General features: G+C 55.8%; 62 protein-coding genes and 2 tRNA genes (1 of these 64 only partly in view). 40 read left to right on the top strand and 24 right to left on the bottom strand.

The annotated features are described in order from the left end of the window. Positions 1-311 carry the 5' portion of a TetR/AcrR family transcriptional regulator gene (locus ABFT80_RS24080; RefSeq protein ID WP_347974488.1) on the bottom strand. Its footprint begins 277 nt before the window's first position, so only the first 311 of its 588 coding nucleotides appear in the window; it begins with the start codon at positions 309-311; its stop codon lies off the left edge, out of view. Positions 312-527: 216 nt separating this feature from the next. Here ABFT80_RS24080 and ABFT80_RS24075 point away from each other — a divergent pair, with 216 nt between their 5' ends. The 4 genes from ABFT80_RS24075 to ABFT80_RS24060 all read left to right on the top strand — a co-directional run bounded on the left by ABFT80_RS24075 (position 528) and on the right by ABFT80_RS24060 (position 6169). Continuing rightward, the gene (locus ABFT80_RS24075; protein ID WP_347974487.1) at positions 528-1040 is read left to right on the top strand and encodes a DinB family protein; all 513 of its coding nucleotides are present in this window, start codon (positions 528-530) and stop codon (positions 1038-1040) included. 333 nt (positions 1041-1373) lie between these two features. Then, positions 1374-2027, top strand: coding sequence for a hypothetical protein (locus ABFT80_RS24070; RefSeq protein WP_455190006.1), 654 nt, complete (start codon positions 1374-1376; stop codon positions 2025-2027). Between the two features lie 96 nt (positions 2028-2123). Continuing rightward, positions 2124-4001: an ABC-F family ATP-binding cassette domain-containing protein gene (locus tag ABFT80_RS24065; protein ID WP_347974485.1), complete on the top strand. Its 1878-nt coding sequence runs from the start codon at positions 2124-2126 to the stop codon at positions 3999-4001. A 53-nt stretch (positions 4002-4054) separates the two neighbouring features. After that, entirely contained in the window at positions 4055-6169 is a 2115-nt protein-coding gene (locus ABFT80_RS24060) for a molybdopterin-containing oxidoreductase family protein (protein WP_347974484.1), read from the top strand. A gap of 4 nt (positions 6170-6173) precedes the next feature. Here ABFT80_RS24060 and ABFT80_RS24055 read toward each other — a convergent pair whose 3' ends face one another. Genes ABFT80_RS24055 through purM form a run of 4 tightly spaced genes read right to left on the bottom strand, consistent with a single transcriptional unit; the run spans position 6174 to position 8577 of the window. Beyond that, positions 6174-6467, bottom strand: coding sequence for a type II toxin-antitoxin system RelE/ParE family toxin (locus ABFT80_RS24055; protein ID WP_347974483.1), 294 nt, complete (start codon positions 6465-6467; stop codon positions 6174-6176). Then, positions 6460-6741: a type II toxin-antitoxin system ParD family antitoxin gene (locus ABFT80_RS24050; protein ID WP_347974482.1), complete on the bottom strand. Its 282-nt coding sequence runs from the start codon at positions 6739-6741 to the stop codon at positions 6460-6462. The genes ABFT80_RS24055 and ABFT80_RS24050 overlap by 8 nt, the downstream gene beginning before the upstream one ends. A gap of 55 nt (positions 6742-6796) precedes the next feature. Next, positions 6797-7513, bottom strand: coding sequence for a phosphoribosylglycinamide formyltransferase (purN, locus tag ABFT80_RS24045; RefSeq protein WP_347974481.1), 717 nt, complete (start codon positions 7511-7513; stop codon positions 6797-6799). Continuing rightward, the gene (gene purM, locus ABFT80_RS24040; RefSeq protein WP_347974480.1) at positions 7510-8577 is read right to left on the bottom strand and encodes a phosphoribosylformylglycinamidine cyclo-ligase; all 1068 of its coding nucleotides are present in this window, start codon (positions 8575-8577) and stop codon (positions 7510-7512) included. The genes purN and purM overlap by 4 nt, the downstream gene beginning before the upstream one ends. Before the next feature lie 189 nt (positions 8578-8766). Here purM and ABFT80_RS24035 point away from each other — a divergent pair, with 189 nt between their 5' ends. The 17 genes from ABFT80_RS24035 to ABFT80_RS23955 all read left to right on the top strand — a co-directional run bounded on the left by ABFT80_RS24035 (position 8767) and on the right by ABFT80_RS23955 (position 19179). Next, positions 8767-9324 carry a CDP-alcohol phosphatidyltransferase family protein gene (locus ABFT80_RS24035; RefSeq protein ID WP_347974479.1) on the top strand — a complete coding sequence of 186 codons (558 nt, stop codon included), beginning with the start codon at positions 8767-8769 and terminating at the stop codon, positions 9322-9324. Then, entirely contained in the window at positions 9296-10471 is a 1176-nt protein-coding gene (locus ABFT80_RS24030; protein ID WP_347974478.1) for an AI-2E family transporter, read from the top strand. The genes ABFT80_RS24035 and ABFT80_RS24030 overlap by 29 nt, the downstream gene beginning before the upstream one ends. Beyond that, a complete protein-coding gene (gene hdaA / locus ABFT80_RS24025) occupies positions 10471-11172 on the top strand; it encodes a DnaA regulatory inactivator HdaA (protein WP_455190000.1) in 702 nt (233 codons plus the stop codon). The genes ABFT80_RS24030 and hdaA overlap by 1 nt, the downstream gene beginning before the upstream one ends. 64 nt (positions 11173-11236) lie before the next feature. After that, the gene (locus tag ABFT80_RS24020; RefSeq protein ID WP_347974477.1) at positions 11237-11392 is read left to right on the top strand and encodes a hypothetical protein; all 156 of its coding nucleotides are present in this window, start codon (positions 11237-11239) and stop codon (positions 11390-11392) included. Between the two features lie 118 nt (positions 11393-11510). Next, positions 11511-11587, top strand: a tRNA-Pro gene (locus ABFT80_RS24015). Between the two features lie 65 nt (positions 11588-11652). Beyond that, positions 11653-11958: an ETC complex I subunit gene (locus ABFT80_RS24010; RefSeq protein ID WP_347974476.1), complete on the top strand. Its 306-nt coding sequence runs from the start codon at positions 11653-11655 to the stop codon at positions 11956-11958. 52 nt (positions 11959-12010) lie between these two features. Then, a tRNA-Arg gene (locus tag ABFT80_RS24005) sits at positions 12011-12087 on the top strand. A gap of 396 nt (positions 12088-12483) precedes the next feature. After that, the gene (locus ABFT80_RS24000; RefSeq protein ID WP_347974475.1) at positions 12484-13044 is read left to right on the top strand and encodes a hypothetical protein; all 561 of its coding nucleotides are present in this window, start codon (positions 12484-12486) and stop codon (positions 13042-13044) included. Positions 13045-13557: 513 nt separating this feature from the next. Continuing rightward, entirely contained in the window at positions 13558-14763 is a 1206-nt protein-coding gene (locus ABFT80_RS23995; protein ID WP_347974474.1) for a phage portal protein, read from the top strand. After that, the gene (locus ABFT80_RS23990; RefSeq protein WP_347974473.1) at positions 14753-15088 is read left to right on the top strand and encodes a gene transfer agent family protein; all 336 of its coding nucleotides are present in this window, start codon (positions 14753-14755) and stop codon (positions 15086-15088) included. The genes ABFT80_RS23995 and ABFT80_RS23990 overlap by 11 nt, the downstream gene beginning before the upstream one ends. Further along, entirely contained in the window at positions 15085-15321 is a 237-nt protein-coding gene (locus tag ABFT80_RS23985; protein WP_347974472.1) for a hypothetical protein, read from the top strand. The genes ABFT80_RS23990 and ABFT80_RS23985 overlap by 4 nt, the downstream gene beginning before the upstream one ends. Continuing rightward, on the top strand, positions 15318-15899 hold the full coding sequence (locus ABFT80_RS23980; protein WP_347974471.1) for an HK97 family phage prohead protease: 582 nt from the start codon (positions 15318-15320) through the stop codon (positions 15897-15899). Before ABFT80_RS23985 ends, ABFT80_RS23980 begins: the two co-directional genes overlap by 4 nt. Positions 15900-15903: 4 nt before the next feature. After that, positions 15904-17070: a phage major capsid protein gene (locus ABFT80_RS23975; protein WP_347974470.1), complete on the top strand. Its 1167-nt coding sequence runs from the start codon at positions 15904-15906 to the stop codon at positions 17068-17070. 66 nt (positions 17071-17136) lie between these two features. Continuing rightward, positions 17137-17613, top strand: coding sequence for a hypothetical protein (locus ABFT80_RS23970; protein WP_347974469.1), 477 nt, complete (start codon positions 17137-17139; stop codon positions 17611-17613). Positions 17614-17617: 4 nt separating this feature from the next. Beyond that, positions 17618-18172, top strand: a complete 555-nt coding sequence (locus ABFT80_RS23965; RefSeq protein WP_347974468.1) for a hypothetical protein — start codon at positions 17618-17620, stop codon at positions 18170-18172. A 1-nt stretch (position 18173) separates the two neighbouring features. Further along, a complete protein-coding gene (locus ABFT80_RS23960; RefSeq protein WP_347974467.1) occupies positions 18174-18398 on the top strand; it encodes a helix-turn-helix domain-containing protein in 225 nt (74 codons plus the stop codon). A gap of 337 nt (positions 18399-18735) precedes the next feature. Further along, positions 18736-19179 carry a hypothetical protein gene (locus tag ABFT80_RS23955; RefSeq protein WP_347974466.1) on the top strand — a complete coding sequence of 148 codons (444 nt, stop codon included), beginning with the start codon at positions 18736-18738 and terminating at the stop codon, positions 19177-19179. Between the two features lie 8 nt (positions 19180-19187). Here ABFT80_RS23955 and ABFT80_RS23950 read toward each other — a convergent pair whose 3' ends face one another. Further along, positions 19188-19682, bottom strand: coding sequence for a hypothetical protein (locus ABFT80_RS23950; RefSeq protein ID WP_347974465.1), 495 nt, complete (start codon positions 19680-19682; stop codon positions 19188-19190). Positions 19683-19834: 152 nt separating this feature from the next. Here ABFT80_RS23950 and ABFT80_RS23945 point away from each other — a divergent pair, with 152 nt between their 5' ends. The 6 genes from ABFT80_RS23945 to ABFT80_RS23920 are packed head-to-tail and all read left to right on the top strand — an operon-like array spanning position 19835 to position 25564. Then, positions 19835-20125 carry a head-tail connector protein gene (locus ABFT80_RS23945; protein WP_347974464.1) on the top strand — a complete coding sequence of 97 codons (291 nt, stop codon included), beginning with the start codon at positions 19835-19837 and terminating at the stop codon, positions 20123-20125. Between the two features lies 1 nt (position 20126). Further along, positions 20127-20537, top strand: coding sequence for an HK97-gp10 family putative phage morphogenesis protein (locus ABFT80_RS23940; RefSeq protein WP_347974463.1), 411 nt, complete (start codon positions 20127-20129; stop codon positions 20535-20537). A gap of 1 nt (position 20538) precedes the next feature. Next, positions 20539-20946, top strand: a complete 408-nt coding sequence (locus ABFT80_RS23935) for a DUF3168 domain-containing protein (RefSeq protein ID WP_347974462.1) — start codon at positions 20539-20541, stop codon at positions 20944-20946. Continuing rightward, entirely contained in the window at positions 20943-21263 is a 321-nt protein-coding gene (locus ABFT80_RS23930; RefSeq protein ID WP_347974461.1) for a phage head closure protein, read from the top strand. Before ABFT80_RS23935 ends, ABFT80_RS23930 begins: the two co-directional genes overlap by 4 nt. Before the next feature lie 3 nt (positions 21264-21266). Next, positions 21267-22916: a terminase large subunit gene (locus tag ABFT80_RS23925; RefSeq protein ID WP_347974460.1), complete on the top strand. Its 1650-nt coding sequence runs from the start codon at positions 21267-21269 to the stop codon at positions 22914-22916. Positions 22917-22930: 14 nt separating this feature from the next. Then, entirely contained in the window at positions 22931-25564 is a 2634-nt protein-coding gene (locus ABFT80_RS23920) for a lysozyme family protein (RefSeq protein ID WP_347974459.1), read from the top strand. Positions 25565-25620: 56 nt separating this feature from the next. On the opposite strand, the gene ABFT80_RS23915 is transcribed toward ABFT80_RS23920, so the two are convergent. Together ABFT80_RS23915 and ABFT80_RS23910 are read right to left on the bottom strand one after the other, a co-directional pair. Continuing rightward, positions 25621-26403, bottom strand: a complete 783-nt coding sequence (locus ABFT80_RS23915; protein ID WP_347974458.1) for a hypothetical protein — start codon at positions 26401-26403, stop codon at positions 25621-25623. Positions 26404-26498: 95 nt separating this feature from the next. After that, on the bottom strand, positions 26499-26807 hold the full coding sequence (locus ABFT80_RS23910; protein ID WP_347974457.1) for an Arc family DNA-binding protein: 309 nt from the start codon (positions 26805-26807) through the stop codon (positions 26499-26501). 94 nt (positions 26808-26901) lie between these two features. On the opposite strand from ABFT80_RS23910, the gene ABFT80_RS23905 reads away from it, so the two are divergent. From ABFT80_RS23905 to ABFT80_RS23895, 4 genes are read left to right on the top strand one after another with little or no spacing between them, the layout of a single operon-like run. Continuing rightward, positions 26902-27057 carry a hypothetical protein gene (locus ABFT80_RS23905; protein WP_347974456.1) on the top strand — a complete coding sequence of 52 codons (156 nt, stop codon included), beginning with the start codon at positions 26902-26904 and terminating at the stop codon, positions 27055-27057. Then, a complete protein-coding gene (locus tag ABFT80_RS23900) occupies positions 27057-27347 on the top strand; it encodes a hypothetical protein (RefSeq protein ID WP_347974455.1) in 291 nt (96 codons plus the stop codon). Before ABFT80_RS23905 ends, ABFT80_RS23900 begins: the two co-directional genes overlap by 1 nt. Beyond that, entirely contained in the window at positions 27344-27655 is a 312-nt protein-coding gene (locus tag ABFT80_RS28165) for a helix-turn-helix domain-containing protein (protein WP_455189999.1), read from the top strand. The genes ABFT80_RS23900 and ABFT80_RS28165 overlap by 4 nt, the downstream gene beginning before the upstream one ends. After that, positions 27541-28668, top strand: a complete 1128-nt coding sequence (locus ABFT80_RS23895; protein ID WP_347974454.1) for a tyrosine-type recombinase/integrase — start codon at positions 27541-27543, stop codon at positions 28666-28668. Before ABFT80_RS28165 ends, ABFT80_RS23895 begins: the two co-directional genes overlap by 115 nt. A gap of 611 nt (positions 28669-29279) precedes the next feature. Here the strand turns inward: ABFT80_RS23895 and ABFT80_RS23890 are convergent. Then, positions 29280-29789, bottom strand: coding sequence for a PIN domain-containing protein (locus tag ABFT80_RS23890; protein ID WP_347974453.1), 510 nt, complete (start codon positions 29787-29789; stop codon positions 29280-29282). 805 nt (positions 29790-30594) lie between these two features. Here ABFT80_RS23890 and ABFT80_RS23885 point away from each other — a divergent pair. Then, positions 30595-31716: an SEC-C domain-containing protein gene (locus ABFT80_RS23885; RefSeq protein WP_347974452.1), complete on the top strand. Its 1122-nt coding sequence runs from the start codon at positions 30595-30597 to the stop codon at positions 31714-31716. Between the two features lie 267 nt (positions 31717-31983). On the opposite strand, the gene ABFT80_RS23880 is transcribed toward ABFT80_RS23885, so the two are convergent. Continuing rightward, complete coding sequence (locus ABFT80_RS23880; RefSeq protein WP_347974451.1) at positions 31984-32313, bottom strand: hypothetical protein; 330 nt, start codon at positions 32311-32313, stop codon at positions 31984-31986. Positions 32314-32602: 289 nt separating this feature from the next. Here ABFT80_RS23880 and ABFT80_RS23875 point away from each other — a divergent pair, with 289 nt between their 5' ends. Next, the gene (locus ABFT80_RS23875) at positions 32603-33508 is read left to right on the top strand and encodes a 3'-5' exonuclease (RefSeq protein WP_347974588.1); all 906 of its coding nucleotides are present in this window, start codon (positions 32603-32605) and stop codon (positions 33506-33508) included. A gap of 187 nt (positions 33509-33695) precedes the next feature. On the opposite strand, the gene ABFT80_RS23870 is transcribed toward ABFT80_RS23875, so the two are convergent. From ABFT80_RS23870 to ABFT80_RS23860, 3 genes are all read right to left on the bottom strand, one after another. Then, positions 33696-34343, bottom strand: coding sequence for an SDR family oxidoreductase (locus tag ABFT80_RS23870; RefSeq protein WP_347974450.1), 648 nt, complete (start codon positions 34341-34343; stop codon positions 33696-33698). Positions 34344-34410: 67 nt separating this feature from the next. Further along, positions 34411-34794 (bottom strand): nuclear transport factor 2 family protein, encoded by a 384-nt coding sequence (locus ABFT80_RS23865; protein WP_347974449.1) that lies wholly within the window; start codon positions 34792-34794, stop codon positions 34411-34413. Between the two features lie 35 nt (positions 34795-34829). Further along, the gene (locus ABFT80_RS23860) at positions 34830-35987 is read right to left on the bottom strand and encodes an NADH:flavin oxidoreductase/NADH oxidase (protein WP_347974448.1); all 1158 of its coding nucleotides are present in this window, start codon (positions 35985-35987) and stop codon (positions 34830-34832) included. Positions 35988-36166: 179 nt separating this feature from the next. Here ABFT80_RS23860 and ABFT80_RS23855 point away from each other — a divergent pair, with 179 nt between their 5' ends. Continuing rightward, the gene (locus tag ABFT80_RS23855; protein ID WP_347974447.1) at positions 36167-36739 is read left to right on the top strand and encodes a TetR/AcrR family transcriptional regulator; all 573 of its coding nucleotides are present in this window, start codon (positions 36167-36169) and stop codon (positions 36737-36739) included. Between the two features lie 481 nt (positions 36740-37220). On the opposite strand, the gene ABFT80_RS23850 is transcribed toward ABFT80_RS23855, so the two are convergent. Beyond that, positions 37221-37916, bottom strand: a complete 696-nt coding sequence (locus ABFT80_RS23850; protein WP_347974446.1) for an Ntn hydrolase family protein — start codon at positions 37914-37916, stop codon at positions 37221-37223. Between the two features lie 50 nt (positions 37917-37966). Between ABFT80_RS23850 and ABFT80_RS23845 the strand changes: the two genes are divergently transcribed. Next, positions 37967-38215, top strand: a complete 249-nt coding sequence (locus ABFT80_RS23845) for a thermonuclease family protein (RefSeq protein ID WP_347974587.1) — start codon at positions 37967-37969, stop codon at positions 38213-38215. A gap of 50 nt (positions 38216-38265) precedes the next feature. Here ABFT80_RS23845 and ABFT80_RS23840 read toward each other — a convergent pair whose 3' ends face one another. Beyond that, a complete protein-coding gene (locus tag ABFT80_RS23840; RefSeq protein ID WP_347974445.1) occupies positions 38266-38562 on the bottom strand; it encodes a PRC-barrel domain-containing protein in 297 nt (98 codons plus the stop codon). 716 nt (positions 38563-39278) lie between these two features. Here ABFT80_RS23840 and ABFT80_RS23835 point away from each other — a divergent pair. Then, on the top strand, positions 39279-41003 hold the full coding sequence (locus tag ABFT80_RS23835) for a retron Ec67 family RNA-directed DNA polymerase/endonuclease (protein ID WP_347974444.1): 1725 nt from the start codon (positions 39279-39281) through the stop codon (positions 41001-41003). Between the two features lie 257 nt (positions 41004-41260). Here ABFT80_RS23835 and ABFT80_RS23830 read toward each other — a convergent pair whose 3' ends face one another. From ABFT80_RS23830 to ABFT80_RS23800, 8 genes are all read right to left on the bottom strand, one after another. After that, positions 41261-41617, bottom strand: coding sequence for a DUF6634 family protein (locus tag ABFT80_RS23830; protein ID WP_347974443.1), 357 nt, complete (start codon positions 41615-41617; stop codon positions 41261-41263). Positions 41618-41739: 122 nt separating this feature from the next. After that, entirely contained in the window at positions 41740-43656 is a 1917-nt protein-coding gene (locus ABFT80_RS23825; RefSeq protein WP_347974442.1) for an AAA family ATPase, read from the bottom strand. A gap of 69 nt (positions 43657-43725) precedes the next feature. Then, positions 43726-44346 carry a hypothetical protein gene (locus ABFT80_RS23820; RefSeq protein ID WP_347974441.1) on the bottom strand — a complete coding sequence of 207 codons (621 nt, stop codon included), beginning with the start codon at positions 44344-44346 and terminating at the stop codon, positions 43726-43728. A 418-nt stretch (positions 44347-44764) separates the two neighbouring features. After that, on the bottom strand, positions 44765-45268 hold the full coding sequence (locus ABFT80_RS28160; RefSeq protein ID WP_455189998.1) for a PIN domain-containing protein: 504 nt from the start codon (positions 45266-45268) through the stop codon (positions 44765-44767). A 694-nt stretch (positions 45269-45962) separates the two neighbouring features. Continuing rightward, positions 45963-47069 carry a hypothetical protein gene (locus ABFT80_RS23815; RefSeq protein ID WP_347974440.1) on the bottom strand — a complete coding sequence of 369 codons (1107 nt, stop codon included), beginning with the start codon at positions 47067-47069 and terminating at the stop codon, positions 45963-45965. Between the two features lie 118 nt (positions 47070-47187). Continuing rightward, positions 47188-48405, bottom strand: coding sequence for an MBOAT family O-acyltransferase (locus ABFT80_RS23810; protein WP_347974439.1), 1218 nt, complete (start codon positions 48403-48405; stop codon positions 47188-47190). Between the two features lie 10 nt (positions 48406-48415). Continuing rightward, entirely contained in the window at positions 48416-48667 is a 252-nt protein-coding gene (locus ABFT80_RS23805; protein WP_347974438.1) for an acyl carrier protein, read from the bottom strand. A 9-nt stretch (positions 48668-48676) separates the two neighbouring features. Next, on the bottom strand, positions 48677-50539 hold the full coding sequence (locus tag ABFT80_RS23800) for an HAD-IIIC family phosphatase (protein WP_347974437.1): 1863 nt from the start codon (positions 50537-50539) through the stop codon (positions 48677-48679). Between the two features lie 182 nt (positions 50540-50721). On the opposite strand from ABFT80_RS23800, the gene ABFT80_RS23795 reads away from it, so the two are divergent. Then, positions 50722-51642: a class I SAM-dependent methyltransferase gene (locus tag ABFT80_RS23795; protein WP_347974436.1), complete on the top strand. Its 921-nt coding sequence runs from the start codon at positions 50722-50724 to the stop codon at positions 51640-51642. Positions 51643-51711: 69 nt separating this feature from the next. On the opposite strand, the gene ABFT80_RS23790 is transcribed toward ABFT80_RS23795, so the two are convergent. Continuing rightward, a complete protein-coding gene (locus ABFT80_RS23790; protein ID WP_347974435.1) occupies positions 51712-52317 on the bottom strand; it encodes a GNAT family N-acetyltransferase in 606 nt (201 codons plus the stop codon). Positions 52318-52535: 218 nt separating this feature from the next. Here ABFT80_RS23790 and ABFT80_RS23785 point away from each other — a divergent pair, with 218 nt between their 5' ends. From ABFT80_RS23785 to istA, 3 genes are all read left to right on the top strand, one after another. Continuing rightward, positions 52536-52799 (top strand): hypothetical protein, encoded by a 264-nt coding sequence (locus ABFT80_RS23785; protein ID WP_347974434.1) that lies wholly within the window; start codon positions 52536-52538, stop codon positions 52797-52799. Further along, a complete protein-coding gene (hxsB, locus tag ABFT80_RS23780; RefSeq protein ID WP_347974433.1) occupies positions 52799-54208 on the top strand; it encodes a His-Xaa-Ser system radical SAM maturase HxsB in 1410 nt (469 codons plus the stop codon). The genes ABFT80_RS23785 and hxsB overlap by 1 nt, the downstream gene beginning before the upstream one ends. A 112-nt stretch (positions 54209-54320) precedes the next feature. Next, a partial coding sequence (gene istA, locus ABFT80_RS23775; RefSeq protein WP_347974432.1) for an IS21 family transposase occupies positions 54321-55023 on the top strand: 703 nt, incomplete at its 3' end.

Genomic DNA, 55023 nt, shown 5'->3' with positions numbered 1-55023 from the left:
AAAAAATGAGATTTTTCGTCGAAAATTGCGAGCATGGCCCGCGCCGAGGCGAGAAGGGCGTCAACGGGCGGCTCGGATTTGAGCCGTTCGCGCAATTCCTCCCGAATGATGGTCATGCCATCCTGCACCCAGCTAACGATAACATCTTCCTTGGTCGGAAAGTAACGCAGCAGGGTGCGCGGCGAAACGCCGACTGCGGCGGCTATATCGGCAATGGTCGTTTGCTCGAACCCGCGCTTGTGGATCAGATCCAGCCCAGCCTCGAGTAGCTGAGTCCGGGTGCGATCCTTCTTTTCTTCCCGGAGGCCCAAACTTCTCTCCTCATCCAAATGATCGGCGTTTTTGACACGTAACGCCATTTGTCGTCCAGAGACAGAATTTTAGGGATGAACCACCTTCAGCGTGCTCGGAAATTTGCCGCTACGTTTTGAAGTCGAGGCCATAACGCATAATCGTCATTGCGCATCTCTTCCCGCGCTTTAGGAATGGCGCGCATATTCCTTGTTTTGCATTTCAAAAGGAAGTCCATGAAACAGCATTTCAGGATGTTTGCGGCATACAATGCCTGGGCCAACGCCCGGCTCTATGACGCGGCATCGACTTTGGAAGATGAAGATTTTCAGCGCGTGGTGGCGACCGTGCCGGGATCGCTGGTCAGTGTATTGAACCATATTCTCGCGACCGACCGGATTTGGATGAAGCGGTTCACAGGCGAGGGCGATCCGCCCGCGTCCGGCGATGCGATCATTCAGGATGATCTCGCCAAGCTCCATTTTCTGCGCAAAACGGAAGACACACGCATTTCAGGCTGGGTCGAAGAGTTGGGCGACAAGGCACTGACAGGCCGCTTCAGCTACATGACGGTAAGTGACATGCGTACCATTTCACATCGACTAGCGCCTGCACTTGCAAATTTTTTCAACTACCAGACGCAATACCGCGGGCAGGCAGAGATGATACTCAAAATGCTTGGGGCGACGTTAGATAAATCGGACATATCGACTTTCCAGAAAACTGAAAAGGGCCGGGAGTTTGCCTGAATCAAGCGTGTCAGAAGGAAAATTTACTTAAAGCTTTACTGTTTTTAAAGTTGGTTTGGAAACCAAACCTTTCGTGCAATGAAACTTAAAAAAGCTGCCCTGCGTATTGTTATAGGACCGGTATTTCTACTGGTCCTGTGGACGTTAACGAACACAAGGGAGAGCGTTATGAGCATGAAAGGACGTAGAATAGCCAGCATCGTAGCTGGGACTGCACTTATATTTTCATTGGCAATACCTGCTACTGCGCAGGATCGCAGCAGTGGCAGGGATCGCGGCAGCGTTAGCGGCGATCGGGGACTTGGCAGCAGCGGCTCCAGAAGCGGCGGCGGTCTGGGTCTAGGGCTAGGTGGCTCCAGGAGTGGTGGCTTGGGTCTTGGTCTCGGTGTTTCGGTTGGAGGCCGGGGCGGTGTCAACGCAGGGGTTGGCGCCAGTGTAGGCGGTTCAAGAGGTGTGAATGCGGGCGTCGGCGCTTCTGTCGGCGGGCGCAGTGGGGTGAATGCAGGCGTAGGCGCTAATGTTGGCGGCTCGCGAGGTGTCAATGCAGGGGTTGGCGCTTCGGTTGGTGGACGCAACGGCGTTAACGCAGGGGTTGGCGCGTCCGTAGGTGGACGCAATGGGGTGAATGCAGGTGTCGGTGCCAGTGTAGGCGGCCGGGGCGGAATAGGTGTTGGGGTCGGCATCGGTATCGGTGGCGGCGGTCGCAATCCGGGAAATCCAGGAAACCCTGGTAATCCCGGCAACCCAGGAAATCCGGGTAATCCAGGGAACCCCGGCAATCCGGGAAATCCCGGCAACCCAGGCAATCCAGGCAATCCGGGTATGCCCGGCGCGCCTGGTGGACCGGGAGCCGGTGCGATCGCAGGCATGTCTGATGGTCAGATGTTACGCATGAGAAAGCGTTGCGTCGACGTCATGGCGAACGCAGCCTCGTATGATCGCGATCTGGTCTCGCTGTGCAATCTGGTGAGAACCGCAAGCAGGTAATCTATAAGCCTAGCAGAAGCGGCCCGCCATGCGCGGGCCGTTTCGCTTTCCAGTAACCCCTTGCGAAGTCGGGCCTAGCCGTGCAAAAGCCCGGATATGCTTACGATCAACGAACTTTCCCTTCGGATGGCAGGCCGGTTGTTGCTGGATCATGCCTCTCTCACCCTGCCAGCGGGCACCAAGGCGGGGCTTGTCGGACGCAATGGCACCGGCAAAACGACGCTGTTCAAGGCGATCACCGGCGATTTTTCATCCGAAACCGGCTCCATCGGTATTCCGAAAAACACGCGCATCGGTCAGGTCGCGCAGGAAGCGCCCGCTACCGAAGAAGCGTTGATCGAGATCGTCCTGAGGGCCGATGTCGAGCGCACAGCACTTCTGGAAGAAGAAAAGACGGCGATGGACCCGAACCGCATCGCGGAAATCCACATGCGGCTGGCCGATATCGACGCGCATTCGGCAGAATCGCGCGCGGCGACCATTCTTGCCGGTCTGGGGTTCGATGCAGACGCTCAGCAGCGCCCAGCCTCATCCTTCTCTGGCGGCTGGCGCATGCGTGTGGCACTCGCAGCCGTGCTGTTTTCCGAGCCGGATCTGCTCCTGCTCGACGAACCGACCAACTATCTCGATCTCGAAGGCACGTTGTGGCTTGAAACCTATGTTTCGAAATATCCGCACACCGTCCTGCTGATTTCGCACGATCGCGACCTGTTGAACCGCGCCGTCAATTCCATCGTGCATCTGGAGCACAAGAAGCTCACCTTCTGGCGAGGCGGTTACGACCAGTTCGAGCGCCAGCACGCAGAGCAGGCGCTGCTTCAGGAAAAAGGCCGTGTGAAGCAGGAAGCCGCGCGCAAGCACATGGAATCCTTCGTGGAGCGTTTCCGCGCCAAGGCTTCCAAGGCAAGGCAGGCACAGTCGCGCCTGAAGGCGCTGGAAAAGATGAAGCCGATCGCCGCGATGGTGAGCGATTCCGTGCGGCCATTCTCGTTTCCTGAACCGGTGAAGACTGTGGCATCGCCGATCGTCGCGATCGAAAACGTCAATGTCGGTTACGAGAGCAGCAAGCCGATCCTGCGCAAACTGAATTTGCGAATCGATGCCGACGACCGCATCGCGCTTCTGGGGGCGAACGGCAACGGCAAGTCGACCTTCGCAAAGCTGCTTTCCGGTCGCCTGAAGGCCGAGAATGGCACGATGACAATTGCGCCGGGCCTCAAGGTCGCGATTTTCGCGCAGCATCAGCTCGACGATCTTCGCCCGGAAGAAAACGCCTATGAGCATGTACGCCGCCTGATGCCGGAAGCGCCGGAATCGAAAGTGCGCGCTCGCGTCGCGCAATTCGGCCTCGCAACGGAAAAGATGAACACTGCCGCGAAAGACCTTTCCGGCGGCGAGAAGGCGCGACTGTTGATGGGGCTTTCGGCATTCGAAGGGCCAAACCTCTTCATCCTCGACGAACCGACCAACCATCTGGACATCGACTCGCGCGAATCGCTGATCCATGCGCTGAACGATTTTCCCGGTGCCGTGATCCTGATTTCGCATGATCGCCATCTGATCGAGGCGACCGCCGACCGGCTCTGGCTGGTCAAGGACGGCCAGGTGAACCCGTATGACGGCGATCTCGGCGACTACCGCCAGCTTGTCACCGGCGTATCGGGTGATCGCAAGGAACGTCGCGAGGCCGATAAGGCGTCCAAAGCGGACCGTCGCCGCGAGGCAGCAAACCGCCGTGCCGCGATGGAGCCGATCGCCAAGGAAATCCGCGCGACCGAAGCGCTGATGGATCGTATCCGCAAGCGCATCGACGGTATCGAGGATGAATTGGCAAACCCGGCAGTCTACGAAAAGGACCCGTCCACCGCGACGCAGCTTGCCAAGGAACGCTCGCAGCTTGCCAGCACTCTGGCTGGCCACGAAGAAAAATGGCTGCGGCTTTCCGCGGAATATGAAGAAGGCACTGCGGAGTAATCTGTCGGTTGCTGGCTCTACACCTTCTAGGAAAAACCCTGTAGTTTCCCGCCATGAACCAGCACGCGAATGTAAGAATTGGCCACTCGGCATGTCCCCATGACTGCCCGTCGACCTGCGCGCTCGATGTCGAAATCATCGACGGTAAGCGCATCGGCCGGGTTCATGGCGCAAAGGACAACAGCTACACGGCTGGCGTCATCTGCGCCAAGGTTGCGCGCTACGCTGACCGCATCCACCATCCTGACCGCCTTCTGAAGCCGCTCATTCGCAAGGGTGGCAAGGGCGAGGGCGGCTGGAGCGAGATCGGCTGGGACGACGCGCTCGATCTCGTCGCCGAGAAATTCCTGCGCGCTGAAGAGAAATACGGTTCGGAAACGGTCTGGCCCTATTTCTATGCGGGCACGATGGGGCTGGTGCAGCGCGACGGTATCGAACGCCTGCGCCACGCAAAGAAGTATTCCGGCTTCTTCGGCTCTATCTGCACCAATATCGCCTGGACAGGTTACGTCATGGGCACCGGCGCCCTGCGCGGCAGCGACCCGCGCGAGATGGCGAAATCCGACTGCATCGTCATTTGGGGCACCAATGCGGTGGTCACGCAGGTCAATGTGATGACCCACGCGATCCGCGCGCGCAAAGACCGCGACGCAAAGATCGTCGTCATCGACATCTATGAAAATGCCACGATGAAACAGGCCGATATGGGCCTGGTGGTAAAGCCCGGCACCGATGGCGCTTTGGCTTGCGCGGCAATGCATGTGCTTTTCCGCGAAGGCATGGCCGACCGCGCCTATCTGGAAAAATACACCGACGATCCTGCCGGTCTCGAAGCGCATCTGCGCGACAAGACGCCGGAATGGGCGTCCGCGATCACTGGCCTGTCGGTTGCCGAGATCGAAGCCTTCGCGCGGCTGGTCGGCACCACGCAACGCACCTTCTTCCGTCTCGGTTATGGCTTTGCCCGCCAGCGCAATGGCGCGGCCAATATGCATGCCGCCCTTTCCATCGCTGCCGTCACCGGCTGCTGGCAGTATGAGGGCGGTGGCGCGTTTCATTCCAATTCCGGCATTTCCGGTTTCAAGTTCAACAAGGATATGCTTGAGGGCGACAAGCTCCGCGATCCCACGATCCGCTACCTCGACCATTCGCGCATCGGCCCTGTGCTGACCGGTGCGGAAGATGCGCTTTATGGCGGCCCGCCGGTCACCGCGATGCTGATCCAGAACACCAATCCGGTGAATGTCGCCCCTGAACAGCGACTGGTGCGGCAGGGTTTTCTGCGCGAAGATCTGTTTACCTGCGTGCACGAGCAGTTCATGACCGATACCGCCCAACTGGCGGATCTTGTGCTGCCTGCCACGATGTTTCTGGAGCACGACGACGTCTACAAGGGCGGCGGCAACCAGCATGTGACGCTGGGGCCGAAGCTGATCGATGCACCTGATGGTCCGCGCACAAATCACTATGTCATTGAGGAATTGGCGAGGCGGCTCGGCGTGGCGCATTTGCCCGGCTTCGGCATGACCGAAAAGCAGCATATCGACGCGCTTCTGAAGAGCCGCGATATCGGCGATTTCGAAGATTTGCGCGAAAAGCGCTGGGCCGACATGCAGCCTGAATTCGAAACGGCGCATTTCTTGAAGGGCTTTGGCCATCCCGACGGCAAATTCCGCTTCAAGCCGCAATGGAATGGCGGCTTTGCACCCAACAAGCCGCCGAAAAGTATGGGAATTTTCGGGCCGCACGAGCGTTTGCCTGAATTTCCAGACCATGTCGATCTGATCGAGGTGGCAGATGCCGAGCACCCGTTCCGCTTGGCCACATCGCCTGCGCGCAACTATCTGAATTCAAGCTTCGCCGAAACCCCGGTTTCAAAAGCCAAGGAAGGCCGCCCGGAGCTTCTGCTGCATGCCGAAGACGCTGCAATGCTGGGCCTCGCCGATGGCGACCGTGCCGAAATCGGCAATACGCGCGGCGAAGTCATTCTGCATGTGAAGCTGTTCAACGGCATCAAGCGTGGCGTGGTCATTGCCGAAGGCATCTGGCCAAACAGCGCCCATGAGCGCGGCGAGGGCATCAACACCCTAACCGGCGCCGACGCCGCCGCACCCTATGGCGGTGCTGCGTTTCATGACAACAAGGTCTGGATCAGGGCTGCGGGCTGAAAGGCTAGAAAAGCGCTTCAACATCCCGCGCGCCATGGACCACGCGGATGATTTCAATACGCTCGTCAAAAATGCGGTAGAGAACCAGATAATTCGCGACAGACAAAGCGCGGGCGTCTTCCGCGATTTCCGGCCTTGCCGGACCTGATTCAGGAAAGTCAGCAAGCTGTAAAATTCTCTCTGAGATGTGATCCAGAACACGATCCGCTGCGGCTGGACTGTCTGGCGCGATGCTGCACCAGATGTCGATCAGATCATTTTCGGTCGCCGGGCTTCGAAAGATTTTCAGCCTAGCCATGCGTGCGCGGCGAATTCTTGAAACGCTGCCGCGCCTTGCTCTTCAAATCTTCCATGTCGAGCGGCTCGGATGGTCCGCTGGATACGCCTTCGTTCCATGCCTGCCGGAGGCGTTCGATCTCCGCGTGCCGAAGCGGCTTGCGCAGCCGCCATTCTCTCAAAGCTTCACGAATGACTTCGCTGGCCGAGGCATACTCGCCGCTGGAAACGGCATCCTTAACCGTGTCCAGCAACTCGGATGAAAGCGCGACGCTGACTTTCTCGACACCTGCCATGACAAACTCCTTCAGCCAAAAGGTAGTAAGAATTGCTACCGGCTGCAAGAGGTCGTTACGGCGTGACGCGGGCCAGTTGCTCGAGATTGATTTCCGCGCGCAGCGGGTTTGGCGATGAGAGAATTACCTTCGCGGCTTTTTCCGACTCGTCGATGTTCGAAAACACCGTTTTGTCTCCATCCATGCGCGCTTCGCCTTCTGCCACCAGCCGCAAGGCGATTGGATAAAGGCTGTGCTCTGCCCTCAGAACGCGGGCCGACAGGCTGTCCGCCGTATCGCCGACGACGACTGGAACGGCGGCCTGCGCGACGATCGGGCCGTCATCCATCTTCGATGTCACGAAATGAACCGTGCAGCCATGAATGCGCGCGCCTGCTTCCAGCGCCTGTTCATGCGTGTTCAGGCCCTTGAAGGAGGGCAGCAATGCCGGGTGGATGTTGAGCATCCGGCCCTGCCATTTTTCCACGAATTCGGCCGTCAGCAATCGCATATAGCCTGCCAGACAGACGATTTCCGCGCCGAACTCGGCCAAAACCGCGCCGATTGCGGCGTCATGCGCCTGTTTCGTATCGGAGGCCTTCTTCACGACGGCGCGGGTTGGAATGCCGCGCGCTGCCGCCAGTCTCAAGCCCGCCGCATCCGCATTGTCGGAAATGACGCCGACAATTTCAGCCGGAAAAGCCGGGTCGCTGGCCGCGTCGATCAACGCAACCATATTCGAGCCGCGGCCGGAAATCAGGATTGCGATCTTCTTGGCGTGCTGTCTGTTCATAGCGAAAGTGTTCCATTGTAAATCACGCCGGTTTCACGGCGCGGAACGATGCGGCCGATAGGCGTGACGGTTTCGCCTGCTTCCTGCAAAACCGCGGCAACCTGCGCCGCCTGGCCGGAGGCAACGACCAGAATCATGCCGATACCGCAGTTGAATGTGCGCATCATTTCGTTGGCCTCGACACCACCAACCTTGGCAAGCCATGAGAAAACGGGCGGCACGTCGATCGCGTCGAGATCGAGTTCTGCGGAAAAGTCCTTCGGCAGAACGCGCGGGATATTTTCAGGGAAACCGCCGCCGGTAATATGCGCCAGCGCCTTGATGCCATGCGTGCCGCGAACAGCCTTCAACAGCGACTTCACGTAAATACGTGTCGGCTCCAGCAGGGCTTCTCCAAGCGTCTCGCCATTGCCGAACGGTGCCTTGTCGTCCCAATTCAGGCCGGAATTTTCGACGATGCGACGCACCAGCGAGTAGCCGTTGGAATGAACGCCGGAGGAGGCGAGGCCGAGCAGCACGTCGCCTTCAACGATGTCGTCGGTCGGCAGCAACTGGCCGCGTTCGGCAGCACCCACCGCAAAACCCGCAAGATCATAATCCTTGCCGTGATACATGCCGGGCATTTCGGCGGTTTCACCGCCGATCAGCGCGCAACCGGACTGCCTGCAGCCTTCGGCGATGCCGCCGACGATGGCCGCGCCCTGATCGGGATCGAGCTTGCCGGTCGCGAAATAATCCAGAAAGAACAGAGGCTCCGCGCCCTGCACGATAAGGTCGTTGACGCACATGGCGACAAGGTCGATGCCGATCGTATCGTGCTTTCCCGCGTCGATCGCGATCTTCAGCTTGGTGCCGACGCCATCATTGGCGGCAACCAGAACCGGATCGGTAAAGCCTGCTGCCTTGAGGTCGAACAGGCCGCCAAAGCCGCCGATTTCGCCATCCGCGCCCGGCCTGCGTGTGGAGCGAACCAGAGGCTTGATCTTTTCGACGAGCTGATTGCCTGCATCGATATCGACGCCTGCCTCAGCATAGGTAAGCCCATTCTTTTTTGCCTCGGTCATACCCGGTTTCCTTGCCGCTCTAATAGTGCCGCTCTTCGCATGTCAGGGCAATCGCTGCAAGGATTGCGACGTTCTGGAGCCCTCGGAGTGGTGACAAAACCGTGGACATCCTCATCTCCTAAGTTTGCGCCTTGCGGCAAGTACGGGTGCCAACTTCTATGCTATAGCGCCAACATTGGAGGGTGTGGCGTGACGATACCCAATCTTATCACGATTATGCGCTTTCTTCTGGTGCCGGGCGTCGTTTTCGCGCTTCTGACCGGTGAAATGCGCTGGGCATTCGTCGGATTTGTAATCGCAGGCGTGTCCGACGCCGTGGATGGCTTCATCGCGCGCCATTTCAACCAGAAATCGGAGCTTGGCGCCTATCTTGACCCGATGGCCGACAAGCTGCTTCTGGTCAGCGTGTTCGTGGTGCTCGGTTTCATGGGCGAAATTCCGCTCTGGCTCGTCATCATGGTCGTTTCGCGTGACGCGCTGATCATACTGGCCGTGCTTCTTTCATCCGTCATGGGCAGTCCGGTCGAGATGAAGCCGCTGATGGTTTCAAAGGCGAATACCGCGGTTCAGATCGTTCTGGTTGCGGTTGTGCTGGCCGAACTCGCATTCTTTTCAAAAATCGAACACTTACGCACAGGCCTTGTATTGCTTTCTGGCCTCTTGACCATAGCTTCCGCCGGGGCCTATCTCGTGGCTTGGTTGAGGCATATGAATAGCTATGGCGAAAGAAAAAATTCAGGCGGTTGAAGTGAGGCGGCAAGATCCGGCCTCTCTGGCCCTGCGGCGTCAGGTCGGCTTCTGGCTGATTGCCGCGGCAGTCGTCGCGCTTTTCGTCTATGTGTTCAGCGATATTCTGCTGCCATTCGTGGCCGGTCTGGCGCTTGCCTATTTCCTCGACCCTGTAGCCGACAGGCTGCAGCGCCTCGGGCTTTCGCGGCTCATGGCGACAATTCTCATCCTTCTGGTGTTCGTCGTCGTGCTGCTTCTGGCGCTGGTGCTGCTTATTCCGGTGCTCGCATCGCAATTGGCCGATTTCATCAGCAAGCTGCCGGGCTACATGACGCAATTGCAATCGAGCATTACGAGTTTCGATCCGCAATGGATTGAAGATCGCTTCGGCGTCGATGCCAACAGCCTGCGCGATGGGCTCAATTCGCTGGTCAATTCCGGCGTCGGCTTCATCTCCACCGTGTTCCAGTCGCTTTGGAGCTCCGGTCTGGCTCTGGTCAGCGTCGCCAGCCTTTTCGTGGTGACGCCGGTCGTCGCCTTCTACATGCTGCTGGATTGGGACCGCATGGTCTCGAAAGTGGATAGCTGGATTCCGCGCCAGCATGTCGAGACGGTCCGCCAGCTCGCCAACGAGATCAACCATTCGACCGCCGGTTTCGTACGCGGGCAGGGCACGCTGTGCCTCATCCTCGGCGTCATGTATGCCGTCGGCCTGACGCTGACGGGACTGAATTTCGCGATCCTGATCGGGCTTTTCGCAGGTATCATCAGCTTCATTCCCTATGTCGGGTCGCTGGTCGGTCTGGTCGTTTCAATCGGCGTGGCGCTCGTGCAGTTCTGGCCGGACTGGATCATGGTCGCTGCGGTCGCCGGTGTGTTCTTTGTCGGCCAGTTCATCGAAGGCAACATCCTGCAGCCGAAACTCGTCGGCAAAAGTGTGGGTGTACACCCGGTCTGGCTGATGTTTGCGCTGTTTGCCGCTGGTGCTCTGTTCGGTTTCGTGGGACTTCTACTTGCCGTGCCGATTGCCGCGGCCATCGGCGTTCTTGTCCGCTTCGCCATCGGCCGCTACCTCGAATCGCCGCTCTACAAGGGCAATTACGAAGAGCTGGAGGCGCCTGAGCACAAGACGCCGCGGCCTCGGAGCCCGCGTTCGGTATCGTGATGTCGAGACTGGAAAAGCCACGGCAGCTTCCGTTCGATCTTGGCCATGTCGCAGGATACTCGCGCGATGATCTGATCGTCTCGCCTGCCAACCGTCAGGCGCTCGACTTCATGGATCAATGGCCCGAATGGCCGTCGCCTGTGGCTTTGCTTGCAGGCCCCTCGGGAGCCGGAAAATCGCATATCGCGGCGATCTGGCAAGAGGTCAGCGGCGCGCAATCGGTGCCGGCCAACCGCATTGCGCAAGCCGTTGCAAATTTCGATGAAACGCCGCCCGTTCTGATCGACGATGCGGATGCCGCGGATCTCGATGAAGCCGGACTTTTCCATCTCATCAATGCGGCGCGGGCCGCCGGTTCGACCATTCTTCTCACCGCGCGCCGCTTTCCCGCTGCATGGGGCGTAAGATTGCCTGATCTCGCATCGCGGTTGAAGACTGCCGCGATCATCGAGATTCAGGAGCCGGATGATCTTTTGCTGGCAGGCGTCATGACCAAGCTTTTCGCCGACCGGCAGGTCGAGGTCGACCAGCAGGTCATCCAGTTCATCGTTCGCCGTATCGAACGTTCACTGTCCACCGCGATTCGCATCGTCGAGCGCCTGGATATGGCCGCCCTCGAACAAAAAACCCGCATCACCCGCGTCATGGCCGCTGAAACCATCAGCGCGCTGGACGAGGGCCAGGCGGAGTTCGGGATATGAAACCGCTTGTCGCGCGCTGCTCGTCCGCGATAGTCACATCTGAAATTGTTTCGGAGACAGGTCTATGAAGATATTGCCGTTTCTCATCATCGCCGCGGTGCTGGCCGGTTGTGCCGCGCCCGGCGAAGGCTACGCCACCTGGAGCCGCGACGACAAGCCGGTCGTTCTGAAGAAGCCTGGACCGTATCGTGATGGCAGGGGCGAAGGCTCGCCCATGTAACGCTTCATGCGAGGATCGGCGCTTTACGTATGGGAAGTGCCGATTTCTTGAAATCCTTGTGGCTGTTTGCATTTTTGGCCTTGCCATGCGCCGGAGCAATGCCTAATGACAGCGCAACCGGAGTGTAGCGCAGCCTGGTAGCGCACCTGATTTGGGATCAGGGGGTCGCAGGTTCGAATCCTGCCACTCCGACCATAGATCGCCCGCAACGTAAGCGAGACGATCTATCCTTTCGATTGCCCGAGCAAGGATGAGGAATAATGTCCGCGCGCATTTTCAGCCCTGCAAAGACGGCCATGCAGTCCGGCAAAGCCAAGACCGGCCATTGGGTGCTCGAATTTGACCCAGAGCAGCCGCGCAAGATCGATCCGCTCATGGGCTACACCACGTCAGGCGACATGAAGAGCCAGATCAGGCTTAACTTCGCTTCGAAGGAAGAGGCGATCACCTATGCCGAAAAGCACGGGCTCGCCTTTCGTGTGCAGGAGCCCAAGGAAACAGCGCGCCGGCAGATCTCCTACTCCGACAATTTCCGTTTTGACCGAAAGATTCCTTGGACTCACTGATTGCAATCGGGCGAAACTGCCCGCATTGGTTTCTGGTGAAAACCGAGCTTACGGTCCCGTAGCTCAGCTGGATAGAGCACCGGCCTTCTAAGCCGATGGTCGCAGGTTCAAATCCTGCCGGGATCGCCAAAATTTCTCTTGTAAATCAAGGACTTCTGTCCAGATCTCTTGCATTGCGCAAATGCCTGCAAGGGAACGTAAGAGGCACGAAATCCCGGAATGAGCGCCATAAGTCCCGGAATATCCCCGGACTTCCCTTCGGCTGTTCCACCGTATCCCCTGAAAAGAAAAATGCCCCCCGGCCACGTGGAGGGACCGAGGGGCATCTGTCATCGTGCAGGAGACATCGAAGAATTCGAAGGCTAGACGAGTTCTCAGGCAGCGCAATCGAAGAAATCGGGTCTGGCTCATTCCGTATACCAGACCCCTTTCCGGCACGATCCCCTCAATGACAGAATGAGAAAAGCCCCCGACGCGGCAAACGTCGGAGGCCCGAAAATCAACGGGGCAGTGGAGGCCCACGTCATGCTCGATACTATCAATTCGACTTCGAAAATCAAGGAACTGATCGCCAACGCGCCAAAGCCGACAGCGAAGAAGAAGAAAGTTATCGCTTCTAAATTTGAGGTACGACAAGGCTCGATGGCCGTCTGCCTTATGATGACGGGCGACGTGGTGTCGGCAACGTTCTTTCACTCTGTCCTAGAGATTTGGGTGGAGACTGAAAAGAAGCCCGTACGCTTAATCGACGGCGAAATGTTAGAATGCATGTTCCTGACCGGCGAACAGCTTCAAACCCTGTCCGGGCTTACGAAAAAGCAGATTGAAGGCAATGCCAGACAGAAGCTAAAGGACTTTCCGTTTATCAAGATCGGAAAGGGACGCATCTCGCCTGATAATCCGAACTCTTACCGCATACACCTTGATCAGGAAGCGTTTTGGCTTGAGGTTGCGGCGATCCTTGACCCGACCAAGCAGATCAAGACCAAGGATCAAGGCGTCGAATGGGTCAAGAAAACCGTTGATCGCTCCAAGCTCCCCTACGTCTTCAAGCGGCTCTACGCGGGCGTCGTCAAGGCAGAGTAAATATCCCAAATGGGATACTTCTCTACGCGCGCGAGAAACCTACAATACGGTGTATGTTTAGAAATACCCCATACGGGGGGGTTCTTAAAAGTATTCCAAACGGGGTATGTCTATTAGAATGTCACTACGTTCCTTAGGGAATGTTCCATAGGAATGAGACAGGATATTCCTATCAATGCTTACGCATAGATAGGGTCGAACGCCTCGCTTCGCTCGCATCCGACAAACAGGCTATCGCCAGATTTCGGAGAAGGTTTTCGGGAAGAAAGAGCCATCCCCCATAGCCCCCTTCCGCAGGTTCACCGATGCAAGCAATCACATGCACGGGTGACATCATTTACCCGTCAGGTCGCAGGGACCGTTTCATGCCCGGATCAAACTGCGACCAGTCCCGCACCATTTCGTTGACGAGATCGTCCCGACACAGTAACCATCATCTTGCTTGATCGCCTTACGGCATCGGAGCGGTAGTCATCCGCAGCACCCCGTTTTCATGACGAGATGCTGCGTTCGATGTTTTCAATCTTTCGATCCAAGACCGAGATGACTGTCGCGCCCGCTGAGGAACAGCGTTCGCTTGCTGATCCGTCTGGATGGCTCTTGGATTTGTTCGGTGCGATCCCGGCTCAGTCGGGCGTCACCGTGTCGGCCCAGAACGCCACCCGCTGCACTCCCGTAAGAGCCGCCGTCGCAGCCCTGTCTGAGCCGTGCGGGCATCTTCCCCTTGCAGTCTTCCGTCGCGGTGAGAACGGCGCTCACGAGCCTGCCGTCGATCACCCGATTTCAACGCTGCTTTCGGGCACCGTCAATCCATGGACCACCGCCGCACAATTCCGGGAACAGCTAGTCCGAGATTGTCTGTTGTCGGGAAACGGTCTTGCTCAGATCGTACGCGACGGACAGGGCCAGCCACGCGAACTTCATCGCCTCCACCCGCAGGCCGTGGCCGTCGAGATAGACGCGCTGACTGGCGAACCCCGATACCGCGTGACCGTCAGCAACGGGAGCCGCGTCCTACCCCTCACCGACATCATCCACATTCGGGCCGCTCTGTCGCTTGACGGGGTGACAGGTATCTCCCCCGTCTACGAAGCTCGCGAAGCCATCGGCCTCGCGATTACCCTTGAAGCTCACGCAGCCCGCTTGTTCGCCAACGGTGGACGGCCTTCCGGCATCTTGTCCTTCGCCCGCGCGCTGACCGCCGAAGCCAACGCGAAGGCCAAAGCTGCATGGCAGGGAATGACCCACTCAGGCGGCACAGCAGTCCTTGACGCCGATGCCCGTTATCAGCAACTCACATTGACCTCGACCGATGCGCAGTTTCTTGAGCTTCGACAATTTGCGGTCAGTGAGATCGCGCGAGCCTTCCGTGTCCCGCCAATATTCTTGCAGGATTTCGGACGGGCCACGTGGTCGAATAGCGCCGAGATGGGGCGCATGTTCCTGTCCTACAGCCTCGACCCATGGCTGACCCGGATCGAAGGCGAGTTCGCTCTGAAGCTTCTGCCGGAAGCAGACCGGGCCGAATGCTTCCTCGAATTTGACACCGACGACATCACAGCCGCCGACACCGCAGCACGGGCAACCGCCTACAGCCAGTTTCGGGCCGCTGGCGTGTACACCGCAAACGAGCTTCGCGCCCTCGAAAACCTCCCAGCGATGGATGGCGGCAACGTGCTGCAAAATCCGTTCACCACGGGAGGAAGCAATGCAGAGTGAAGCTCCCGCGCACGTCGCGTTCTTCGGTGACAGCGAACGCCGTTTCGCCCTTCCGCCAGAACTGATCCTTGAACTTGAACGCAAGACCGGAAACGGCATCGGCGGACTGTCGCGCCGGTTCTTCAGCGGTGATTTCCGCCATCAGGAGCTTCTGGAAACGATCCGCCTTGGCCTGATCGGTGGCGGCACTGAGCCGGAAGAAGCTGCCAGCCTGACCGCCGCTTATGCAGCACCGCTCCCCGTCATGGAGCTTTACGCGCTCGCCTTGCCAGTCATGGAAACCGTCATGTTTGGCAAAGCTGCCAAGAAGGCAGGCCGCAAATGAGCCGAGGACCGGGACGCATTCAACGCTCCATCAACGCCGCATTCGACGCCGCTCCAAGCCGCCGTTTCACAACCCGTGAACTGGCGGCATTCGCATATCCGGGCAAGGAAGTCGGACGTTCGGAGATGGTCGCAACCACCCGCGCAATCAACAAAATCACGCCAGCCTTAACGTTCTGCCGCGTCCCTGCAACGGGCCGTCTTGGCTGGCATCACGTCTGGGGACGAGCATGAAAGTGTTATCACCTGCGCACTCAGTTGCTTTTGAAACCCGCGAAGCCGCCAGTGGCGACACGCTGGATATGGTCGAAGTCCGCTTCACCACGCCAAGCGATGACGGCACCATCGAAGGCTATGCCGTCCGGTTCAACACCGTCGATAGCTATAAAACCTCATTCGACCGAAACGCCTTTGCATGGGAAGGACGCAGCCTTCCGCTTTTGTGGTCGCACAATCCCTTTGATGTCGTCGGTTCCGTGCGCTCTATCGTCGTGGAAGACGCTGGCCTGAAAATTCGGGGCCGTCTCAATCTCGATGTACAGCGCGCCCGCGAAGTGCGCTCGATGCTTCAGGCCGGTGACATCGCTGGTCTCAGCATCGGTTTCCAGCGCCTGAAGGATGAAGCCCGCTCAGGCGGAGTTCGCCACATCACCAAGGCAGAACTGCGCGAAGTCTCATTCGTCGCCATGCCAAGCGTACCGGGATCGCAGGTGACATCAATTCGAACCTTCACCGAAACAGGCCGCGACAAGAGCGCAGCGGCCTTTGTTGCATCCTGCCGCAGGGCCGCGCTCGCACTCAAAGGAAACTGAAAACATGACCAAGCATCAGAAAATCGAAACCCGTTCGGCCCAGCCGCTGGAAATCCGCAGCGACGAGAACGACCCACTCGTTGCCGCAACAGCCGCAGTGGAACAAATCCGCTCCGCTGCCGAACAGCGCCACACGGCACACCAGACCGAAGTGCGCGGCCTGACCGACCGGATCGCCCAGCTTGAAACACGGCTCAATCGTCCTGGCACCCAGCAGGAAGAACGAAACGAGCCATCCGATGAACAGCGCTCTTTCGGCATCTATCTGCGTCGTGGCGATGCTGGCCTGTCGGAAATCGAACGCCGCGCCCTGACTGTCGGCAACGATACCAGCGCGGGTTTCCTCGCACCGGAGACATTCGGCAACGAAATCCTGAAGACCCTTGCCGAATACAGCCCTATTCGCAATTACGCGAAGGTCGTCCAGATTGCGGGACCGGAGATCAAATATCCAAAGCGACTGACCGGCACGAATGCCGATTGGGTGGCCGAGATCGCCAATCGCCCGGAAAGCGCGCCGACCTATGGTCAGGTGACGCTCACCCCGTACGAACTGGCGACGTTCGTGGAAGTCTCGAAGCAGCTTCTCGAAGATGCCGCATATGACGTGGAAGGCGAAATACGTGATGCTGTCGCTGAGGATTTCGGTGCGAAAGAAGGCGCTGCATTTGTTTCTGGCAACGGCGTCGGCAAGCCGAACGGCATCCTGAACGCAACCGGCATCGCTGAAGTTGTGTCGGGCCATGCTTCCACGCTTGGTTCAGCCCCCGGCGACCTTCTGATCGACCTCATGGCCAAGCTGCCGACCGCGTACGCGAATAACGGCGCGTGGCTCATGAACCGCCTGACGCTGGCAGCGGTGCGGAAGCTGAAGGATGCGCAGGGCGCGTATCTCTGGCAACCGGGCATTCAGGCGGGCCAGCCTTCCACCCTCCTTGGCCGTCCGGTCATCGAAGCAGTGGACATGGACAGCGTTGCGGCTGGCAAGTTTCCAATCGTGTTCGGTGATTGGTCTGGCTATCGCATCGTGGATCGTGTCGGCCTGTCCATCCTCACCGATCCGTTCACCCGCGCGAAAAACGGCATCACAGTCTTCCATGCCCGCAAGCGCGTAGGAGGGGACGTCACGAACGCAGAAAAATTCGTGAAGCTGAAGATCGCCGCTTCCTGATCCTGACAATTACACGGCGGGGCCAGTCTCCGCCGTCATTCCCCAATTCAGCAAAGGACTTTCATCATGAGCATTCATGCAAACGCGGGTACGAAAGTTGGCATCGGCACGACCGTCTCAATGGCAGACGCCGCCGCTTATGCTGCCGACACCTACGTGCTTATCGCCAATCTGCAAGACGTGGGCGAAGCAGGCAGTGAGGCAGAAATCCTCACCGGCAAGTTTGTTGATCAGGAATATGTGCGCAAACTAAAAGGCAGTCGCGATAATGGAACCATGGAATTGTCCGTGGCCCGTGACAGCAGCGATGCCGGTTATGCGGCACTTGTGGCGGCGGAAGGAACGCCCCACGCTTACAATTTCCGCGTCGAACTGAACGACAAGCCCGCTACCGGAGCCAGCCCGAAAGGTTCGGTCTTCTATTTTAGCGCCATCGTTGCAAGCCGTAAGAACAACTTCGGAGATGCGGACACGATAGTCAGCACAAACTTCATGTTGGCCATTTCCGGGCCAATCCTCGAAGTCCCGGCATCGGCTACCTGATCCGATGAAACTGGCGGATGACATCACCATCACCGTGGCGGGGGAGGAAATCTTCCTCCACCCCGCCTTGCGTCATGCCATCCGCCTAGAACGCCTCGAAGGTTCGTTCGCCAAGCTCATTCGTGACGTGCAGGAAAACAGCCTGTCCGCTGCCGTGGAGATCATTCGAGATCACACCGACATGCTGTTTCTCGAAAACCGCGTGTTGGAAGTCCTGCCAGAGTTGAAAGGTTCATTGCTCGCTTATGTGATGGCGCTGACCGGCATCGACCTCGAAGATGCGCCAGCCAAAGCAAAAACCAACGGCAGCAAGTCAGTCCCTTTCGCTGACCACCTCACCAATCTCTACCGGATCGGGACCGGCTGGCTGGGCTGGACGCCGGAAACAACCTTGGACGCCACGCCAACCGAGATCACACAAGCTTACAAGGGCAGACTTGAAATGCTGAAGGCCATCTTCGGCGGTGGCGAGAAGGCCAAGCCGGAAGATGACCGGCCATTGAACGAGAAATTCAGAAGCCTGTTCGCCGCCCACGGGACAGTGAAGGAGGCAGCTTAACATGCGCTCGTCCAGCCAGTGGCCGTGCATCATCAACGATCTACGCCGCGAACAGTCCGTTTCCGTGCGCAGCTTGGCCATCCGCACAGGCGTCCATCGCACACGGTTGGGAAGGTTTTTGAACGGCAAGCCAAGTAACTTCAAAATCAGTGAAATCGAACGCCTGCTTTCCGTGTTCGGTTACGAACTCGAAGCGATCAAGCGACCTGACAGCGAGGCCGCATAATGCCATTCGCAGCACCGTCAATCAGGTCATGCGGGTGCATCGTAGCACCCGGCCAAAAATGTTCACATGCTGTTGCGCGGGACAGAGAGCGCAAGGCTGCGTTTGATCAGACGCGGCCAACAGCCCGCCAGCGTGGCTATGACAGCAAGTGGGATCAGGCCCGCAAATCCTTCCTCGCCAAGCACCCAAATTGCTCACGGTGCGGAGCGCGCGCGACCGTGGTCCATCACTCCACCCCGCATCGTGGAAACAAGGCCATCTTCTGGGATCGCAGCAAGTGGGTTCCTGCTTGCCAGCCTTGCCACGATGGACCGCTGCAATCGCAGGAGCGCAGATCATGAGATACCCCACGTATTCCTTTCAAGGCCAGCAAAGGACCCTCGCGGAGATTGGCAGACGTACCGGCGTATCTCCAAAAGCGTTGCGTGGCCGCATTGTAAAGCAGGGCATGACCTTGGAAGAAGCAATCGCCATACCGACTGCAAAGTCGAGGACCTTCACCTTCGACGGCAAAACCCGGACCATAAGCCAGTGGGCGAAGGAGACGGGTATCAATTCGGCTACCTTGCGGGAACGCATCGGCCAGTTTGGCTGGACTTTGGAACGCGCCCTGACCGAACCCGTGATGGACATGGTTCAGCGGAACCGTCGCAAGCGCAACATGCGCATCGTTCAACGCATAGTTTCCAACGTAAGGCGTGAGAGAAACGAGGAAATCATCCGCCGCATGCTGAAAGGCTTAGGACCGCTAGGTCATCCTTGCCGCGAGCATTCGATATGATGCGCCCTCTAATATATACCCACTATCTTTGGGCCAACTGGCGGCGTGTAGCTGAACTGGAACGTGTGGTTCGAGTTCTTCTGACATCTCTTGTAGTCACCTCTCCCGCTAATAAAGCTAATCTGCCTGTCCGCATTGAGGCATACTGGGCAGATGAAATGGACCGGCTGTCCATTAGCATGATCCTCTTTCAGCTTGAACACCATATCTTGCTGGCTGGTCTGAAAAAGTTCGTATCGGGCTTTCTCGCTCTCGAAATCATCTTGTCGTCTAAGCGCACCGCTCAACTCTTTGATACCGTTGCTGAGTTGCATGTTCGTAATGTTCGCCGCCGTCAATTCGGCTGCGAGTGTATTGAGCAAAGAATGAGCCTCGCTGCTATCCGGCTTCTTTTCAGATGCAAACAACTTCTTGACAGCCTCAACCGTGGAGACTGCTTTTCCTGTTGCACCCAAAGCCGTCGAAGCAAGACCAAGGAGACCTTCAATCTCAGTGTAGTCCATCTGAACAATTTCCCCAAAATTAACCAACAAGTCTATCTGCGCGGAAACGCAGCCGACAAGGAACACTGGGGGGTACGTCACAATTTTCCCCAACTTACGGGGACCGGCGCGGGGTGCATCGCGCGTGATTTGCAATCCGAAGGGACACCGGCATGAGCGTCATCACTCTGGACGATGCAAAAACGCATCTGAACATCACCACTGACGCTGACGATGCCCTGATCATAACTAAGATCGAGGCGGCGGAAGCCTATGTCGATAGGTGGCTGGAAACGAAGCTGGCAGATATGACGCCTGTCCCTGCCGACCTGAAAGAAGCCATCCGCCAGCTTGTCGGACACTTCTATGAGAACCGGGAAGCGTCCCTAGTCGGGATTTCCGCCGACGAATTGCCGCTGGGGTTCCGGGAGATCATCGACCAGCACCGGGCATGGAGCTTCTGACATGGCTCAATCGCCCCAGCTTGCCCGGTTGCAGAAGCGTCTGAACGCCATCCCCATCGCGGCGAAACGCGCCGTCGAACTGTCGATGGAGAAGTCGGCACAAGAGATCGTGGCCCTCGCCAAGCGGCTATGCCCTGTCGATCAGGGAGAGTTGCGGGACAGCATCGGCTGGACGTGGGGCGATGCTCCTGAAGGCACGATAGTCCTCGCAGCGACCAAAGGCGCGGTGCTGCGCATCACGATCTATGCCGGTTCCGATGCAGCATTCTACGCCCGTTGGGTGGAGTTCGGCACGGCCACCGCGTTGCCGCAACCGTTCTTCCTGCCGTCCTATCGGTTGCTGAAGAAGCGTACCAGCAACCGCACAAAACGCGCCATCTCCAAGGCCGTCAAAGAGACATGGAGGGCGTGACATGGAACCGTCTCTGGCACTCCAAGCCGCACTTCGCGCCCGTCTCGTCGTATCGTCGGCGGTGACAGCCATCATCCCCGCCACCGCAATCGTGGACCGGAACGCCACGCCTGCCTTGGATCACTCCATCGTCATAGGTGAAGGACAGACGATCCCCGACGATGGCGTTGCCCGCAACCGTCATGAGGTATTGGCCGACCTCCATATATGGCGCAGAGAACCCGGCACGGTCGGGGCGAAGCAGGTCGTCGGTGCGATCCGCAATGCCTTGAATGACGGGCCTTTGACGATGGCAGGATACCATGTCGCTGACCTTCGCATTGCCTCGACCCGTTTCCTGCGTGATCCGGGCGGGCTGCACTCTCATGCGATCCTGTCCCTCGAATGCCGATTGATTGAGGTGGCATGATGCGCGCTGGAAAGCTCGACAAGACAATCACCATTGATCGCTTCACCTCGACCGTGGACGACTACGGCACCGTGATTGAGGACTGGACGACCGTCGCCACCGTCCGCGCCCAGATCATACAGGCCAGCACCGAGGAATTTATGCGCTCGTTTGGCGTGTCGACGGAAACTGCCGTCGTGTTTCGCATCCGTAATATCGACGGCCTGACGACCGCTGATCGTGTGATTTATGGCGGACGCCAGCATGACATCAAGGAAGTGAAGGAGCTTGGACGACGGGAGGGGCTGGACCTTCGATGCGTGGCGCAAGGAGCCTGAGCCATGCCAATCAAGCTAAAGTTTAAGCCCAAAAAGGTCGCTAATCCCTTCCCGGAAATTTCCGACCCGCTTGGCCACGGTCAGCGGGCGGTCGATTTCCTGCGCAGTTTGAAGCACCCAAAGTCCCGCAATCCAGATCGTGCATTCCAGCTTGATCCTTGGCAGGAACGCATCGTCCGGCAGATATACGGTCCAACAGACGACGACGGGAACCGGATCATCCGCAACGTGGTGATGTTGCTCCCACGCGGCAACAGGAAAACCTCGCTAGGCGCTGCCCTGTCGCTTCTGCACACCATGGGACCGGAAGCCGTTCCCGGTGGCGAAGCATTGTTCGCTGCGTCGGATCAGAAACAAGCCAAGATCGGATTTCGTGAGACCGAAAGCATCATCGGGGCCGGTGGCCATATGTGGCGGAAGGGTCAGGCGTCCCGCCGCTTCGATGCGACCGGCCATATCAAGCTTCAGGAATACAAGAACCGGATCAGCTTCCCGAACGGCTCATTCCTTGAAGCCCTATCGAACGACGCCGGGACGCAGCACGGGCGTACGCCTGTCTTTGCCCTGATAGATGAACTCCACGCATGGAAGAAGCGTGATCTATGGGACGTAATCCGCACCGGTCTTGTGAAGGTTCCGAACTCTCTGTCTGTCGTCATCACGACAGCGGGACGCGGACAGGAAAACATTGCCTTCGACGTGATCGACTATGCCCGTAAGGTGGCGCGCGGCGAGATAAACGATCCGGCTACGCTACCAATCCTGTTCGAGACAAACCGGGACGCCGATTGGCAAGATGAAACGGTCTGGCACGCCGCGAACCCCGGCCTCGCATATGGCTATCCTGACCTTCAAGGACTTCGCCAGCTTGCGCGTGAGGCGGCGCAACGCCCTGCCGACCGCGAAGCTTTCAGGCAATTGCACCTCAATATATGGCTCGACCATTCGTCGGACCCGTTTGTTGACATGTCGGATTATGACAAGGGAGCCGAACCCTTCGACCTGTCCGACCTCGAACATGAACCGTGCTGGCTGGCAGTGGACCTCTCGTCAAACTCAGACCTGACCGTCATCGTGGCGGCATGGCGTGACGGTGAAGACGGATACATTGTCCACCCGTGGTTTTTCTGCCCTGCCGATAACCTGACCCGAAAGGCGGAACGCGACGGCGTGCCGTACCCGCTTTGGGCCGAAGAAGGCTACATCGAACCGACCCCCGGCAACGTGGTCGATTTCCGCACGGTCGAAGACACGATCCGCGATCTTTGCGAGCGTTTCGAGGTGCGGGAAATCGCGTTCGATCCGCATCTTGCCCGCGTCATGATGAGCAATCTCCGCGAAGACGGCTATCCCGCAATCGAGATGCGGCAAGGCTGGGTGACGATGGCACCAGCCATCAAAGAGCTTGAACGCGCCATCGTCGCGGGCCGGTTCCAGCATGGCGGGCACCCCGTATTGCGCTGGAACGTCGATAACATCGCCGTCGAAATCGACAAGGCCGGGAACAAGGCATTCCACAAAGGCAAATCCCGCGACCGGATCGATGGCGCTGTTGCCGCTGCGATGGCCGTGGGGCGGGCAGCAACCGGAGAAGGTTCCAGCAAATCCATCTTCGATGATCCTACCGTCACCGCCCAAGACCTCGTTTGGTAGAAAGAAGCTCGATCATGGCAACCGATCAAGAACGTCTCGTCATCGCTTTGGAAGCCCGCATCCGGGATTTCGAGCGCAATTTCCAGAAGGCTAACAAAACCGCCAACGACAATTTCGCCAATATAGAGCGGCGTGCAAAGCAGTCCGGCGACCGGATGGAAAGCGCCCTTGGCGGTTCAGCCTCGAAGCTGGCGGGCAACATGAACAGCATGTTTGCGCCGTTCATGCGCGGTGGCGTCGTGTTCGCTGGCGTCGTGGGCGCGACCATGGCGGTGAAGGAGATTTCCAAAAGCATTGCCGAAGTGGACCGGGAAGCCCGAAAGGCTGGCGTCTCCGCACAGGTCTGGCAGCGCTGGACATACGTTGCGGCGGCAACCGGGGCGACCATCGACGGCGTGACCGATGCCCTGAAGGAACTCAATATCCGAGGAAACGAGTTCGCTCAGACCGGCAAGGGTGGCGGTGCGGAATGGTTCGAGCGGCTGGGCTATACGGCAGAGGAAGTCGGAAAGAAACTGCAAGACCCCAGCCGATTTCTGGACGAGATCATCGGCAAGCTACAGAGGCTTGACCGGGCCAGCCAGACGCGTGCGCTGGACGAGATATTCGGCGGCACCGGGGCCGAACAGTTGGCGAAGGTGCTGGGCCTATCCGTCTCGGAAATCCAGAAGCTTCGCGGAGAGGCAGCGACCTTCACAGACGAGCAGATCGCAGCGGCTAAGAAGATCGACGCAGAGTTCGAGACCCTTTGGCGCAATGTGCAGGTGTACAGCAAGAAAGCCGCTATCGAGGGCGTAGGCTATGCCAGCAAGATCATCGGCGCGCTGCGTGGCGAATGGCTTCCGGGATACCAGTCGCAGGAAGATGCGCTTGCCTATCTTAAATCCGATGCGGCCCAGCTTGCCGCTGCCCGCAAGAACAGGGACGCCATACAGGCCCAGATAAAGAGCCTTGCAGACGGCCCGGACTTTGCCACGAAGAATTTGGAACTGCGCATATTGCAGGGACACCTTCAGGCAGCGGAAGAACAGGTCAAAGCGCTTGAAGATGCTGTCTCCGAACTCCCCGCAACCACGCAGGAAGCCGGTGCGGCGTTCAACAATACGGCAACCGCTGCCCTGAACTTCAAGAAATCTCTGGTCGAACTGAAAAACCTCGTGCCTGAGTTGAAGGCCGAGCTGGACGAGCTTGGCAAACTCGACGCCATCGACGCCGCGTTCCGTAAGGTCGCGGGCAACGCAAGCACGATGTCGGAACTCATGGGCGCGGTGGACATCGCGAACCGTGCCAAGTCCATCGCCCAATTCGGCAACCACAACAATATGCTGGACCTGATCGGCGCTGCCGAGGGCACCGACAAAGGCCGGGGCTACAATGAAACGCTGGGATATGGAGCCTATACGGGCGGCGCGGTGAACCTCACCGGCATGACCTTAAATGAAGTGCTGGCAATGCAAAAGCGTATGCTGGCACACCCCGACAACAGCTTCAATTCATCGGCAGTCGGCAGATACCAGATCGTCAGCACCACCTTGCGGGACGCCATGAAGAAGATGGGGCTGACCGGGGATCGCCTCTTTGATGAAGATACGCAGGACGAAATCGCCCGGTTTCTCCTGCGTCGTCGGGGAAACAATGTCGCTGGGCTGCGCAACGAGTGGGAAGGTCTTCGCCGTGTCGATGAAGGCACGATCCAGCAGGCATATGGCGGGACGCCGGTCGCAGCCCAGAAGCTCGCACCGACCGAAGGCCAACAGCAACAGATAGACCTTGCAAAGCAGCATGACGCAGCCCGCAAAAGCCTCAATCAGACCATCCAAGAGAGCCTAGAACTGGCACAATTCGAGCAATCGATTTCCGGCATGAGCGCCCAGCGCCAGCAGATCGAATTGCAGCTTTTCCAGTATCAGCAGGAAGCCAAGCGCAACGGCATCACGCTCACCGAGGCTGAGCTTAACCAGATGCGCGAGAAGGTGACGCTCACGCAGCAACTGTCGCGGGAGACCATCGCAGCCGCTGAGACAACGAATGGAATGTTGCAAGCCCAGGAATATTTCGGACAGTCGTTTGCCAACGCCCTGACCGGCCTCGCCACCGGCACCACGACGCTGGAACAGGCGCTGCAACAGCTTTTGAACAGCCTCATTCAGGTGACATTGCAGGCGGCTTTGCTTGGTCAGGGTCCGCTCGCAGGCGTGTTTGGCACCACTGGCGGCGGCGGATTGTTCGGATCGCTATTCGGCGGTTTGAAACTCGCATCCGGTGGCCGTGTCAGTGGTCCCGGTGGACCAAAAGCGGATCGCATTCCAGCTATGCTTTCAGATGGGGAATATGTTGTGAACGCCGCAGCGACCCGGAAGCATGGTGCATTGCTGGAAGCCATCAACAGCGGGGGTGTACCGGCTTTTGCGAATGGCGGATCAGTCGGGAGTGGCAGCTACATTGCGGGGGCGACCACCCGAAACACCACGTATTCCCCGACGATCAACATCACTCAGCAATCATCCGGCGATACCCGCCTAGACCGCGAACATGCCGAGGCAACCGCCAGCGCGATGCGCAGCATGGTCCAGACCGAGATTGCCGAGATGATGCAAAACGAAATGCGTCCGCAGGGAACCATCGCTAGACGGGCGTTTAGAGCGTGATTACTGGACATTCGTCTATTATAGAATGCCCGGCCGTCCCAAGCGTAGACTGTGCCTCAGAGAACCGTCTTGGTAATCTTGCGCACTCCCTCGATCAATTCGGTAACTTCTTCCTTGGTTGGCTCAGCCTGCTTTTTGTGATCGCATTTATTTCTGAGATCGCCGAGGTGCTGAATAAATCGCCATGTCGCTGTTTCGATAACGTTCGCGGTCTTCAGAGCGTCGTTCAAGTCGGAAATCGCAGGGTCTTTCTTGCGCAATGGAACGGTATGTCTTTCGCACACTCCGCTCAAATGGCCCTCTAATACGACACCCGCGATTGCGCCGGCTCCGCGCTGAAAGCCTTTCTTATTCAACTCATCTGACGCATCTAATTCATCGTCCAAAAGGTCCGCATGAACTAACGTTTTTATATCGTAAAGCGATGATTTGAAGCGATCTCGGAGACCAGCGACGATGTTGACTTGTTGGTACATCGGTTGAAGCGCAGAAGCTGGACTTGCGACGACGGTTCCGTAATGTTTTACAGTAGTCCCCCTAAGCGCATCGCTGATTGTATAGTTGGAGTATAGTATGTCTTTGCGTGCGCCTTTGTGAATGTAATACGCTCGAAAATCTTCTGCTCTATCAGGGATGAGCTGAACAACTAAAGCTAGCGCTTCTGAATACCATTGTTGATAGCTGGCGTCGAAATCAGGAAGATTTTTCAAATCCTCTTCATCCATGTCAACTTTCGTCACCATGCTAGGGTGGTGCTGTCTCTGCATCGAAAGGACAAGCCTAGCACCTTGTTTATGTAGGCGTGCAATGTCTTTCTCGTAGCGTTCGAACCCCGCCATCCAGTCCCCCTAAAATATTTCTTTAGCTTGATTTGGACTGTCTAGAGGTTACCTTGCCACTTCAAGCTCGGTTCGACCATTTTCCCCGACAATCACTATCCCCGGTTGAGCACTTGATCATCTTCGATAATCTTTAGCCGCTTCTGAAGTTCTTTTATCGTCTCAGTTAGATTGCTCACACTGCCTCTTAGTTCGGCGCGTAGGTTTTCAATCTCATTTGCCAGCATCTTGTCAGATGCCTGACCGTCGAAACCTCCTTCCAAGCTCCATTCCAGCCGCATCCTGATTTCAGCATTCAGCGACCGACCTGCCGCCCTAGCAGCATCTGCGAGGCTATCCTTCAGTTCTTCCGGCAACCGCATACTGATCGGATCAGGGCGGGATTTCGTCGCGTTTGTGTCCATGTCAAAACGTGTAACACAGGGTATTGCGCACGGCTACCTTTTTGGTTACAACTACCATTGTAGTTTTTTGTAACACATTCGAATGGAGCCAAATATGGGTAAGCCTAACCCCGTCAGCATCCGCATTCCCGTAGAGCTAAAAGACTGGCTGAATGCCAAGGCGAAAGCTGAACACCGAAACATGACCGGGCAGCTTCTGCATATTCTAGCGTTGGCCAAACAGGCCGAAGACGCGAAGGAGGCAGCGTGATGGGGATTGATCAACTTTTTGAGCCGTTCGGCATAGAGTTGGAAAAGGATGGCCGTAGCTACTTTGCCACCGTATGCGGCCATACACGGGCCGCCAAACTGGCAATCAGCGCGGACGAGTACAGCGAATTGCAGGGGCTCTTGGAAGCCAATCCCGAACAGACTTTCGAGGTCTGGCTGGCGTTCCAAGCTCAACGCCAAGGCAAAGGGGGTTACATCGACCTGCCGGATGGCTCCCTACAGTTCAAGTTCACGGGCGACGTGGATTTATATGGGGATGTTGCGCGATGACCGAACCCCTCCACACACCCGAACAAGCTGCAAAGATACTTGGCATATCGGTGAAGACACTCCGCGAACATGTCCGCTTCGGTCGCATCCGATCCATCATCGTCGGCAGCGGCAAGAAGCGCTCGACGCGCCGCTTCACCGACAAGAACATCGCCAGCTTCATCGAAAATCAGAAAGTCCGGGAGGTCGCACCGTGTCAGTCTTCAAGCACCCCAAAAGTCCCTTCTATCAAATTGAGTTCCATATCGACGGTCATCCCTTTCGAGGCTCTTCAAAAACCCGCAACAAAAAAGAAGCAGAAGCTGTAGAGCGGCAGTGGCGACACAAGGCCAGCGCCGAGATTGAAGTGAAAAAGCGCACCGGCAACGCGCCGATGACGCTCAGCATTGCGTCGGGGCGCTACATGACCGAAGTCATGCCGGGTAAGTCGTCCGAGGGTGACAGCTACCGCGCATTGCACCGGCTCATAAAGGCCATCGGTGGCCAAACGCTCATGAGCGACATCACCGACAGCCATGTCGCTGCGTATATCGCCACCCGGCGCAAACAGACCCGTTGGGGCCGAAAAGAGTTCAAGGACGGCTCACCAGTAGGCAAAGTCTCAGGCGCGACCATCAATCGGGAGGTGGCCGTTCTCAAACGCCTGTTTTTCCGCTCACGTCGGACGTGGAAGATCGCACTCCCGAACGAACCGGACTGGCGCGGCCACATACAGGCCGAAGAATTAGAGCGCGTTTCCGAGTTCAGCGATGCTCAGACGGATGCGCTCTACGCCACTGTGCGACCTGATTACCTGCCATGGTTTGAGTTCGCTCACGTTAGCGGCCTTCGGCTCAGCGAGACAATCCTTCGATGGACTTCCGTCAACTGGACCACGGGCCAGATCAGGACGAAAGGGAAGGGCAACAAGTGGGTGGTTACGCATATCTCACCGACCATCCGCGAGGTGCTGGAACCGCTGATTGGTCATCACCCGGATTACGTGTTCACATACGTCGCGAAGCGTACGTGCAAGCACACCGGCAAAATCAGGGGCCAGCGATACCCGCTCACTTACGAGGGCATCCAATCGCATTGGGGGAGGTTGAAAAAGGTCGAAGGTCTTCACGGCGTTCGCATCCACGACATCCGTCATGACGCTGCTTCTAAGATCGTGCGGGCCACCGGAAATCTGAAAATTGCAAAGACCCTTCTCAATCATAGCTCGATTGCCGTCACGGATCGTTACGCTCACGTACTGCCGGATGAAGTAGTCGCCGGTATGGAGGCCGTCGCAAAGTCCCGGAAAATTTCCCGGAATGCAAAGGCGGATGCGGCTTAAGTCATGAAATCGTTAAGTGAAATCGCTTGCACCTACCGGCCTTCTAAGCCGATGGTCACAGGTTCGAATCCTGTCGGGATCGCCAACACCAGATTTGGCATTGAAAAATAATAGTTTTCCATTGTTATCGCTGGTCTGGTTTGTCCGTAGGCGGCTTGATATGGGCATTACGCTGCGTTTGATTTGTCCACTTTCGTTTTCCGAGCTGTTAGGGCGGCTTCCCAGCTTCCAAAGGCGCTTACGTACGCGGCATCAAAAGCCTTAACTCCGATGATGTGTTCATATCCGGGGACGTGCCGAGATCCATCTCGTAACGTTTGGGTACACGATCACTGAACGGCCAGTTTCCGGCGGACTTGGAGTGTGGTGAAACACCAAACGAAAGCTGTTGCTTTTCCCGATCCCGAGGGTTTTGCACATCAACCTCTTAGATCATTCAGCGTAGCGCTGATAAAGTCGCTTGATACGCTGCTTTAGCCAAACGGCTGGAATGAAAGCTCTCCAAAAACGCCGACGACATGCGCCGGCGCTTTTTTAAGAAGTTTGTGGATACGTTGGATTTGCGGTCGATAGGCAGTTCAGTGCCTCCGACCGTGCGCTTCGGCGCTTTGTCAGGCGGCCGACAGGTAATTAAACTTGCCTGTCGGCTCCTGCCTGCTTACCCATCTCTTGGCCAAGACATCGTAGACCCCTGGCATCATGAAATGCGCATCAATCTTCACGAACTCTTTTACACTTATAGCAGCGATGGGTAGTCCGTACGCTATCGCAGCTGCGGCGGTCGCGACATGGTGCCCAAACGATGGATTTCTGACCTTAGGATCAGGAAGCCAAACGTTCTTCAACGGTCTGCATTCCAGGATAGCAGCAAGGACTCTGGCAGTTTCCCACATCCTTTCCGATAACACCGAGCGTTTAGTTCGCTCCGACGTTAGCCACTTTTGAAGGTCTGCCGCCTTGCTGGGATTCGTTTGAGCAGCGCGGTTGATCCCGCGTTGAATATCAACAAGCGTCGCAGACGTGAATACGATGTCGTGAGAACTCAGGAAATCTAGGGCCTGTGCGTTTGGCCGTTGTTTTGGTGTCTCGCTAACCAGGCAGGTCGATGCGATAAATGTCATTAAGTTTCCTCTTCGATATGAGCCAAAATCGGCTGCATATCTCGAATGAAGCATCTCTGCCGGTTATCCGTTTAATTCCGAAATTTTCTTGATCGAATCCTTCACGTGGTTAATTTTGGGTTGATTAGGGAGGCCGCGGCGGCAGAGGCAGACCATTCTTACAATACCTATGAGCTGCTAGGTGACATCGAAAAGGTCGTAATCATCGCGAACGTTGCATTCCAATGCGGCGTCGAGTCCTTTGCAGGGGTAATAAGGCGCGCTGGGGAGAAGGAGGATGGATGATAGGGTTAATTGTTGTCTGCAATCAACATTCTGAATGCCTGCGGGCGCATCAGCCATTCAGAATGAAAGCCGTTGTCTACGACACTTGTTATGCTCTCCGGATCGACGGCCGATGGAACCAAGGCACAACATCCGGCACGCGAAAAACCAATGCATGGGCGCAGCAGCACTGCGAATGTATGCGGGCCAGATGCGCAATCTGGGCCTCTGTCACCAACGGGTGCGTGTTGGCATCATTTCGGTCCGCAAGATCGGAACGACGCAGCAAGATACGACGTCGGGTTTCGGCAGCATCGTTCGCCGTCACGTACAAACTGCAATGGGCTCAAATGGGACCTGCAACTGTTGAGTGGAGAGGGGATGGCGGGTTTCGAGAGGCAATCTCGAGCAGCAGACTCTAATGACCAGTCGTAGGGCCGCAGCCGTTACACGCCCATTGTAGTGGGCGGGACAACGCATTGGAATTCGCTCTGCTTGGTGCAACAAGCTTTCGAAAGAAAGATGGAGACGGAGTGAGGGAATGAAGGGGCTGGGAAGAAACGACACGTGTTGGTGCGGGTCAGGAAAAAAGTACAAGAAGTGCCACCTTGATCGCTCGCTCCAAGAGAGAGGTAATCCGTGGGATGCAGTTGCAGCTAACAAAAAGGCGTTTCACGCGAAGAAATGTGCTGCAAAGGATGTAGGGCTGGGCGACTGTGAGGGCAGGATAATCAAGGCCCATACTGTGTCACGCGGGCCAAATTTGGTAAAAATCGCAAGGAATGGCAAAGTCACGTGCTATACAGCCGATCCTTCCCGATTAATCAAGAACGGTGGCAAATTAGATTCCGTTGAGATCGGCATTGCCGATGCTTCTGTTTTCTATGGCTTTTGTTCCAAGCATGATCGCACTCTGTTCTCGTGTATAGAGAACGAGCCCTTCAATGGCAGAGCAGACCAGTGCCTCGCTGTCGCGTACCGCACTCTCAGTCGAGAGTTTTACGGGAAGGACGCGGGAAGCCATCTTAGGGAGACCCTAAGGAATGCTGACAAGGGAAGGACGCTGATTGAACAGGTTCGGTTACAAGCGCTGCTAGACATGATCGATCAGGGCAACGACTTGGCAAAAAAAGACCTAGCGAACACTTATGAAAAGCTCACTTCGGCTCTGGTCGAAGGCCAAGGTGAGGCCTTGCGATCGATAATCATCGAGTTTGAAGGTATGCTCCCATTTATGGTGGCGGGAGCGTGGTCCCCATTCACCGACTTCTATGGAGATGAGCTTCAGAAGGGCTTCGCGGACGAAAATCTGGAGCAAATATTCATATCAAGCTTTGCCGGGAGCGACTGGAGCAAAATTTGTATATCGTGGCTGAACAAACCCGATGCTCCAGGCAAGGTTATAGCTGATCAAATTTGCATGCTCCCTAAAACGCAACAGTCAAGTGCATGCCTTCAGCTCTCCGTAAAGCACGTGGAGAACATATTTTACTCACCAGTCTGGTTTGACTCGCTTAATGAGACTGAACTTGAGCAATTGTATATGTTAGCATCCAGTGGCGTGGATACAATGGGCAGTGTGCCGGACGCACGGATCAACTTGGATCTGAAATTCGGCCTAACTGACAACTCTCGCATTCTCACCCTGCCTCACGATGAATGAACGCGACAATGGCAGATACGAGCGAACCGCCGCTTTTGGGATATGGGTGTTGATCTGTAAACGACCGCAATGGGGTCGCTAGCCGAACGGAAACTTGTCTTAGGTCCGAGCCAAAGCCGGACAGTCGGGCATAGTCTAAGCTGCTGCCTTAGAGGTCACTGACCGCCAACCTGTACGCTTTGGTCACCCACATGAGCCTTTGAGCCTCTACGGAATTTTAACGATGTTTCTTGTCCGTGACCATCCACCTGTCATGAACCTGATCACCTATTGAGCGGCGCATTTTCCGTTCCGCAATGCCGAGTTGATAGCAATGACCTCGCCCTTGTGTTGTGCGACAAGACCTTCCTTGTCTGCGCCTGTGAGGCTACTCATGGGGACCCCAATCAAGAAAACGCCTACGGCATCGCCAGTGACAGCACTTCTTTGCTGCGCTTCTACCGCCGTTAACGCTTGGCTCGACTTCCGGTGCTCATCCTGAAGTTGATTGCAGGTGAGACCAGAGTAAGCGTTCACTGGCATTGAAATGGCGGTGATTGCGTCTGGATTTTTTGCGCAGCCCGAAACGACTGCGGCCGCGATTATCTTGGTTTTCATGAATATTCCCCTTAACCCGCTGACATAAAAGCAAACGGTGATTGGGCTGTCTAGGCGGTTTGCGTGCAACGTTGGATTGAGACCACAGATGGCGGTATGCCATTTGACGCGCAGCGAGCGACCTTGGTAGACACGTTTTCCACAGTAACGGGCTTGGTCATCTGGAACCGAGCAGAAATTGTAAAGGCGAGGGGGACGACAATTGAACGAGCCAATCGGTCAATTCGATCTCTTTGATGAAGCGCCGGGCTACCGACAGGTGCCAAGGCCTGCGCTCAAAAAGCGGAAAATGGCTAGCATTGCCGATTATTCGACGTGGGATGCGGAGGTTGCTGCACGCCGCCTCGAAGACACTGGAGACTTCAGGGTTCTGCGCAGGCTGTCGCCCAGGCAGATCGTAGCACGCAGCGAAAGCAATTACTCAAAGCTTGCCGTACTCGTAGATACTGAAACCACCGGCCTTCAACATTCAAAGGATGAGGTCATTGAAATCGGCGCTGTCGCATTCTCGTTCAACGATGAGGGTGAGATAGGTGACGTAATCGCGGTATACAGCGCCCTGCGCCAACCCTCGATACCAATTCCACCTGAGATTACGCGACTGACGGGTATCACGGATGTCATGGTCGAAGGTCAGGACATTGACATCGCAGCATTGGATGACCTGATCGAACCGGCCGATCTCGTCATCGCTCACAACGCCGCCTTTGATCGTCCGTTTTGCGAAAAGCTTTCGCCGTCATTTATTCCGAAAGCTTGGGCCTGTTCAGTCTCCGAAATACGATGGGCAGATCTTGGCTTTGAGGGCAACAAGCTCGGATACCTTGTTGGTCAATCGGGCTTTTTCCATGAAGGACATCGCGCTACCGACGATTGCCACGCTCTGCTCGAAGTTTTGTCACGGCCGATAGGAGAGGGCGGTCGGCAGCCCTTTGCCGAATTGTTGCAGTCGAGTTCCCGATGCCGGGTGCAGATTTTTGCCCTGAACTCACCTTTCGATATGAAGGATCATCTCAAAGCTAGGGGCTACCGCTGGTCCGACGGCAGCGATGGGCGGCCGAAGGCATGGTGGGTCGAAATTGAGGAAGACCTCTACGACGACGAACTTCGATACCTACGTACCGAAATCTACCGTTGGGACGAAGCTGAGCCGCTGACGGTTCGGCTCACTGCTTTTGACAGATTTCGGAAATGAGCTGCTGGGTTGTGATCAGTCGATTGGTGGCGCTACCAACCCAGCGGCCAACGTCGGCTTGTGCCCCGAAACTGCCTTAAGAAATGATTTCCTAGTCGCAGCGTGTTGGGCAAATACCGACGGCTGAATTGGGGTGGATACTAGACAGTCCGCTTTTGCTGATTTGGTTTGCAAAAGCGGACATGTTTTAACCGTTCAGCGTCCATTCCGGGACAGGCGTGTTGCCCGTCGTCAATTCCAAAATGACCTTCTTGGCCGCGGGGTGATCGATAAGTTCGGCGAGAAATGCTGCGACATCGTCTCTTGGGATTTCGCCATAGGGAATGGCGGCACAAGCGCGGACGTGGCCGGTTCCGGCGTCTTCGGTCAAGGTGCCCGGACGCACTATGACCCAATCGAGCGCTGAGGACGCGAGATAGACGTCCGACTGCTTTTTGACTCGCATGTAGTTTTCGAAGCCCTCGTTGCGCTCACCATCGCGGAGTGCATCTGGGAAAACCGACACGAGTAGAAAGCGCTTCACACCGGCTTTTTGTGCCGCATCGACCGAGAGTTCCAGGCCTTTTCCGTCGATCGCGTTCGTCACCTCCATGCCCGCGCCACCAGCGCCGGCAGAGAAAACGACAACGTCACTGCCGGCCATCTTGCCCGCAAGTTCATCGACAGTCAGCTTTGTCAGGTCGCCCTGCACCGGCACCGCGCCTTGGGCTATGATCGTTGCCGCCTGTTCGGGCTTGCGGTGCAAAGCCGATGGCGTGTGGCTGCGCTCAGCCAGGATTTTGGACAGCCGTAACGCAATCTTGCCGGCACCGCCGACGATGAAAACTTTGGCCATAGCTTTTTCCTTCCAGTTGATTAGGAGGCGGGCAATAGGTACCCGTATCCGGTCCAGCAATGATGGGTTAGGCAGTGGGGTGGGAGTGAAAAATTTTACTCAGGATGGTCCACGTTCCATTGATTTTGAGAAGATGGAAGTAGTCCGTAAAGCACTGGCCATCGGAGGAGTCGTTGGTATCGATGCGCGCACTGGCAGCCGTGCCGGTGATATCGATGTAGGCAATGACATGTCGGCTTTCCGGGGTCGCCGTGAAAGCCGTGTCGATGCCCTCGAACAGACCGGAGATCGCACCACCATCTAGCGAACCATCTTTTGAGCTGAACATCGTCGCCTCCTTGGCAAAGGCTGGCTTCATGATAGCGCTGTCCGCTTCGGCAACGCCCTGATTGTACTTGTTCAAGGTCTCGGTGATGGCGTTGTAGTCGTCGATAAACGTTGGTTTGCTCATTTCAGTCTCCTTGGTTTCTAAGAAAAATTATTGGATCAGGCGTCGGTTGTGGCGTCGGCTTTCCACGCACCGAGGCGGTCCAGCTTGCGTTGACGGGCATTGAGCCACCAGCCGATCTGCGGCACCCAACTGGCGTAAGGGGCGTCTGATTTAGCGGCATCTAGCAACTGCTCGGCGTGGTGTGGGAAATTGGGATTGGCGAGAGCTTCGCGGCCGAGGGCCACCAGGTCGGCCTGCCCGGACCGAACGATGGCCTGAGCCTGCTCTGGGTTGACGATTAGGCCAACAGCCATGGTCGAAAGTCCCGTTTCGGCCTTGATGCGATCGGCATGGGGCACCTGATAGCCGTAGCCGTTTGGGTAGTCGTAGGTCGTCCCGATACCGCCCGATGAGCAGTCGATGACATCGACGCCGATCTTCTTCAACTCGCGGGCAAGCGCGATACTATCGTCGATGGTGACTCCACTTTTACTGCCGTCCACGGCCGAGATGCGCACGAAAAGGGGCTTGTTTTGAGGGATGATGCCTCGCATTTCCGCAGCGATTTCCAGTGGCAGGCGCATCCGGTTTTCGAGACTACCGCCATACGCATCCGTGCGTTTGTTGGTCAGCGGGGACAGGAAGGAATTGAGCAGGTAGCCGTGAGCGGCGTGCATCTCGATCACCTCGAAACCTGCGGCAAGCGCGCGGCGGGTGGCAGCTGCGAAGTCTTGGCGCACTTTGGTAATCCCTGCCTCGTCGAGGGCCGATGGGACCAGCCAGCCGTCTGCAACGGGATCTGCGCTGGCGGAAACGACGCCCCAGGGATGATCGCCACGGGCCACGTCGTCGTCATTGAGCGGGCCGTCGCCGAAATAAGGGCGCTGCATAGATGCTTTGGGACCGGCATGAGCAATCTGGATGCCGGGAACCGCGCCTTGAGCCTTCACAAAGCGCGCAATTCGCGCCAGTCCCTCGGTGTGACCATCCTCCCAGATGCCCACATCGCCATGGGTAATTCGTGCTTCGGGCGAAACAGCCGTGGCCTCGACCATAACGAGGCCAAAGCCGCCCAAAGCGAATTTTCCGTAATGAACCGTGTGATAGTCGGTGACATATCCGTCCGCGGCTTCGTATTGGCACATAGGGGACAATGCGAGGCGGTTGCGCAGTGTTATGCCCCGCAATGCGAAGGTATCAAACAGATTTGCCATTTTAAACGTCCAAGCTCTTGGTGTTTCAAGTGATATGAATTATTGTAGCGTTCGTTACAGAGAAACTATATGTAGCGAGCGCTACAGTTAGTCAAGAGCCTTTTCGATTCACCCATCAGGTTGCATTCATGTCTGTCGAAGCTACCCAAGTTCCATCCAAAGTCAGAGGTCGCCCCCGCATGTTCGACCGGGAAGCTGCTCTGCGCAGTGCTTTGGCGCTGTTCTGGCGGGTCGGCTATGAACCGGCGACTATCTCGGAACTCTGCAAGGCGATGGGGATCAATCCGCCCAGCCTTTACGCCGCCTTTGGCAACAAGGCGCAGCTGTTCATGGAGGCGGTGGACTATTATGAAACCACCTATTGGGACGCGGCTTGGCTTCGACTCGAGCAAGCAAAGGACATTCGTCAGGGGATCGTTGATTTCTTCGGTGACGCGGCGCGTATTTTGTCGTTGCCGGATGCGCCTTGTGGATGCCTCGTGACCTTGGGCGCGACCAATGTGTCGCCTGAATCTGGCGAGGTTCACGACGCGCTTAAGGCACTGCGCCTCGAAGGCCGGGTGGCGTTTCAGGCGAGGTTGGAACAGGCGGTCAAGGACGGTCAATTACCGCCGGATACCGCTGTTGGTGCCTTGGCAATGACGCTCAATACGGCAATCGAAGGGATGTCGCTTCAGGCCAGCGACGGAGCAAAACAAGCTGACCTGGAAGCCATCGGCCCGCTTCTCGTGCGGATGCTGCCTACCTTCTGACCGCGAGCCAACGCACATCGCCCGCTCAATTATGGCCGACCGTTCTGATGTCGGTGTGCCACGACGGGCTCACCGACATCATGGCCGCGGCCTGGCTGCAGACCGACCAGTTCGGGGTGGTTCCTGCAGGGCAGGTTCTCAGATAAAAGGTCCGCAAGTTGCCGGGGGCGAGATGCATTCAAGCGACTGCAGAAGCCGGAAACGCAGTAGAAGCGGGTTGGGCATACATCCCGCGACAACTTGAGCTGACGCTGCGTGACGATAGCCGATTCTACTCGTTAGTTCATGTCCGCTTTCGGACACTCCTAACAATGGGCCGAACGTCTCGCATGGGGTCGAAGGCGGCCTGCATGTTGCCTTCTTCGTCAGGATCGAAAGCGACGACAACAATCAGCTTGGCGGGTTTCTTCGGGCCCTCGTCGACGGAAATGCGTTGCACTCCTAATGCATGGCTAAATGGCGTGGCAGGCTTGGAAGCTGATCAATCGAATATGCCGGCGATTGCGGCCTGTTCGGCCTCCTCCCATCGGCGCACGTCCTTGCTCACCTGCTCAATCTCTTTGTCGCTGAGGTGGTGGGCACCGTCCTTGTCGATACGACACAGACTGAATGGCTTGCCGACGCTGGCAGAGGTCAGGTCGAGCGCTTGCAAGACTCGCAGGACGGCTGCGCAACCAAAGCGCAGCGACCGCTCGGACAACTGGAAGTGGGACAGAAGTGAGCCAGCCTGCTGAGCCATGGCCGCGCCGCTACCGATCGCATGAAAGCCGATATCGGCGTAGTTCCCGATCATGCCGGAAGGCGTTATCTCTACGATCCAAGGCTCGCCACCTCGCCATCCTGCAGCCATCACGTATGCCGCTGGCGTCCCGCCGCCTTCGTCGCCCGGAACGTCAGAGATAAACGTCTCGTAGTGATGGCGCAGGATTGGCAGGACCTTTTCTTGCAACGCGCGTCCAATATCAGGTGCGTCCAAAATGGCCGCACTGTTCTCGTTAAAGCACCGTTCGACATCGAACAGCACGGACCGCGCGCCACTGCCACCCCATGCCGCCAACTCTCCCAAGGGATGCAGCTTCTCGGCGGGGTAGGTCATGCCTCGCCCCTTATCTGTGATCTGCGAGTCCGAGCCGAGCACGACCCCATCTTGGCATACGGTGGCAAGCACAACGGTCATGGCTCGATCCTCTCAGGTCGTGTGTTCCTGGAAATTCCGGTGGGTCATGAATCTGGTGTAGCTCGATTCATGTCGTCAATACGTCATGCCAACAGGAGAGCAATTTAGCGATTCGTTCACGCGATCGTCTTCGCTCGATGCTTGGTAGCGCAGCTTTTACGATCGACCGAAATGGTAAAGACCGGTATGGCAGAACTCTCGCCAATGTTCGAGTAAACGGTATCGACGTTGGAAATCAGCTCATTAATGAAGGGCTAGCGCACGTCTGGCGGGGGCGGAAAGAAAGCTGGTGCGGGTAGCGCTCTCTAATGGGGGCAGCCAGTCCAGCCGCCCTCTAAGACGCGCTCAGTTAATGCTCATGCTCCGGCATTTCTTTAAGCTGATCCTTTGTCCAATTCGTCACGGCGTGTACTTCACCGTCTTCATCACGCATGAAATCCAAATCCGCGACGGGTACAGCAACCGGTTTTGCTCCGATCCCGAGAAAGCCGCCAACGTCAATTATTGCTTCAGCGCTTGGTCCGCTGCCGTGCAGATGTGAAACGCTCCCAACCTTTTCTTCGTCTGCGCCGTAAACTGTGGCGTCCTTTAGGACGGCTTCGGTCAGATCGTTACTGGTGAGGCGAATGTGCTTGGTGTGATCCATAGTCTGTCTCCGTCTTTGAGCCATGACAACCGTGGGGAAGTTGGATCGTTCCATAAAATCAGCATTGGCTGAGGTCACATCGAACCATCAATTTACGCTGGGAAGTGAGACCCGGCACGTTGGCGTGAGGCTTCGGAATCCGGGTCTCGTGCCACCGACTAAGTAGCATCACATAAAATAGAACGGGCCCGCGGCTCCGAGAGGGGTTGGCGGGCTATTTTTGCGCATTAGATGCTTTCAGGAATTGGTGGAAAGCGGACTGGCGGCTTTTGGAATGGAAAACGTTGGATGCGGCCGTTCGCTTGGTCAGCACACGCCAACTTTAAGTCGCCCTCATATCGGGCTAGGGATAACTGCTCAGATCAGCCCTAATGGTAGACATTTGGTGGATTTTGCGCTGCGGTATGATTGCTCCACAGTTTTGACGAACCACAGCACCCAGTGAGCTGAAAGCAAACGAGTCACGGCGGCGCGAAGTAGGGGATAAAGGAAGAAAAAACCGTACAAATACTAGAACCGACGAGTTATTACCAGACGGAAGCTTGTGAATAAGCTCGGGGGTTGCTATCACCGACACACGCTTGCGGGTAGATCCTGTCGTCGCGCATCGTGACGGTTGCTGACAATGTCCGGCCTGATTGCTCCTTCCGGACTACCATTTCGTTAATACACGGGAAATCCCGTGACACGCATACGAGTACCCGCAAGCGATCACCATGAGCTTAAAAACACTTCGTGCATGCCAAACCTTGTCAGATCTTGCACATTTATTGCGCGTGTCCCCCAAGGGGCTCAGCTACGTTCTTTACAAGATCCCAGCGCACCTCAAGTACACCCAATTTGCTATCCCGAAAAAGTCCGGCGGGACTAGGCAAATATCTTCCCCCGATAGGCGGCTCAAGTTCGTTCAATCACGACTGGCCGATCTGCTATATGCGTGCCAACGAGAGATCGTGCCGGTAGAACAGCAGGTCAATAAAGTTCTTTCACATGGGTTTCAGAGAAAGCGGGGGCTATCAATCTATACAAATGCGCGAAAGCACACTAACCGACGATATGTGCTGAACGTTGACCTCGAAGGGTTTTTTCCGTCTCTAAATTTCGGGCGCGTCCGTGGGTTTTTTCTGAAAAACAGGGAATTTCAGCTCCCGGAAGCAGTTGCTACTGTCGTTGCCCAAGTCGTCTGTCACCGCAATGAGCTGCCCCAAGGAGCGCCGACATCTCCTATCGTGTCAGACTTGATGGCCCGTGTCATGGACGTTCATCTCTCAAGAATGGCGGCGAGCTATGGCTGTACCTACTCAAGGTACGTCGATGACCTCACATTCTCGACCAACCTCTCGGAGTTTCCTTCGGCTCTTGCGGTCGAAAATCACGCCACCGGGAAGTGGGCCGCCGGGCATGAACTGAGAGGCCGGATATGGAGGCAAGGATTCTCTCTGAACGATCAGAAGACCCGGATGCAGACACGAACATCGCGGCAAGAGGTCACTGGGTTGATCGTCAACAAGTTTGTGAATATCCGCTCTGAGGTCGAGGCGAGCAATCGAGTCCTTGTTCATTCGCTAGTTAAAAAAGGCCGTTGCTTTCACAACGATCCCCATTCAGGTTTGAAGACACCTATGTCTTTGGAACAACTTGGCGGCCGACTCAGCCATCAATTCCAGACCAAGGCTTCACTTCACAGCTTCAAGTCCGCTCGGGAGATAGAAAAGGCCGGAGATCCCATTCCGAAGTTCTATCGGGACTACGCTGCCTACATAAATTACTGCAATTTTCATGCAAACACTCTTCCAACAATTGTCTGTGAGGGGAAAACAGACGTTATATACCTGAAGGCCGCAATTCGCGTTCTCCACCAAAAGTATCCGAAACTTGGAGGGCTCTCAGGCGGAAAATATGCCTCGGATATTCGCTTCTTCGGGCAAAGCCGTCACCATACCGCGGCGACTAAATTGTCGGGGGGAGCTGGCGATGTGCAGCACTTCGTTAAAGAGTACGGGAAGATCGTGCATCCATTTCATGCTGGCGGGCAGCTAATGCCCGTGATCGTGTTTGTAGATAATGACAAAGCGACAAATGGAATTTGGAGCTACATCAAGGAGAAAACCAGTTCCAAAACGGCAATTGATGGATCGCGGCCATTCTATCACATCGAGCGAAACTTGTTTGTAGTGGCCGTGCCGGGAAAAGTCGGCACGGGCGAGCGAGTTGTTGAGGATCTTTTCGACAGTGCCACCAAAGCCAAGAGCTGGAAAGGGTTGACTGTTGACTTAAATCAAAAGCGTGGCCATCCGCCTGCGAAGGGGAAAATGAGCAAGGAGCGCTTTGCTACTAAAATTGTCCGAGACCAACGCGATACAATCGACTTTTCAGGATTTGAGCCCGTCCTCCAGGCCTTCTCGGACATAGCAGATATCAAACTCCCCGGGTCCAAATGACTTCTCTACATACGCAGCAGCAGATCAAGTCACTGCGCGAACTGCAGCTTTCGAGAATCCGCAACCTGCCGTTGAGCGTCTAAGATGAGGTCGGAAGCTGCCAATCAACCTTCGCGCCGCGTTGCGAGCAGGATGTTTAGGACAAAAACAAGTGCTCTTGTCCGGGTTGTTCAAAAGCGGCACTTAGGTCCTCGACGACTAGGCTCAGCTAGCCCACATAACTAGGGTTAGCTGAGCCTCTTTCAACAGGCGAGAACTCAGTTGGTTAAGTCAGGATCGACCTCTTCGCGTCTGGGAAGGCGATACCAGCGCGATGCTGTACGAGCGTAACCCAAGTCGCCCGAGATCAAGTGTACAATGGATGTAACGATTTTTCCCCCACCCAAAATCGGATGTTCAGCCACGTCGCCTACCAAACAGGCAGCGGACCTAACCGTCAGTTTCCAGTTATCGAGTGTTGGGGCATTTGCCTCGATCCCAAGAAAATATTCCTTGGGCTTGAACGGCTCTTGAGCGAAAGCCTTAAGATCCGACACGAGTTGTTCGTATTTTTCGATTTCAGAACGCAGGTCGTACCGCAGTTCTGGTGTCATAGTTTCTGAAAACATAATCATGAAGTTGCCTCGATAGGTTGAATGTTTGCAATCACTGGTCGCCAGAAATCTGGCTGACTGGTCGCACGGAAATCGGCATGCCGGTTTCCAATTTCATGTGCCATTTTCACGTCCACTTCTGATTACGCACGTATAGAACGGCGCTCTGAGATCAGAGCATCGACCTCCTTTTTTGTGAGTTCGCCGCGCATCAACAAGGCATCGGCCAGCCTTTCGACGTCTTGCCTTTGCTCTTCGATAAACTGTTTGGCGCGCTGGAATTCCGTGGACAGGATGAGGCTCACGCGCGCTTTCAATTCCCTGTCGATGTGGAGAGTTGCGAGCAAGTCGGCCTCTTGGGCGCTCGACAAATAAACGAGCTGATCTCCCATCCCGTAGGTCGCCTCCATCATGAGGGCGAAGATCGTTGCGGTGTGGAGGTCTGATCCAGCGCGCCCACCGCCTCCAGCGGAACGCGAGCCAAGGATAGCCTCCTCAGCAGCCAAACCTGCCAAACAGACTGCGATGTGTTGCAGGTATTGTGAGGAAGTGTGCTCCTGAATTTCTTCGGCTTCGAACTTTGCGCCACCACCGGTTTGCACACTTACAGATGGATCGACTTCATCGACGATCGAGATGCGTTCAAGTTCACCTAGACCGAGCGCCAGTCCAACGACTGCATGCCCAGCTTCGTGGATCGCCGCCCTTCGACGTACCGCTTCTGGAACAGCGATTTTGGCGGGGAACTCAGACAACAGGTCGTCGACACTCAATGGACGACTGGCACGACGTGCCTTTCGCCGTGCGTCGCGGACCAGTTTTTCAATTGCCGCGCCCGACCAACCTTCGGACCGGATGCAGACATTGGCAAGATCGATATCGGCCAACTCTGTCTGCAGATGCCACCGAAAAATGCCAAGTCGTGCCGGAAGGTCGGGCAGGGGAATCTGGATATGCCTGTCGAGACGGCCTGGTCGCGTGATCGCGGCATCAATCCTTGCTGGGTAGTTGCAAGCGCCAACCACCACCACACCTTCTCGGCCTTCGGCACCATCGATGCATTCCAACAGCGCAGAGACGACTTCCGTGTGGTACTGCGCATTGTCGTCATTGAATTTTTCGCGATCTCCGAAAGCGTCGATCTCATCGAGGAAAATAATGCTCGGAGCGTTGTTTTTCGCCTCGTTGAAAGCCCTTCGCATCGCCTTCAGCAAATCGCCCAGATGCCCTTTGGCCTGCCAGCGGCCAAGTGAACCCAAGACAAGATGTGCATTGCTAGTTCGCGCAAGTGCTCCTGCAAATGTGGTTTTTCCAGTGCCAGGCGGACCGCTAAGAAGAACACCGCGATCGACCGCGTGCCAGGGGATCTTGCCAGATTTCCAATCTGCCAAATCTTTTGCGAGTTCGTTCCCCCATGCCCCAGCTTCTCCGAACCCGTGCAAATCGTTTAGCGTTGGTTCGGAGACTTTTTGCTCGGGTTGGTCTTTCGCACGCATCGCCAGTTTCATGCGCTCGATCGAGACTGAAATCGGACGTCCCTTCCGCATTGTGGCTGCGATGATGTCCAATGGGACCGAAACGATGAACTCCGCCTGTTCCAGCGTTGCTCGCTGACCGAGACAGAAGCGGCAGGCCGCCATGATGTGGCGGGCTTCATAAGGCTGGATTTGGATGATGTTATCGGCTGAAAACTCGAAGTCCTTGGGCAACGAATCTCTGCTGTCCACGACGACTACTACTCTCGGCTTTTCTCGGATCGCATCTGAAATGTTGCTGTTGCGACTGACCATTTTGGAATCATCGCTATCTCTTGCGAACACGGCAGTGCTTTCGTACTGGAAAAAGAGGCGATCGCCGCCGTCGTCGCGGATTGAAACGATCTTTGCAGCCGAGCGGTAGATATCCAGGTTGCTGTTTTCGGGAATGACGAGGCCGACGACTGCAGGCAGTCCGTTCATGAAGCCAGGCTGTCGAAGGCAGGCTCGCAGAGTTCCGCAATATGCCAGGAATGCAGCAACCGACTTTGTGATCTCTTGTTTGATTTTTCTTAGTTTGCTCATTGTGAATCTTCCACAGCACGGCCGTCGGGTTGCCTTAGGCAATCCGGTCGTCACTCGTTGTCGGGGTTATCAGCCGCGGGTGCGACGAACGGAGGTCTCGGGACCGATCCTTGCCTCATCGAGGTCGATCTCGACGAAGCGATGCAGTATCAAGGACGCGAGCCCCGCTATCGGCGGCGTCTCACGGAACGCTGGTAGACACTCAGCTATGGTCATGGTGCCATTTTCATCGAGAGCGGCCAGAAGGCGAACTCGATCACCAAGCGGCGTCCGCCACCTTGCATATCTCAGGAGTTCTTGCGCGTTCGCAAGTCGCACGCCTGACCTGATCTGCGACTCCGACCAGACTTCATGCTCAAAGCCAGCCTGTCGGCAAAGGTCCAGGATAAGTGTCGGCATCTCGCCGTCGGAACCGCCGTGCGCATCAGCCACAACGGTTCGGTCCGTACGCTCGACGATGAAATCGGGAATGTGGAGGATGTCGCCTTCAGACAGCGTCAGCGGAAGGCATGACCACGAATTGACGTTCGGATCAACGTCGAGCAAGCAGCCTAAATCACGGGCGAGGGCGGTTCGAAATAGTGGCGCGCCAATGCATCGCATAGTGCCCAAGGGGTGGAATGACTGCTTCGCAGCGTCATTTCGTAAAACAGTGATGCAGTCAGTTTCAGTTTTGATAAGGGCGGTCACTAGACCCTCCACACGCATACACAACCAAGTTCGAACGCCGTTAGGAACGGCGGGACTGGATCATCGTATGAGGTGTGCGAAGGCTGTTTTCATGATGTTGGAACAAATAAGGAACAAAATTCCTGACGTCAACATAAAACTTCGGTGGCTCGCTTTCTAGCGATCAATCTTACCAGCGTGGCATTGGAGACAAAGCGCTGTTCCAATGCTGTTTGACATAACAGCAGCCCCGAAAGTCAGCTCACCTGCACCTGTATTTTGGCGTGAGGTGTCGCAGTTGATCGCCACGACACTTGCTGCAGTGCACAACCGCCGCATCAATGCGCCTGCGATGTAAATCATGTGCAGCATGCTGTTGGCCTTGCTAAGATTATGCCGTGGAGACATTTGGAACGCCCTGGGCGTCGACAAAAGCTTTTTAAAAGCACGCCCGTGTGGGCTCCCAAGGACTCCGAATCCATGTATCCTCTTTTGGATCGTAAATTCCTGGCAATTTGAAATGTTCGTCAATGGCGAGAAAATCTTTTCGATTTAAAGTAGCGACGGGCAATCGAGCTTCAATCGCCTGTGCAGCGACAAGTAGATCCAGCTTGGCTCGTGGTTTTGTGCCCGCAGGGCCACTCGTCCATATATTGTTGAGTGACGGTGTGCCCATCATCTTACCGTGGGTAACTGCGACGGCAGGCGTCAAGGGAAGCCACAACAGCGGGGTCTGCAACATGCCTTGGAGAAATCTGTCGAAAGCATCCGCTCGCGTGGGGTCCTTTATGCGTAATAATTCCGCGCCGCGCGCTGACTCTGCGACGGCGGCATACGAAAGCACTAGCGTTTTGGAGTGGGCAGATATCCATTGGACGACGCGCTCATCCGGATATCGGAGGGCGAGCTCGGAGATGACATTTGTGTCTAACAGAAACTCCAATCGCGCGCCGCTTCTCTTTCGACCCAAATCTTCTCGAAACGTACTCCGATCAACCTTTCGCAAAACTGACTTTTGCGGTGTCTGGCCTTGAGCGCGATGCGGAGAAACGGTCGGGAGTGGCTGTACCAGCGCGATGACGAGGAAGTGTCGCAATTATGCGAGGCGGCGGACCGTGAAGGGCCTCAAATATTGATATTTCGGCAGCGCAGGTACATTCTGAGTTCCGCAGGACCAGACACGGACAAATCCGCCGGAGATTTCTTCAGGCAAGGCGGCCCTCTCGATCGTGAGGATATCGATTAGAAGGCCAGATGTGCCGAGGCACTGGTGACATGGCATTCCACTGAGATGAAAACACCCTTTCAGAATGTCTCTTGATCGATTGCTTGGCAATTCACGCGGAAGCCTCCTGCGCTATTGCGGCAATGAGGGGGTGGGAGTCCAGAGATTCGTCGCCTTTACTTATCGATGCAAGTTTCGCATAGGCCTACCTTTGCTTCCGCTGCCGAATATATCGTGAAAGATCGACCGCAGCTATTGCAATCCAGGTCGGCGATAAAGGTAATTTCTGGCCGTTCAGTTTTCACAGCCAGTTCGGCAACCGTTTCATCTACCGATCGGTTATCTTGTGACATAAGCGAGCTCCTTCGCGGAAGATTTAGCAAGAAATAGCCTCAGCTCACAAGCGGCAGCATCAACTTGATGCGCCCGACGCTAAGTCTACTGTTTGGCACAACTCAGTGCTCTTCTCACCACTCAAAATCTCCCCGACGCTCTGTGACAACAGTCGCCTGCCGTTCGCGGCAAGGTGCGAGCTGTCATAGAACCACGCAGCTTCGACAGATGGACTGAAAGAGCATCTCAAAAACAGTTCCATTGGCACGTCTCTGAGAGTCTCGTAGAAGTTCGGCCGCGCCAGCGTCTCCGCCTTTTGATAAACCGACGTCAGCGGCATCTCAACGAGTATCAACTTGTCCGTCAAATCGCTTAACAAAGTGACTGCTCGTTTAAGCGTCGCTTGAGCCAGAGGGTCTCGATAGGAGTTAGCTTGCTCCATCCCGTTCTTTGGTAATAGCTGCTCGGCCTTTTTCCGGGCCTCTGCGTAAATTGAGGGCCTGTCGTATCTGTACTGAATAGCTGGCGAGAACTCGCCTGGGAACAACTCGAATGTTCTCACAGGAGTCTCGGAGTTAATCAAAAGCTGATGCACTCGAAAAAGCCGCTCGCGTAGCGCACGTTGCGCCATCAAACTATGTTTCGCGAATGGCATGCCGAATTTGTAAGCAAGCTCAGCGACAGATGGGTGAAACTCTGCGAAACCAGTCAGGGAAAGCAATGTCTGCGGACGCATCTGGCTGACGTAATCTGTCGGCAGAATATCATACGCGCCGTCTGCCAGCCGATTTATGTAAAAACTATTCAATCCGAGTATGACGCACTCATATCTCTCAGGGTATTGCGATAGTATCGCTGCTTGCACCTCAATCGTGTCGGCAACGACATAGCCTGCCGTAGTTGCAAGATTCACAAATCGGATGCCTGGAACGGTCTTCGCCAAAACTGAATTGTCGAAGCCTTCGCGTACGACAGAAGCACCGATGAGTATGCATGTCTTGCTAGGTTCTTGCTTTGCTATGTTGAGATGGCGTGCAAACCAATGACCCGGCAGAAACTGGTAGTTGGAGGCGTAAAGCGTCGCAAAACCAAATTGGCCAAGCGTTAGCGAGAACACGATAACCGCGATTATCCCGACCAACGCCAAGCGTAGAGCTTTTAGGGAATTTGCCCAGCCATGTATCAAGGCTAGAATCCCCCGTAGACGTATCGTTCAGGTACGCCGGAGACCATGAAAGAAATCGCGACGAGCATGAGCAATGCCAAGACGATTTTTCCGTATTGTCTCCAGGTCAAGTCCGGTTTCATCCCGCAAAGTCCACCAGTGCAATTCGAAGGGTAAGGACAACCAATGAGATCGTGTAGACCATTGCCAACGGCTTGGTCAGCCACGACGGCGCTTTTATCCGAGTGTGTGGTCTGAACTGGTCGCGGATGATCGTTTCAATCCCTACCACAATGCCGACAGCGAGGCCCCAATATAGAAACTCCCAAGTGAACCGGTGCCAAACCCCTACGAACGCAAAGGGCAAAAGTAATGCGACAAAGTTTATTAAGTGAATTTTTGCTTTCTGATCGCGTGTCGGTTTCATCGCACGCGTCAATCCAATGCGCACTGGGAAGTAGATGTTTCGTCGTACGAAGGCACCTAGAGACATATGCCAGCGGGTCCAGAACTCCGTGAATGATGTGGAAAGATAAGGGTGATTGAAGTTTATGGGGGTTGGGACGCCCAAAAGCCGACCGATGCCCAATGTTATCAGGGAATATCCAGCGAATTCGATTAGTACGTAAGTCAGAAAAACCAACGTGTCGATGAATGTCGCGGTTGGCCAGCTCCCGTGCAAACCGATAAAAAAGATGCTGTACGATTGCGCGATGACAAACTTCAGGAAGTAGCCAAGAACTATTGTGAAAACAGAGTCTACGAAATGGGCGGCGGTTGGCTCCGGTGCCGGACCATCATCCATCGATAGATGTTCTTCGTAATCATTGATTGGACCCGAAGGCGACATGAAAAACGGTGCAAGGTAGGCCGACATCCCAAGAGGGTTGGTCAGGCGCTCGCCCGCCAATACTGCGCGGGTCATATCGACAAGTCGAAGGCAAACATACGACAGAGCGAGGAGCTGCAGAATCTGCAGGCCAGGAAGGACAGGCCATAAGCCAGAAAGGTCGGAAAAAAAGTGAAAGGGAAATAGGTTGGCAAAATCATTCCCCGGCTCGAGCACCATTTTATGCAGCACAAAAAATGCCGCGATACCGCCGAACAAAACGAACGGAAGCGCCCGGCGCGCAGTCACGTTCTCTGGTGGGACGAGCTGCGCCGCGCGAAGGGCGCACCAATAGATGATGCAGATGAACGCAAGGATGCCGAACGCTTTCCAACCGAAAAGCAAGATCAATGCGACGGAATTCAAAACGCCAAAGAAAGTCGTCCGCGAAAGCCGCGTTCTCAATTGCCCGAAAATATAAGCAGCTACCACCATTGCAATGAAGGCGGGTTCAGAAAAGACGGCCATTTGGTTGAGGTTATGCGGTCTTGTTCGCAATCAGGTTCATCAGCTCACCGACGTTTTTGAGGTGAGTAATTTCTGACGTCTTAAACCTGACTTTGAATTCGCTCTCGACCATCATCATTAGGTTGATGTGATTGAAAGAGTCCCAAGTCGGGATGTCGGCGGCTGTCGTGTCATCCCTGAGGACGATGCTATCATCGTTGAACAAATCCCGGAAAATTCCGGTCAATTTTGCTTTGTTGGCTTCGTTCAGATCGGCAGACATTGATCTCTCTCAGGACGGATTTTCTGTTCGAGGCCGCAACATATACCGGCCGCTTTCGTATTCTTCAAAACCCATAGACGGATATAGCTTCGAAACCAGCCCATTTTTTTCTGTTGGGATGAACGAACCAACTAGATTGGACTGTCCTGCAATGTTTCTCGCCCAATCAAGCATCGAACGCTCAACTTCGCGATTGAGTACCCTGCAACTCATGAGCCAAGTGTCTATTTCCAGCCCACTATCGGCGGGTGTCAGGATCATGAGACCAATGATGCCTTGGGGGCCGAAGCGGTCGGCATAGTTAAAGACGCCGAATTTTGCGCCATTCGCACGCAGGCGCGTAAGGTCGTCATCCATATGGCGTTTTGTTGTCAGGTTGAATTGGTTTGTCTTCTGCAACAGTTGGGCGACACGTTCCCGATTTTTGTCGTTCAAATCCGAGACTGTTACATCAATTTCAAGAGAAGCGATGAAATCCGCTTTCGATCCGCTGGCTTGCAGCTGACTGCGTTGCATTTGCAGGGCAGAGACCTGAGCGGGCCGAGCGAAATCTGCATCTGTGAGTCTCGCTGTATTGAAATATCGTCCAAACGATAGGCGTCGAAGCGACTGATCAGGTTCGGGTCCTGCCAACACAACATCGATTTGTGGAAAGACGGAGACTACCTCCGCCAAATCGACGTGGTTGTCGTCTATGTAAACCATCAAATCAGTTCCGAAATTGAGCTGTTCGGAAACCTTTGCAACAGACGCGCTCTTGTCACCCCAGGACAGTTCGAGGACGGAATATGCCGCGCGCTTCAACGGCAGGTGAATATTCTCTTCCAGGACTTCAGCCATGCTTGGATCATTTCTGCTCACGGCCGCGAGGAGAACACCCGTTGAGGTCAGGTCACGCATATACGATTGCAACATTTGATACCCGAGGCCGTCAGGTGTTTCTGGACCAACGTCGATCGCTGCAAAGCCGAGTTCGCCGACTTCACCTCCCCAAAGGGTATTATCCCAGTCGGTAAGGAGCGCCCTATGTGATCGTCCGAAAACATGCGCCATCGATGAGGCGGTTTCTCTAGCCAGTCCGACAAGGCCTGTTTCCTCAAACGAAGATCTCATGCGCATTGCCGCAATATGCCCAACGGACGTCGCGCCGCCTGCAATGTGAATGGCCTGTTCCGTGTCGATTATGAGAATGCCGTCGTTCGCGAGTTCATCAAGCGTCCCATTAAGAAGCGAAATGACCCGCCTGCTTGACACTCGATTCTTCGCATGAAGTACGCTTCCAACTCCCGGCCAAGCTCCCGGGTAGAAGGACGTGAATGCGACGGAGCCCATTCGGCGAGCCTTGATCGAGTTGGCAAGTTCTGTAAGCTCGGTCTGAGCCTCTGCTACCTGCACATCAGTTGCCGGTTGAACCGGCATGTAGCGTCGCAACCACTGGTCTGAAAGGTGGACGACGGTCAAATCTACTGCTTTACGGTCAGCCGCAAAAGCTTCAAACGAGACTGAATCGTATCCAGAAACCGCGACGGCCGCAGATATTCCGAAGGCTGCGAAGAACAGCTCAAGGGGTTCGGCAAGCCCGTCAATCGTTACGTCAGACACCAATTGGACTGAAATTTTCGTGTTAGTTTTCTTGAGGTCCGGTCTGCCGTTTCTCGTCCATATGTTTTTTAGGCGGCGATAGAAAAGCGGGTTTTTCGAGAAATGAAATATCGCCGTCCGCATAAGAGAGGCGAAAATCTCGCCATCTGTTCGCGGATCCACTTTTCCGATGATCGCAAGTGCTGCGGACTCATCCTCGTCGCGAAGGGCGACTAAAAGATCAACAAGCGGCTGAGTGTTAATGCGTACCGCATTTTCTTTGTCGGTCATTATGTTGCTCATGACGGCTTCTAACCACGTGGTACAGAAAACTGGTAGTGGGAGCTCGAAATATTCCGGCGGTCAGAGTGTGTCAAACTGCGCGGCGCATAAGGTTCTTATTATCGGAATGCTTGTTCACGCGATGCCGCTGTCTTATAGGCAACCAACCGTGAAAAGCTGGGGCGATACGCATGACCACGTCTTACATCGATAAATTCTCGTCTTGCCTCGTTGAGCGAGCCCCGATTTTCTCTCAGGAACTTGCCCGCACGCGTCTTGCAGAACCCGACACGTTCAACAGACTGGCTGAGCCAATGTTGAAGTGGGCGGAAATCGCTTTAGGGGAAACGTGGGCCGAACAACTGGTTGATGGCTATTGCGAATTCGTGTTGGACGTGAATCGCTCCCAACTAAAATATGAGAAGTCTGGCCGGTACGAGAATTCCAGCTTCGCTGAAGTGTTTTCAAAGGCCTACAGCGATCCCGAATTCATGCAACTCTATCATTGGGGCGTCTACACCACGACATTCGTGTGGACCCATCATCTTCGAATCTACAAGCTATTCGAGTCACAGTTCGTGCCGCTGTTGAAGAACGTATCGGGCGGTAGTCTGGTAGATCTCGGCGCGGGCTCCGGCATATGGCATTTGCTATCACTTCAAAACGTGCCGTCACTGTCTGTCTCCGCTGTCGATGTCTCCGAGCCGACGATCGAGCGCAGCAAGAATATGGCAAAGACACTTGGTTACGGCGATAAAATTACTCACCACGTGGCGGATGCTTTGACGTGGAAGCCCGATGCGCCTGCTCAAGCTGGTATTTCATGCTTTTTGCTGGAGCACCTTGAACAGCCAAATGCACTCCTTGCGGGGCTTGCCAACAGCATTGAGCCGGGTGCGCCAGCTTTCGTCACATCAGCTTTAACCGCAGCCGAGATCGACCATATTTTTGAATATCGCAGGGAGTCGGAGTTGGTTATTGCCTGCGAACAGGCAGGGTTCAGAGTATTGTCGATGTACTCAGCAACGCCCGATACTACCCCTCGATCACGCTACTTCGCCCCACGATCAATCGGACTTGTCCTTCAAAAACGGACAAATGCGATTTGGTAAGGCCACGAATACGGTCTAGCCTTTGTAGCTATGGCGAACTGACAAGGCTGCTTTTGATGGTCTTGCCATTCAAAACTGCCTGCCCATCCAGACGGTTCTCCCAAGATCAAATACAGGAACAAATTCAGAGCGTTGCCAGAACGACATGGCTCTATGGTTGTTACGGTTTGCTCCGACATGGATAGCACGGACACCCCGACCAGCAGCCAACTCTACCCAGGCGTTAAGCAGCCGTCTTCCTTGGCCTTGCCCCTGCGCGCGTGTTAGAAAATTCATATGTAGATGAGCTGGAAAAGTACGGATGACGTCACTGGGTGTAGTCGTAGGATGATGGATCATATGGGCCCGGCGCTCATCGGCCGTCCAGTCAGATTTCGGGGTGTCTGAAGGGTCAGCATAGCGTTTTCGAAGCGCTGGCCACCAGTCCTGTTCGAGCCGAGCTTCCCAATCGAACGTATCCACTGCACCTAGAGCAAACCCCGCCACGCCGTCTTCGTCGGTAAGCAGCAGAACCAGCGTGGGCTCAAGGGTTGCATAGCCGCCCGCGTATAAGTGGCCCATCATGTTGGGATCGGCGTAAAGATGCGAAGCGTCGTTCCCGAGATGACCAGTTGTCAACGAGATCGCATAAAGCTTGTCGATATCCGCTTCCTCGAATTGTCGAATTTGCCACATATTGGCTCCCTTCACTTCACATGCGGTGCCATTCGCGCATCGTCAATGCGCGATGCCTTGTAGCTCTGAACAAATCTGCGACGACGGTAGCCTCATTCATCACGTGCGGTTGTTTTGCAAAAGAGCTCAAAGCTCTCGTTTTTTAATGAGTTGCAACAATGCTTGATTGTCTAGTCGCTCCGTTGCAATATCGCGACGGGGTAGGGTGGATGAATTGTATGACGAGCGATGAGCATGCTGTCGCTGTGGTGGAGATTCCGCCGCAGTTTGAGACGTATACTGCCGCGGCACTGCTTCGTGTTCAGTGCCTGTTTCCGGCGTTACGGTTTGCGCAAAATCAGAACGGCGTGAAAGTGTATGGCAGTACGATTGCCGACGAAGAGAGTTTTCGTCGAACCCTACTTCATGCGGTCTATCGTGAAAAAATCTACGCCGAAACGCTATCTATGCGGCGAGACCTCATCTCCGCCGTCACCGCGTGATGACTGTCTGGCCGCTGAAGTTCCGCGAAATCTCTGACAGCGAAATCCTGTTTGCCGATGACGCAGGCGGATTTTTCAAATCCGACGAAAGTTTCCTCGATCGCTATGTAACTGGCACTATGAGCGAAACGGACGAGGCCTTCCTGAAGGAGGGCGGACATTCGTTCGAATCTAAATTCGATCTGCCATGGACTTCATTCGCGTACAGATGGTCTCGGCGTCAGTCGAAGCAGCAGCAACTGTCATATGTAATCTTGGTGCCAACGCTTCGTTGCAATTTGGCGTGCGGCTACTGCCAGGTTTCGCGTGCTCCAGAGAATGCCCGTGGTTTCGACTGGACGGACGACGTGCTTGAAAGCGTGCTGGCTTTCCTCGGCAGGATTCAAGAATCCGAGATTAAGATCGAGTTCCAAGGCGGGGAACCGCTCCTGCGCGTCGACCTCCTGGAGCAAGTCCGCGAGTTCTGCCGCGCAAAGTTCAAGCAGGCTCAATTCGTTGTCTGCACGAACCTCCAAAGCCTTGGGCCACGAGAATGGGCGTTTCTCGAGGCTGACGATACCTTCATCAGCACGTCTTTGGACGGGGATCGGTTAACCCACGAAAGACAGCGAACTCACGATGCCGCACGCACCGAATCCTTTTTTTCGAATTTGGACGAGGCCGTTCGTCGATTTGCACCGGGCAAGATTTCTGCGCTGCCGACCATCGACGTCGCCAACCCACCTGATTTCGACGCATTGCTCAACAACTTCGAACATTATGGCATCCGATCGGTCTATCTGCGACCCATCAATCATCAGGGTTTTGCCCGTAAGCTGAAGCAAGGCGATGATGTTCTAACGCGCTGGAACGCCCTTCATTCCGAATTCATAGATCGCTTGATTGCCCGAAATCAGGAAACGGGCAGCTTCATGGAAGAATACTATTTTAGCCAATGCTTGAAGCGCGTCCTTCGGCTCGGAACTGATGACCACGTCGATATCAGAAATCCCAATTTCTTTGCGTCAGACTACTTAGTCGTTGACCATGACGGCCGTCTGTATCCGACGGACGAGGCCCGAATGCTTTCACGTATCGGGCGCATTGATCTTAGCATCGGAGATGTTTCGTCCGGGATCGACACAGCCAAGGTTGATGTCCTGAACGCCTCATCGGTCAACAATTTCGACCCAGACTGCATTCACTGCGCATACCAACCGTTCTGCGGAACCGACGTCGTCGACGACGTTTCAAGATACGGGCGCATCGACGTACCACGGGCGGACACCTGGTTCTGCGGCCGCCATACGGCTGTCTTCGACAAGGTATTCGAGGTTCTCTACCGGAAAGATGAAGCTGCACGGAAATCGGTTGCGCAGTGGAGCGGCGTGGCAGGCTGGGGAGACCACATGGTCCCAGTGCACGCATGATTGTGTTTCGGCGTGGAATATTGACCCCTCTGGCAGGGTGATCGGCGTCCAATTTTGACCCCCCTCCTGTTTCGTCTGACCATCCGTCTTTTGATGGCGGATGGAGGGGGAGTTGAAGCGAGTGGATACGATTGCGCGTGTTCGTCGAGCCTTCCATGTGCAGGGCTGGTCGGTGAAGAAGATCGTCCGGGAGCTGCATGTGTCCCGCAACACAGTGCGCAAGATTTTGCGATCCGATGAGACCGATTTTTCCTACGAGCGAGAACGCCAGCCGTTGCCGAAGACCGGAGCCTGGAAAGCCGAGATTGAACACTTTCTGTCGGCCAACGAAGGCAAGCCGTCTCGGGAGCGGTTGACGCTGATCCGGATTTACGAGGAGCTTCGGGCACTCGGTTACGACGGCGGCTACGACGCAATTCGGCGCTATGCGAAGGGCTGGTCAAAGGACAGGGGCGCTGTCATGGCCGAGGCCTACGTGCCGCTCTACTACGCACCCGGTGAGGCCTATCAGTTCGACTGGAGCCACGAGATTGTCCTGATCCAAGGGGTGACGACGACGGTCAAGGTGGCCCACGTCCGGCTCTGCCACAGCCGGATGATGTTTGCGAGAGCCTATATGCGCGAGAGCCAGGAGATGGTGTTCGACGCACACGACAAGGCTTTTGCGTTCTTCCGAGGCACCTGCACGCGTGGCATCTACGACAATATGAAGACGGCGGTGGAGGCAGTCTTCATCGGCAAGGAACGGCTATACAATCGACGCTTTCTGCAAATGTGCAGCCACTACCTCGTTCATCCGGTCGCCTGCACCCCTG

It is taken from the genome of Foliimonas ilicis (genome assembly GCF_039939195.1).
Classification (GTDB): Bacteria; Pseudomonadota; Alphaproteobacteria; order Rhizobiales; family Rhizobiaceae; genus Foliimonas; species Foliimonas ilicis.
The sequence above is the reverse complement of the archived record's forward strand: the minus strand, read 5'-3'. Positions and strand labels throughout refer to the sequence as shown.

Coding starts and splice junctions, on each gene's coding strand:
- ABFT80_RS23890 (WP_347974453.1), bottom strand. CDS start 29,789: ATGACATTTATCGCATCGACCTGCCTGGTTAGCGAGACACCAAAACAA.
- ABFT80_RS24020 (WP_347974477.1), top strand. CDS start 11,237: ATGAAGATATTGCCGTTTCTCATCATCGCCGCGGTGCTGGCCGGTTGT.
- ABFT80_RS23795 (WP_347974436.1), top strand. CDS start 50,722: ATGACCACGTCTTACATCGATAAATTCTCGTCTTGCCTCGTTGAGCGA.
- ABFT80_RS23965 (WP_347974468.1), top strand. CDS start 17,618: ATGAAACTGGCGGATGACATCACCATCACCGTGGCGGGGGAGGAAATC.
- ABFT80_RS24055 (WP_347974483.1), bottom strand. CDS start 6,467: ATGGCTAGGCTGAAAATCTTTCGAAGCCCGGCGACCGAAAATGATCTG.
- ABFT80_RS23930 (WP_347974461.1), top strand. CDS start 20,943: ATGATGCGCGCTGGAAAGCTCGACAAGACAATCACCATTGATCGCTTC.
- ABFT80_RS23925 (WP_347974460.1), top strand. CDS start 21,267: ATGCCAATCAAGCTAAAGTTTAAGCCCAAAAAGGTCGCTAATCCCTTC.
- ABFT80_RS23825 (WP_347974442.1), bottom strand. CDS start 43,656: ATGAGCAAACTAAGAAAAATCAAACAAGAGATCACAAAGTCGGTTGCT.
- ABFT80_RS23875 (WP_347974588.1), top strand. CDS start 32,603: ATGGCTAGCATTGCCGATTATTCGACGTGGGATGCGGAGGTTGCTGCA.
- ABFT80_RS23970 (WP_347974469.1), top strand. CDS start 17,137: ATGAGCATTCATGCAAACGCGGGTACGAAAGTTGGCATCGGCACGACC.
- ABFT80_RS23940 (WP_347974463.1), top strand. CDS start 20,127: ATGGCTCAATCGCCCCAGCTTGCCCGGTTGCAGAAGCGTCTGAACGCC.
- ABFT80_RS23900 (WP_347974455.1), top strand. CDS start 27,057: ATGGGGATTGATCAACTTTTTGAGCCGTTCGGCATAGAGTTGGAAAAG.
- ABFT80_RS28165 (WP_455189999.1), top strand. CDS start 27,344: ATGACCGAACCCCTCCACACACCCGAACAAGCTGCAAAGATACTTGGC.
- ABFT80_RS23885 (WP_347974452.1), top strand. CDS start 30,595: ATGAAGGGGCTGGGAAGAAACGACACGTGTTGGTGCGGGTCAGGAAAA.
- ABFT80_RS23800 (WP_347974437.1), bottom strand. CDS start 50,539: ATGACCGACAAAGAAAATGCGGTACGCATTAACACTCAGCCGCTTGTT.
- hxsB (WP_347974433.1), top strand. CDS start 52,799: ATGACTGTCTGGCCGCTGAAGTTCCGCGAAATCTCTGACAGCGAAATC.
- ABFT80_RS23840 (WP_347974445.1), bottom strand. CDS start 38,562: ATGGATCACACCAAGCACATTCGCCTCACCAGTAACGATCTGACCGAA.
- ABFT80_RS23990 (WP_347974473.1), top strand. CDS start 14,753: ATGCAGAGTGAAGCTCCCGCGCACGTCGCGTTCTTCGGTGACAGCGAA.
- ABFT80_RS23860 (WP_347974448.1), bottom strand. CDS start 35,987: ATGGCAAATCTGTTTGATACCTTCGCATTGCGGGGCATAACACTGCGC.
- ABFT80_RS24065 (WP_347974485.1), top strand. CDS start 2,124: ATGCTTACGATCAACGAACTTTCCCTTCGGATGGCAGGCCGGTTGTTG.
- ABFT80_RS24030 (WP_347974478.1), top strand. CDS start 9,296: ATGGCGAAAGAAAAAATTCAGGCGGTTGAAGTGAGGCGGCAAGATCCG.
- ABFT80_RS23790 (WP_347974435.1), bottom strand. CDS start 52,317: ATGTGGCAAATTCGACAATTCGAGGAAGCGGATATCGACAAGCTTTAT.
- ABFT80_RS23905 (WP_347974456.1), top strand. CDS start 26,902: ATGGGTAAGCCTAACCCCGTCAGCATCCGCATTCCCGTAGAGCTAAAA.
- ABFT80_RS24000 (WP_347974475.1), top strand. CDS start 12,484: ATGCTCGATACTATCAATTCGACTTCGAAAATCAAGGAACTGATCGCC.
- ABFT80_RS23915 (WP_347974458.1), bottom strand. CDS start 26,403: ATGGCGGGGTTCGAACGCTACGAGAAAGACATTGCACGCCTACATAAA.
- ABFT80_RS23880 (WP_347974451.1), bottom strand. CDS start 32,313: ATGAAAACCAAGATAATCGCGGCCGCAGTCGTTTCGGGCTGCGCAAAA.
- ABFT80_RS23855 (WP_347974447.1), top strand. CDS start 36,167: ATGTTCGACCGGGAAGCTGCTCTGCGCAGTGCTTTGGCGCTGTTCTGG.
- ABFT80_RS23870 (WP_347974450.1), bottom strand. CDS start 34,343: ATGGCCAAAGTTTTCATCGTCGGCGGTGCCGGCAAGATTGCGTTACGG.
- ABFT80_RS23865 (WP_347974449.1), bottom strand. CDS start 34,794: ATGAGCAAACCAACGTTTATCGACGACTACAACGCCATCACCGAGACC.
- ABFT80_RS23805 (WP_347974438.1), bottom strand. CDS start 48,667: ATGTCTGCCGATCTGAACGAAGCCAACAAAGCAAAATTGACCGGAATT.
- ABFT80_RS23985 (WP_347974472.1), top strand. CDS start 15,085: ATGAGCCGAGGACCGGGACGCATTCAACGCTCCATCAACGCCGCATTC.
- ABFT80_RS24050 (WP_347974482.1), bottom strand. CDS start 6,741: ATGGCAGGTGTCGAGAAAGTCAGCGTCGCGCTTTCATCCGAGTTGCTG.
- hdaA (WP_455190000.1), top strand. CDS start 10,471: ATGTCGAGACTGGAAAAGCCACGGCAGCTTCCGTTCGATCTTGGCCAT.
- ABFT80_RS23850 (WP_347974446.1), bottom strand. CDS start 37,916: ATGACCGTTGTGCTTGCCACCGTATGCCAAGATGGGGTCGTGCTCGGC.
- ABFT80_RS23920 (WP_347974459.1), top strand. CDS start 22,931: ATGGCAACCGATCAAGAACGTCTCGTCATCGCTTTGGAAGCCCGCATC.
- ABFT80_RS23980 (WP_347974471.1), top strand. CDS start 15,318: ATGAAAGTGTTATCACCTGCGCACTCAGTTGCTTTTGAAACCCGCGAA.
- ABFT80_RS23945 (WP_347974464.1), top strand. CDS start 19,835: ATGAGCGTCATCACTCTGGACGATGCAAAAACGCATCTGAACATCACC.
- ABFT80_RS23785 (WP_347974434.1), top strand. CDS start 52,536: ATGACGAGCGATGAGCATGCTGTCGCTGTGGTGGAGATTCCGCCGCAG.
- ABFT80_RS23835 (WP_347974444.1), top strand. CDS start 39,279: ATGAGCTTAAAAACACTTCGTGCATGCCAAACCTTGTCAGATCTTGCA.
- ABFT80_RS23935 (WP_347974462.1), top strand. CDS start 20,539: ATGGAACCGTCTCTGGCACTCCAAGCCGCACTTCGCGCCCGTCTCGTC.
- ABFT80_RS23955 (WP_347974466.1), top strand. CDS start 18,736: ATGAGATACCCCACGTATTCCTTTCAAGGCCAGCAAAGGACCCTCGCG.
- purN (WP_347974481.1), bottom strand. CDS start 7,513: ATGAACAGACAGCACGCCAAGAAGATCGCAATCCTGATTTCCGGCCGC.
- ABFT80_RS23975 (WP_347974470.1), top strand. CDS start 15,904: ATGACCAAGCATCAGAAAATCGAAACCCGTTCGGCCCAGCCGCTGGAA.
- ABFT80_RS24060 (WP_347974484.1), top strand. CDS start 4,055: ATGAACCAGCACGCGAATGTAAGAATTGGCCACTCGGCATGTCCCCAT.
- ABFT80_RS23950 (WP_347974465.1), bottom strand. CDS start 19,682: ATGGACTACACTGAGATTGAAGGTCTCCTTGGTCTTGCTTCGACGGCT.
- ABFT80_RS24075 (WP_347974487.1), top strand. CDS start 528: ATGAAACAGCATTTCAGGATGTTTGCGGCATACAATGCCTGGGCCAAC.
- ABFT80_RS24010 (WP_347974476.1), top strand. CDS start 11,653: ATGTCCGCGCGCATTTTCAGCCCTGCAAAGACGGCCATGCAGTCCGGC.
- ABFT80_RS23910 (WP_347974457.1), bottom strand. CDS start 26,807: ATGGACACAAACGCGACGAAATCCCGCCCTGATCCGATCAGTATGCGG.
- ABFT80_RS23830 (WP_347974443.1), bottom strand. CDS start 41,617: ATGATTATGTTTTCAGAAACTATGACACCAGAACTGCGGTACGACCTG.
- ABFT80_RS23995 (WP_347974474.1), top strand. CDS start 13,558: ATGTTTTCAATCTTTCGATCCAAGACCGAGATGACTGTCGCGCCCGCT.
- ABFT80_RS23810 (WP_347974439.1), bottom strand. CDS start 48,405: ATGGCCGTCTTTTCTGAACCCGCCTTCATTGCAATGGTGGTAGCTGCT.
- purM (WP_347974480.1), bottom strand. CDS start 8,577: ATGACCGAGGCAAAAAAGAATGGGCTTACCTATGCTGAGGCAGGCGTC.
- ABFT80_RS23960 (WP_347974467.1), top strand. CDS start 18,174: ATGCGCTCGTCCAGCCAGTGGCCGTGCATCATCAACGATCTACGCCGC.